65 protein-coding genes (1 of these 65 only partly in view) are annotated in these 57,671 nt (G+C 34.9%); 8 read left to right on the top strand and 57 right to left on the bottom strand.

Annotated features, from left to right (window positions below; translation table 11 throughout):
- Window positions 1-707 precede the first annotated feature (707 nt).
- The 3 genes from xerS to Q4550_RS16640 all read right to left on the bottom strand — a co-directional run bounded on the left by xerS (window position 708) and on the right by Q4550_RS16640 (window position 3,238).
- Window positions 708-1,802, bottom strand: a complete 1,095-nt coding sequence (gene xerS / locus Q4550_RS16650; protein WP_303534689.1) for a tyrosine recombinase XerS — start codon at window positions 1,800-1,802, stop codon at window positions 708-710.
- Window positions 1,803-1,882: 80 nt separating this feature from the next.
- A complete protein-coding gene (locus Q4550_RS16645; RefSeq protein ID WP_303534687.1) occupies window positions 1,883-2,461 on the bottom strand; it encodes a hypothetical protein in 579 nt (192 codons plus the stop codon).
- A 525-nt stretch (window positions 2,462-2,986) separates the two neighbouring features.
- On the bottom strand, window positions 2,987-3,238 hold the full coding sequence (locus Q4550_RS16640; protein WP_303534685.1) for a YolD-like family protein: 252 nt from the start codon (window positions 3,236-3,238) through the stop codon (window positions 2,987-2,989).
- Between the two features lie 145 nt (window positions 3,239-3,383).
- Between Q4550_RS16640 and Q4550_RS16635 the strand changes: the two genes are divergently transcribed.
- Window positions 3,384-3,509 (top strand): hypothetical protein, encoded by a 126-nt coding sequence (locus Q4550_RS16635; RefSeq protein ID WP_303534683.1) that lies wholly within the window; start codon window positions 3,384-3,386, stop codon window positions 3,507-3,509.
- A 56-nt stretch (window positions 3,510-3,565) separates the two neighbouring features.
- On the opposite strand, the gene Q4550_RS16630 is transcribed toward Q4550_RS16635, so the two are convergent.
- From Q4550_RS16630 to Q4550_RS16545, 18 genes are all read right to left on the bottom strand, one after another.
- Window positions 3,566-3,946, bottom strand: coding sequence for a hypothetical protein (locus Q4550_RS16630; RefSeq protein WP_303534681.1), 381 nt, complete (start codon window positions 3,944-3,946; stop codon window positions 3,566-3,568).
- 19 nt (window positions 3,947-3,965) lie between these two features.
- Window positions 3,966-4,271 (bottom strand): hypothetical protein, encoded by a 306-nt coding sequence (locus Q4550_RS16625; RefSeq protein ID WP_303534679.1) that lies wholly within the window; start codon window positions 4,269-4,271, stop codon window positions 3,966-3,968.
- Window positions 4,272-4,416: 145 nt separating this feature from the next.
- Window positions 4,417-5,481, bottom strand: coding sequence for a DUF2325 domain-containing protein (locus Q4550_RS16620; protein ID WP_303534677.1), 1,065 nt, complete (start codon window positions 5,479-5,481; stop codon window positions 4,417-4,419).
- A 95-nt stretch (window positions 5,482-5,576) separates the two neighbouring features.
- On the bottom strand, window positions 5,577-5,906 hold the full coding sequence (locus tag Q4550_RS16615) for a hypothetical protein (RefSeq protein WP_303534675.1): 330 nt from the start codon (window positions 5,904-5,906) through the stop codon (window positions 5,577-5,579).
- A gap of 62 nt (window positions 5,907-5,968) precedes the next feature.
- Window positions 5,969-11,638, bottom strand: a complete 5,670-nt coding sequence (locus tag Q4550_RS16610; RefSeq protein ID WP_303534673.1) for a PQQ-binding-like beta-propeller repeat protein — start codon at window positions 11,636-11,638, stop codon at window positions 5,969-5,971.
- Window positions 11,639-11,865: 227 nt separating this feature from the next.
- A complete protein-coding gene (locus Q4550_RS16605) occupies window positions 11,866-14,331 on the bottom strand; it encodes a cell wall-binding repeat-containing protein (RefSeq protein ID WP_303534671.1) in 2,466 nt (821 codons plus the stop codon).
- 306 nt (window positions 14,332-14,637) lie between these two features.
- The gene (locus Q4550_RS16600; protein ID WP_303534670.1) at window positions 14,638-15,111 is read right to left on the bottom strand and encodes a hypothetical protein; all 474 of its coding nucleotides are present in this window, start codon (window positions 15,109-15,111) and stop codon (window positions 14,638-14,640) included.
- Window positions 15,112-15,127: 16 nt separating this feature from the next.
- The gene (locus Q4550_RS16595) at window positions 15,128-15,415 is read right to left on the bottom strand and encodes a hypothetical protein (RefSeq protein WP_303534669.1); all 288 of its coding nucleotides are present in this window, start codon (window positions 15,413-15,415) and stop codon (window positions 15,128-15,130) included.
- 208 nt (window positions 15,416-15,623) lie between these two features.
- Window positions 15,624-16,331, bottom strand: a complete 708-nt coding sequence (locus tag Q4550_RS16590) for an AbiU2 domain-containing protein (protein ID WP_303534667.1) — start codon at window positions 16,329-16,331, stop codon at window positions 15,624-15,626.
- A gap of 239 nt (window positions 16,332-16,570) precedes the next feature.
- Complete coding sequence (locus Q4550_RS16585; RefSeq protein ID WP_303534665.1) at window positions 16,571-17,077, bottom strand: hypothetical protein; 507 nt, start codon at window positions 17,075-17,077, stop codon at window positions 16,571-16,573.
- A gap of 12 nt (window positions 17,078-17,089) precedes the next feature.
- A complete protein-coding gene (locus Q4550_RS16580) occupies window positions 17,090-17,950 on the bottom strand; it encodes a phosphoadenosine phosphosulfate reductase domain-containing protein (protein WP_303534664.1) in 861 nt (286 codons plus the stop codon).
- A 69-nt stretch (window positions 17,951-18,019) separates the two neighbouring features.
- Complete coding sequence (locus Q4550_RS16575) at window positions 18,020-18,811, bottom strand: hypothetical protein (protein WP_303534663.1); 792 nt, start codon at window positions 18,809-18,811, stop codon at window positions 18,020-18,022.
- A gap of 74 nt (window positions 18,812-18,885) precedes the next feature.
- On the bottom strand, window positions 18,886-19,275 hold the full coding sequence (locus tag Q4550_RS16570) for a hypothetical protein (protein WP_303534662.1): 390 nt from the start codon (window positions 19,273-19,275) through the stop codon (window positions 18,886-18,888).
- Window positions 19,262-19,531, bottom strand: a complete 270-nt coding sequence (locus Q4550_RS16565) for a hypothetical protein (RefSeq protein ID WP_303534661.1) — start codon at window positions 19,529-19,531, stop codon at window positions 19,262-19,264. The genes Q4550_RS16570 and Q4550_RS16565 overlap by 14 nt, the downstream gene beginning before the upstream one ends.
- 285 nt (window positions 19,532-19,816) lie before the next feature.
- Window positions 19,817-20,536, bottom strand: a complete 720-nt coding sequence (locus tag Q4550_RS16560) for a hypothetical protein (RefSeq protein ID WP_303534660.1) — start codon at window positions 20,534-20,536, stop codon at window positions 19,817-19,819.
- Window positions 20,537-20,782: 246 nt separating this feature from the next.
- Entirely contained in the window at window positions 20,783-21,355 is a 573-nt protein-coding gene (locus Q4550_RS16555; RefSeq protein ID WP_303534658.1) for a hypothetical protein, read from the bottom strand.
- Window positions 21,355-21,756 carry a hypothetical protein gene (locus Q4550_RS16550; RefSeq protein WP_303534657.1) on the bottom strand — a complete coding sequence of 134 codons (402 nt, stop codon included), beginning with the start codon at window positions 21,754-21,756 and terminating at the stop codon, window positions 21,355-21,357. Before Q4550_RS16550 ends, Q4550_RS16555 begins: the two co-directional genes overlap by 1 nt.
- A complete protein-coding gene (locus tag Q4550_RS16545) occupies window positions 21,749-21,955 on the bottom strand; it encodes a hypothetical protein (RefSeq protein WP_303534655.1) in 207 nt (68 codons plus the stop codon). Before Q4550_RS16545 ends, Q4550_RS16550 begins: the two co-directional genes overlap by 8 nt.
- A 330-nt stretch (window positions 21,956-22,285) precedes the next feature.
- Between Q4550_RS16545 and Q4550_RS16540 the strand changes: the two genes are divergently transcribed.
- Window positions 22,286-22,717 (top strand): helix-turn-helix domain-containing protein, encoded by a 432-nt coding sequence (locus Q4550_RS16540; RefSeq protein WP_303534653.1) that lies wholly within the window; start codon window positions 22,286-22,288, stop codon window positions 22,715-22,717.
- On the opposite strand, the gene Q4550_RS16535 is transcribed toward Q4550_RS16540, so the two are convergent.
- The 4 genes from Q4550_RS16535 to Q4550_RS16520 form a co-directional block, all read right to left on the bottom strand.
- Window positions 22,696-22,896, bottom strand: coding sequence for an aspartyl-phosphate phosphatase Spo0E family protein (locus Q4550_RS16535; protein WP_303534652.1), 201 nt, complete (start codon window positions 22,894-22,896; stop codon window positions 22,696-22,698). The genes Q4550_RS16540 and Q4550_RS16535 overlap by 22 nt on opposite strands.
- Before the next feature lie 298 nt (window positions 22,897-23,194).
- Window positions 23,195-23,959, bottom strand: a complete 765-nt coding sequence (locus tag Q4550_RS24585) for a thermonuclease family protein (protein ID WP_303534651.1) — start codon at window positions 23,957-23,959, stop codon at window positions 23,195-23,197.
- Window positions 23,959-24,264 carry a hypothetical protein gene (locus tag Q4550_RS16525; RefSeq protein ID WP_303534650.1) on the bottom strand — a complete coding sequence of 102 codons (306 nt, stop codon included), beginning with the start codon at window positions 24,262-24,264 and terminating at the stop codon, window positions 23,959-23,961. The genes Q4550_RS24585 and Q4550_RS16525 overlap by 1 nt, the downstream gene beginning before the upstream one ends.
- Window positions 24,265-24,488: 224 nt before the next feature.
- Window positions 24,489-24,767, bottom strand: coding sequence for a DUF1433 domain-containing protein (locus tag Q4550_RS16520; RefSeq protein WP_303534649.1), 279 nt, complete (start codon window positions 24,765-24,767; stop codon window positions 24,489-24,491).
- A 107-nt stretch (window positions 24,768-24,874) separates the two neighbouring features.
- On the opposite strand from Q4550_RS16520, the gene Q4550_RS16515 reads away from it, so the two are divergent.
- Complete coding sequence (locus Q4550_RS16515) at window positions 24,875-26,278, top strand: Tle-like phospholipase domain-containing protein (protein WP_303534648.1); 1,404 nt, start codon at window positions 24,875-24,877, stop codon at window positions 26,276-26,278.
- Between the two features lie 16 nt (window positions 26,279-26,294).
- Window positions 26,295-26,597 carry a hypothetical protein gene (locus Q4550_RS16510; protein WP_303534647.1) on the top strand — a complete coding sequence of 101 codons (303 nt, stop codon included), beginning with the start codon at window positions 26,295-26,297 and terminating at the stop codon, window positions 26,595-26,597.
- Window positions 26,598-26,694: 97 nt separating this feature from the next.
- On the opposite strand, the gene Q4550_RS16505 is transcribed toward Q4550_RS16510, so the two are convergent.
- The 5 genes from Q4550_RS16505 to Q4550_RS16485 all read right to left on the bottom strand — a co-directional run bounded on the left by Q4550_RS16505 (window position 26,695) and on the right by Q4550_RS16485 (window position 30,662).
- Complete coding sequence (locus tag Q4550_RS16505; RefSeq protein WP_303534645.1) at window positions 26,695-28,035, bottom strand: hypothetical protein; 1,341 nt, start codon at window positions 28,033-28,035, stop codon at window positions 26,695-26,697.
- Window positions 28,036-28,209: 174 nt separating this feature from the next.
- Window positions 28,210-28,503 carry a hypothetical protein gene (locus Q4550_RS16500; RefSeq protein WP_303534643.1) on the bottom strand — a complete coding sequence of 98 codons (294 nt, stop codon included), beginning with the start codon at window positions 28,501-28,503 and terminating at the stop codon, window positions 28,210-28,212.
- An 18-nt stretch (window positions 28,504-28,521) separates the two neighbouring features.
- Window positions 28,522-29,499 (bottom strand): helix-turn-helix domain-containing protein, encoded by a 978-nt coding sequence (locus Q4550_RS16495; RefSeq protein ID WP_303534641.1) that lies wholly within the window; start codon window positions 29,497-29,499, stop codon window positions 28,522-28,524.
- A 150-nt stretch (window positions 29,500-29,649) separates the two neighbouring features.
- On the bottom strand, window positions 29,650-29,958 hold the full coding sequence (locus tag Q4550_RS16490) for a hypothetical protein (protein ID WP_303534639.1): 309 nt from the start codon (window positions 29,956-29,958) through the stop codon (window positions 29,650-29,652).
- Window positions 29,959-30,065: 107 nt separating this feature from the next.
- Window positions 30,066-30,662, bottom strand: coding sequence for a hypothetical protein (locus Q4550_RS16485; RefSeq protein ID WP_303534637.1), 597 nt, complete (start codon window positions 30,660-30,662; stop codon window positions 30,066-30,068).
- A 516-nt stretch (window positions 30,663-31,178) separates the two neighbouring features.
- Here Q4550_RS16485 and Q4550_RS16480 point away from each other — a divergent pair.
- The gene (locus Q4550_RS16480; protein ID WP_303534635.1) at window positions 31,179-32,393 is read left to right on the top strand and encodes a tyrosine-type recombinase/integrase; all 1,215 of its coding nucleotides are present in this window, start codon (window positions 31,179-31,181) and stop codon (window positions 32,391-32,393) included.
- Between the two features lie 110 nt (window positions 32,394-32,503).
- Window positions 32,504-33,103, top strand: coding sequence for a response regulator transcription factor (locus tag Q4550_RS16475; protein ID WP_303534633.1), 600 nt, complete (start codon window positions 32,504-32,506; stop codon window positions 33,101-33,103).
- A 57-nt stretch (window positions 33,104-33,160) separates the two neighbouring features.
- On the opposite strand, the gene Q4550_RS16470 is transcribed toward Q4550_RS16475, so the two are convergent.
- The 18 genes from Q4550_RS16470 to Q4550_RS16385 all read right to left on the bottom strand — a co-directional run bounded on the left by Q4550_RS16470 (window position 33,161) and on the right by Q4550_RS16385 (window position 50,895).
- A complete protein-coding gene (locus Q4550_RS16470; RefSeq protein ID WP_303534631.1) occupies window positions 33,161-33,424 on the bottom strand; it encodes an AbrB/MazE/SpoVT family DNA-binding domain-containing protein in 264 nt (87 codons plus the stop codon).
- A gap of 41 nt (window positions 33,425-33,465) precedes the next feature.
- Complete coding sequence (locus Q4550_RS16465) at window positions 33,466-34,167, bottom strand: hypothetical protein (RefSeq protein WP_303534629.1); 702 nt, start codon at window positions 34,165-34,167, stop codon at window positions 33,466-33,468.
- 284 nt (window positions 34,168-34,451) lie between these two features.
- The gene (locus tag Q4550_RS16460) at window positions 34,452-34,592 is read right to left on the bottom strand and encodes a hypothetical protein (protein WP_303534627.1); all 141 of its coding nucleotides are present in this window, start codon (window positions 34,590-34,592) and stop codon (window positions 34,452-34,454) included.
- Between the two features lie 504 nt (window positions 34,593-35,096).
- A complete protein-coding gene (locus Q4550_RS16455; protein ID WP_303534625.1) occupies window positions 35,097-35,381 on the bottom strand; it encodes a hypothetical protein in 285 nt (94 codons plus the stop codon).
- Window positions 35,382-35,415: 34 nt separating this feature from the next.
- Complete coding sequence (locus tag Q4550_RS16450; protein WP_303534623.1) at window positions 35,416-36,252, bottom strand: hypothetical protein; 837 nt, start codon at window positions 36,250-36,252, stop codon at window positions 35,416-35,418.
- 31 nt (window positions 36,253-36,283) lie between these two features.
- Window positions 36,284-38,458 carry a type IA DNA topoisomerase gene (locus Q4550_RS16445; RefSeq protein ID WP_303534622.1) on the bottom strand — a complete coding sequence of 725 codons (2,175 nt, stop codon included), beginning with the start codon at window positions 38,456-38,458 and terminating at the stop codon, window positions 36,284-36,286.
- 41 nt (window positions 38,459-38,499) lie between these two features.
- A complete protein-coding gene (locus Q4550_RS16440; RefSeq protein WP_303534621.1) occupies window positions 38,500-38,817 on the bottom strand; it encodes a DUF2325 domain-containing protein in 318 nt (105 codons plus the stop codon).
- A gap of 83 nt (window positions 38,818-38,900) precedes the next feature.
- Window positions 38,901-39,365 carry a transcriptional regulator gene (locus Q4550_RS16435; protein ID WP_303534620.1) on the bottom strand — a complete coding sequence of 155 codons (465 nt, stop codon included), beginning with the start codon at window positions 39,363-39,365 and terminating at the stop codon, window positions 38,901-38,903.
- A gap of 400 nt (window positions 39,366-39,765) precedes the next feature.
- Complete coding sequence (locus tag Q4550_RS16430) at window positions 39,766-40,404, bottom strand: hypothetical protein (RefSeq protein WP_303534619.1); 639 nt, start codon at window positions 40,402-40,404, stop codon at window positions 39,766-39,768.
- A gap of 26 nt (window positions 40,405-40,430) precedes the next feature.
- Complete coding sequence (locus Q4550_RS16425) at window positions 40,431-40,961, bottom strand: hypothetical protein (protein WP_303534618.1); 531 nt, start codon at window positions 40,959-40,961, stop codon at window positions 40,431-40,433.
- 67 nt (window positions 40,962-41,028) lie between these two features.
- Complete coding sequence (locus Q4550_RS16420; RefSeq protein ID WP_303534617.1) at window positions 41,029-41,694, bottom strand: hypothetical protein; 666 nt, start codon at window positions 41,692-41,694, stop codon at window positions 41,029-41,031.
- Window positions 41,695-41,890: 196 nt separating this feature from the next.
- Entirely contained in the window at window positions 41,891-42,040 is a 150-nt protein-coding gene (locus tag Q4550_RS16415; protein ID WP_303534616.1) for a hypothetical protein, read from the bottom strand.
- A 76-nt stretch (window positions 42,041-42,116) separates the two neighbouring features.
- On the bottom strand, window positions 42,117-43,298 hold the full coding sequence (locus Q4550_RS16410; protein ID WP_303534615.1) for an AimR family lysis-lysogeny pheromone receptor: 1,182 nt from the start codon (window positions 43,296-43,298) through the stop codon (window positions 42,117-42,119).
- Window positions 43,299-43,588: 290 nt separating this feature from the next.
- Complete coding sequence (locus Q4550_RS16405; protein WP_303534614.1) at window positions 43,589-44,371, bottom strand: hypothetical protein; 783 nt, start codon at window positions 44,369-44,371, stop codon at window positions 43,589-43,591.
- 19 nt (window positions 44,372-44,390) lie between these two features.
- Window positions 44,391-47,708, bottom strand: a complete 3,318-nt coding sequence (locus Q4550_RS16400) for a DEAD/DEAH box helicase (RefSeq protein WP_303534613.1) — start codon at window positions 47,706-47,708, stop codon at window positions 44,391-44,393.
- Window positions 47,709-47,824: 116 nt separating this feature from the next.
- Entirely contained in the window at window positions 47,825-48,694 is an 870-nt protein-coding gene (locus Q4550_RS16395; protein ID WP_303534612.1) for an ArdC-like ssDNA-binding domain-containing protein, read from the bottom strand.
- Between the two features lie 741 nt (window positions 48,695-49,435).
- Entirely contained in the window at window positions 49,436-50,461 is a 1,026-nt protein-coding gene (locus Q4550_RS16390; protein WP_303534611.1) for a DnaA N-terminal domain-containing protein, read from the bottom strand.
- A gap of 299 nt (window positions 50,462-50,760) precedes the next feature.
- Window positions 50,761-50,895 (bottom strand): hypothetical protein, encoded by a 135-nt coding sequence (locus tag Q4550_RS16385; protein WP_303534610.1) that lies wholly within the window; start codon window positions 50,893-50,895, stop codon window positions 50,761-50,763.
- A gap of 493 nt (window positions 50,896-51,388) precedes the next feature.
- Between Q4550_RS16385 and Q4550_RS16380 the strand changes: the two genes are divergently transcribed.
- Window positions 51,389-52,027 carry an HNH endonuclease gene (locus tag Q4550_RS16380; RefSeq protein WP_303534608.1) on the top strand — a complete coding sequence of 213 codons (639 nt, stop codon included), beginning with the start codon at window positions 51,389-51,391 and terminating at the stop codon, window positions 52,025-52,027.
- 8 nt (window positions 52,028-52,035) lie between these two features.
- On the opposite strand, the gene Q4550_RS16375 is transcribed toward Q4550_RS16380, so the two are convergent.
- The 4 genes from Q4550_RS16375 to Q4550_RS16360 all read right to left on the bottom strand — a co-directional run bounded on the left by Q4550_RS16375 (window position 52,036) and on the right by Q4550_RS16360 (window position 53,870).
- Entirely contained in the window at window positions 52,036-52,224 is a 189-nt protein-coding gene (locus tag Q4550_RS16375) for a hypothetical protein (RefSeq protein ID WP_303534606.1), read from the bottom strand.
- 159 nt (window positions 52,225-52,383) lie between these two features.
- A complete protein-coding gene (locus Q4550_RS16370) occupies window positions 52,384-52,917 on the bottom strand; it encodes a hypothetical protein (RefSeq protein ID WP_303534605.1) in 534 nt (177 codons plus the stop codon).
- A 136-nt stretch (window positions 52,918-53,053) separates the two neighbouring features.
- The gene (locus Q4550_RS16365) at window positions 53,054-53,329 is read right to left on the bottom strand and encodes a hypothetical protein (protein ID WP_303534603.1); all 276 of its coding nucleotides are present in this window, start codon (window positions 53,327-53,329) and stop codon (window positions 53,054-53,056) included.
- Window positions 53,330-53,393: 64 nt separating this feature from the next.
- The gene (locus tag Q4550_RS16360) at window positions 53,394-53,870 is read right to left on the bottom strand and encodes a hypothetical protein (protein WP_303534601.1); all 477 of its coding nucleotides are present in this window, start codon (window positions 53,868-53,870) and stop codon (window positions 53,394-53,396) included.
- A gap of 57 nt (window positions 53,871-53,927) precedes the next feature.
- Here Q4550_RS16360 and Q4550_RS16355 point away from each other — a divergent pair, with 57 nt between their 5' ends.
- Entirely contained in the window at window positions 53,928-54,674 is a 747-nt protein-coding gene (locus Q4550_RS16355) for an abortive infection family protein (protein WP_303534599.1), read from the top strand.
- A 102-nt stretch (window positions 54,675-54,776) separates the two neighbouring features.
- Here Q4550_RS16355 and Q4550_RS16350 read toward each other — a convergent pair whose 3' ends face one another.
- The 5 genes from Q4550_RS16350 to Q4550_RS16330 all read right to left on the bottom strand — a co-directional run.
- On the bottom strand, window positions 54,777-54,953 hold the full coding sequence (locus Q4550_RS16350; protein WP_303534598.1) for a hypothetical protein: 177 nt from the start codon (window positions 54,951-54,953) through the stop codon (window positions 54,777-54,779).
- Window positions 54,954-54,990: 37 nt separating this feature from the next.
- A complete protein-coding gene (locus tag Q4550_RS16345; RefSeq protein ID WP_303534597.1) occupies window positions 54,991-55,257 on the bottom strand; it encodes a hypothetical protein in 267 nt (88 codons plus the stop codon).
- Window positions 55,258-55,301: 44 nt separating this feature from the next.
- Window positions 55,302-57,149 (bottom strand): LPD1 domain-containing protein, encoded by a 1,848-nt coding sequence (locus Q4550_RS16340; protein WP_303534596.1) that lies wholly within the window; start codon window positions 57,147-57,149, stop codon window positions 55,302-55,304.
- Between the two features lie 69 nt (window positions 57,150-57,218).
- Window positions 57,219-57,533, bottom strand: a complete 315-nt coding sequence (locus Q4550_RS16335; RefSeq protein ID WP_303534595.1) for a hypothetical protein — start codon at window positions 57,531-57,533, stop codon at window positions 57,219-57,221.
- An 84-nt stretch (window positions 57,534-57,617) separates the two neighbouring features.
- Window positions 57,618-57,671, bottom strand: the final stretch of a protein-coding gene (locus tag Q4550_RS16330; RefSeq protein ID WP_303534593.1) for a DUF6094 domain-containing protein. Its footprint extends 1,020 nt past the window's final position; only the last 54 of its 1,074 coding nucleotides appear in the window; its start codon lies off the right edge, out of view — the gene reads right to left on this strand; its stop codon occupies window positions 57,618-57,620.

Below are 57,671 nucleotides of genomic sequence, written 5' to 3'. Positions count from 1 at the left end.
TGTTTATTCCCCCAGGAAAAGCTAATGGAACGACTATCTATTAAATGATTTAATAGATTTATCGTTTGTATAACTTGGTACGGCTAATTCGTAAGTAGCAGGTCCAGAATTCCAATGGAATGAGAATAAAGATGTGGCAACATAAACTTTTAAAGAGAAATATGATTACTCATTTTCAAGAGTAATAATAATTAATTAGAAATCAGCGCCTTATTCCAGAATCTCGGAGCGATTGTTGAATAGCTTAGTGGAAACTCAAATGAGGTTCCACTATTTTAGTTCCATTATCAACAATAGCTTTAAAATTAATAGAATAAATGCTACTTATTATCTTTTTTCCATATATTTAACTTTTCCAGTAATATTCGCGCATCCATTAATTCCTTGCTCTTGTATCCTGGTACTCTTTCCTCTACCTGGTTTATTAGGTCATTTATTTGGTTAATATCCTGATAAATTTCAGATTATGAATTTCTCTTAAGTAAATCAACCAGTTTAATGTATAGCTTCTTTGAAGTTTTAAAGGCGCTTATTTCCTGTATTGAAAGAATAGTCATTGGTAGCGAAACACTTATTATTACACCTGCTACGTTAAATAAACCGGTAGCTACTAAATAACATGCTATTAAGTAACAAGCTAAACAAAACTTAATAAAAAATAGGGGTGTTGAACTCGGTTTGTCCTACCATTTATATTCCTCCTATCACTAATTTTCTTGTCGATCCACCATTTCAATCGCATCTTTAATCTCGGTGTTAAACACATGAGTATAAATCATAGTAGTCTCGATTGATTCATGCCCCAGAATCTTTTTGAGTTGAGCGATGTTATTAGTTTCTTGGTAAAATCGCGTTGCAAATGAATGTCTTAGGCCGTGCGCTTTAAGTTTTGGCTTTCCAAAAGCTTTAGAATATTTTTCTATCATTAACTGCATAGCCCGTTTGGTCATTGGTGATCCTTCTTTAGTTTGTTGGAGAGTTAGAAACAAATAATTCTGCTTCTTAGATGCCTTATATCTTGAATTTCTAACTTTTAAATATTCCCGTAGGTCATTCGATGCAATGCTTGAGAAGCTAACGATACGCTCTTTTTCACCTTTTCTTATTACTTCTACATTTCCGTCCACCATATTTAGATTTGAAAGAGTAATATTTGCAACCTCATTAATTCTTAAACCAGAACTAAGTATAAGGGATATGATCGCGGTGTCCCGCTCTTTGTTTTGCTTATATCTTCTTAATGCAAGCTTATTAGTAATATTATTCTCATATCCCCCAGCGACATAAGCTCTAAAATCGTCTATTTCATCACGGAGTAAAATCTTGCTGCTAATTTGTTGGGCTAGAGTTTCTTTATCAAGCTTCAGATCCTCCAGCTCAATTTTAGCCATGACATTACGGTAGAGGAGGGGGTGAAGGTTTTCATCTTCAGCGATATTTCCTAAGTAGTAGAAGAGTGACTTTAGAGCTGAGATCTTTCTATTTATTGTAGCTTTCTTATTTACTTTCTTATTTACTTCTTCATTCTTTATCGAAAGAAAGTATAAGAAATCTTCTTCAATATCATCTACCCTAAGTTTCTCTAGAGCGGAGAGAGGGATCTTATCTATAGAATTCCATTTATTATCATTAAATGCTAATAACCATCTGAAAAAGATTTCAAAGTCAAGTGAGTAACCACGAAGAGTGGAGGGAGAAAGCTTTCGTTCTTTATACCTTATAAACTTTTGAACATAGTAAGGTAATGTTTTCATATGCCTATGTAAATATTCTCGATCGCGTTCTGAAGTTGTTTTGTGCATTGAAGACCCTCCATAAAAGTTACTGTCGATTTATGTCGAAATAACTTCATAAAAATCATTCTATATGAAGTATTATTTTGTTATTTAGTACCATTAGAGTAAAATGTTTCATAGAAATTATTACTTAGTATTGGTACTGCCAGTATTAGAACCATAAAACCAATTATATCTTGAAACTCTGGTGCTACAAATGCGATAGTAACAAGCACAGTTGAGCTATAAAATAATAAAAAATTTATTATCTTATGATATTTTTGACTTCCTATATTTTTTTGACGTAGATATATATTTATAGGAAACACGATTAAAGTACTTAACAATAAAAAGATCAAAATAGTATAAAATGACTCGGGAATAATTTCAGTAGATATTTTAATAAGTAAGTAAGAGAGTGTTAAATAACCTATACTCACCATAATAGTTAACAATATAGCAATGTAAATGTTTACAATCGAAGCAATAATTTTTTCTCTAAAAAGAATAGAACCTGTAAAAAAAGCGATTAAAATGATTGCTCCAATCCCTATGTTAAACTGAACAATGGTTTTATCCTCGTTATTTAAAATGTTCAAGAGATATATCACAGATAGAGAAAGTATCATTGTAGCACCTGAATAGATTGCTACAATTCCAAATGTTAATTTATTTTTAGTAGCCAATATATCATCTCCTTATAAAATTATATCAAATTTAAATTAAAAACTACACCAAATTCATATTTTATGAAGTTGTTTTGCGGAGAGGGAAATCGCCTTGTATCAACATTGATGACGTGACGAATTTCATAAAAGTATAAACTTCAATTTCATTAAAGTATATACTTTCTTACTCTTCTCTTCTTTGCATCAAGATTATAAACTATATCCATATCTTGATTTAGATAGCCTGTTGTACAATTCAATAGACTTCTGTGGTAGTTGCGCACGACTCTCGGGAGATTGATAACATTCTAAAAAACGCGTCTTTGATTCTTCTTGAAACTTCCGCACCATAACAAAATGTTCTCTGCAATACAGATTTGAATGCCTCAAGTGGTCTGGATCTATCCAGTCATATAATCTTCCAACAGCATCGATATGCTTCCCCACAACCTTTCCGCAATAGTGACATGACTCTCCAGGCTCTCTAATCGCTTCAATATCCTGCATATAACGATTCACCTCACCGGATTATTTTAGTCAATACTATGGTTGGGGAGAGAAGACAGTTTTATTAATAATCTCCACAATACTTAACCAACCTATATATTGTGAATTATCATCTAAATCTACTAATCGAAGTTCTTTGCGGCTAAAATCAACATAGTGTACAAATCCTTCGATGAAGCATAAATGACCTTTAGAATTCTTGTAAGTTATTTCCAACTTTTCTGCAGTTTCCATTGCAGAATATACTTGTGAAAGTATATTGTATTCAGGATTTACCTTCTGTATCATACAGTTAACCGTCCTTCATATTAGCTCTTTTAATCAAATGATAACGAACTGGTGTTCTTATTTCAAGTAATAATTTATTTAATGATAATAAAAAGGTATTATTGTTAGAAATCAAGAGCATTTTTTAAATAACGAGGTGAACAATTTGGGAAGAGAACTTAGGTTTGGAGACCGAAAAAAGCGACAGGAGCAAAGAACTAAAGATTTAAAAACTAGGATTGAAGAACTAAGAAAAAAAAGAAATGAGTTATTAAAAGAAATGAAAAAATAAAGCACTTACACTTAACTCAGTGTGTGCTTTATTGTGTGTTTCATTTTTTATACATGTTATTTCTTGAGGCTTTGTTTTTCTTCTATTTGATAAATAATATCTTTTAATACTTTTAATTTCGAAGCCACTGTAAATTCATCGAGGTCTTCTTCTTGGTAATAAGTACTATCTAAATCTCCATATACATCGTACCACCCTGCAGCTCCATAATTATCTGTGAGAGCTAGTAGGATTCTTTCCATATAACCTTCATACAAACCATCGTCTTCATTACAGGCGTGTTTTACGTCTATCGTGGAAATAAGTTTTTCAATAGCATTTACGATTAACTCAGTATCGTTATCTGCCTTCCCTTTCACTTGAATATCTAGTTCTACATTATCCTCGGATGTAAAACCATTTGTAATTCTAGTATTGAGAACCTGTTTATTAGTCATCAAAATTCATCTCCTAATATTAAAATTTGTATTTGTTGCCCCTCTGTTCAATTAGAGGAGTCTTTGAGCGTGTGGTGTTATGTATGATAGATCTTGGATTAAATGATGAACCAGTGCTCTTTGAGGGATATTTACGCACAGCTCTTATCGAATCACCTTCGTACCTGGGTATATCATTCATTAGCTTCAGTATTTCACTTTTTAATCTTCGAATTTCTCTTAATGCTTCCGGACTATTGAGTGATTCTTCCGCTGATGATAGATGCATAAATACACCTTCAAGTTCTAGGATGGCATTTTCTCCTGTTTCATAATAATGACTCATCAATTCTCTCCTTTCCTACAAACAACGTTTATTTGTATATCTATTGTAAAACAATGGATTAGAAAATGGAGACATAATCGGTAATTTTATCACTTTTTACAATGAAAAAACTGAGAGCTCACCCATATCGCTCTCAGCATAGTCATTATTTAGTATTATTATAGTTTATGAGCTCTTCAGCTTGTCGAAGAAGGCTAGATGCTCCTTTACTTTCCATCGCTTTAAATTGCACACCATAATCTTTACAGTACTCTTTAGTTGGATACATTCCCTGATGGCTCATTTCTTCACTAATCCAGAGCACGATATCCGCTTTCTTTACTCTGCTTCGTATTCTGGTTTTCTTTTCTTTACCATCAAGCCACATAAAAACACCACCATTGTTCTCAATGACTTTTTTATAATTGTCTTTCTGAGACAAGCCACCTACAACAAAAATCGTAAGGCCCATTAAACTGTTATTTGTATCTTTTGATACGGACTCTTGAGGATTTTTAATTTTATAGGAATGAGATTTTCTGCGTTCGATGGTCTGAGGCAGCGGTGTGTGTATATGATGTTTATACGTCACGCGATTATAGGAAGGATCAGTTTTCTTGCAAGCTATATCTACTACATCTCCCCCCTTCAATCCAAATTCTTCGATATCCGTATCTCGAATGACAATCGAGTAAGGAGCTTCGTTAAATCGAATCGTGCTGTTCCCTGTTTTCTCGGCCAACAACATCCCGTCTCTATTTTTTAAAATACAGCACTTATATTCTTGTCGATCGATTTCGACTATTTCATTACGTTTCTCTATAATCTTAAATTCAATTTTGGGTTTTCCGTTATTAACATGCTTGCCTTTAAAATTTACGCTAATATAATCTCCATGTTCAATACCTAATTGTCTTACGATACCTTCAGGAACAACAGTTGCTATTTCTTCTAAAAATCCTCCCCGGAGTTTACGGTGAAAAAAATATGAGGGAGAAAGTTCGGGTTGTTTCTCAGTTAATTGTTTGAAGGTTTCTGAAACAGGATCCTCCAGCTGTGATTCTTCTTTATTATTCAACTTTTGGTCATCATTTAGATAGGAAAGATGCTCAATGAATGATAAATAATGTTCTAGTTTTGACTTGCTTTCCGAGATGTTTTCTAAGTTCATACCTTCTACTACCATCTGCATCTCGCTCTTGGCTGTTTTTAAGATTGATTGTTTATCCAAGCATATGGCCTCCTTTAAATAGTGAAAATAATAGAACGCCCCCACTCTTTCCATTATCGGGAGATAGAGTGAGGGCTATACAAAGTACGGAGAAGTTATGATATTTTGTTCCAAATGTATCTCTCCATGAAAGCAGTATTGCTATCATTTAAATTTCTTGTTTTTCTTTTTTTAGCCTTCATCATTTTCTTTTCATTTTCTTCAGTACACTTTAGACATTGTCGAGCGATGGCACCATTGTGGAGATTGTTGGGGTTTAAAGTAGCAAAAAAGGAACCCTTTTCTTTCATTGGTTTTCTACAAGTAGGACAAGTATGATTATGATTCTCTAAATATTCGTAAGAAACTTCTTTCCCGGCTACTTTTAAAAAAAATGTCCAATAAGCTATCTCACTTTTTTCATCAACATCTTTTTCTGTTATCACGTTAATATCCTCCTAATATACAGGAGCCAGCTATTAATAATCTGGCTCCTCATTAATAAATTCTAGTGGCTTTGATGCAATTGTAGGGCATCAAATGCCGAACCTATTACAATTATTGGAACAGTAGTTGTTCTCACCGTTCCGTTAATATACTCTACTTCAAAATCAAAATTCACTACACCACCTGCAAGCATTGTATCTGGTTCTGACATTTCAGGATCGTATATATCTCCTGTATATAATTCTCCAGACTGCTTAGCAAGAGTGGCGAATAGAAGCATATTATTGCCACTCACTTGCTTACCTTCAAATTTCACTCTCACATAATTAGCGGGATAGTTAGTTATCTCAGCGTCTAACATAAATGTCTCGCCTGAGTAAAATTCATTTGGCGCGTTTCCAAGTACAGCATGTTTTTCATTCCACTTGTCAGTATGCTTTACTGTACCTGTGATTACGAGGTCCTTTACCAATACTTTTTTCGTTTCGGTATCGGTGGCATCAAATGAGTCTGTGACAGTTTGTTTAATCGTATAATCACCAAGTTGATCAGTTTTAAAGATGAAATCTTTTGTTGTTTTAGTGAATGTGCTGCCATTCGGCTTAGTGACCACATATTTAAACGTTAACGGGTCTTTATCCGGGTCGGTAGCAGTACTTGTCACCTTCACTGTATCACCAATGAAATACTCTGTAGCGTCTGTCTCAAACCCTGCCTCTGGTAGTTGGTTAACCACGTTGATTTTTTTAGTAACAGTTGCTTGATCTCCTTCATCATCGGTCACGGTTTGTTTAATGATATAATCACCATTTTGCTCGACCTCAAAGTCTGGATTTGGTTCATTATAAGTCTTCTTCGTCTTGTCAGGAGCAGTTATTTCATAAGAAACGATAACTGTACCGCCATCTTCATCAAACGCTTTATTGGTCACTTCAACCGTTTCTCCGCGTACATAAATCCCTTTGTCTGTTAGGAATCCAGGTGTAGGGAGAGTTTGAACCCATTGTGAGTCCGCAAATGAATCAGAAGCCCCCTGCGGGTCTTTAACGGTTTGCTTAATGGTATAAGTTCCCGTTTCCGTTGCTTTAAAGCTCGGGTTAACAGCGGTTGAGTTTAACTTAGTTCCGTTTGGAAGAGTTATTTCGTAGTTATAAGTTAATGCATCTCCATCCGGGTCGGTTGCTGTAGAACTAATGTTGATCGTTTCATTTTTATAGTACTTAACCTTATCAAGCTTAAATCCTGCTTTTGGTGGTTGATTAAGTACATTTACCTTTTTAGAAATAAAAGCTTGATCTCCTTCATCATCTGTTACGGTCTGCTTGATTATATACTCACCAAGCTGAGCTACTGTGAAGGAAGGATTTTCAGCTCTGGAAGTTTGTTTTGAACCATTTGGAGCAACAACTTCATAACGATAAGTTAAATTCCCTCCATCTTCATCAAATGCACTCGAGGTTATTTTTAATGTGTCTCCTCTAACATAAGAAGTTTTGTCCGTATCAAATCCGGGAGTAGGAAGCGTCTGCACCCATTGTGTATGAGTTACAGAATCTTTTAACCCATAGGGATCCGATACAGTTTGTTTAATGGTATATGTGCCAGATACATCAGCGATGAAAGATGGATTTCTAAGACTTGATGTGATGGTTTGTCCATTTGGTTTCGTAATTTCATAGGAATAGCTCAATGGGTCTCCATCTGCATCAAAAGCAGAAGATGTTACCGCTATGGTTTCACCCTTATAATATTTTGATTTATTAAGGCTAAAACCTGCAGCTGGTCCTCGATTCAATACCGTTACTTCTTTTGATGTGTTCGCCTTATCTCCTTCGTCATCCGTTACAGTCTGCTTAATTGTATACTTGCCAAGTTGATTTACAGAGAATGTAGGATTAGCAGAAGTATAAGTGGACTTTTGCCCATTTGGCGCAGTTACCTCGTAAACATGATTAACTGTACCGCCATCTTCATCAAAAGCGCTAGTTGTTACTCGTACTGTTTCCCCTCTATAAAAAGAAGTTTTATTAGTAGAAAACCCTGGAGTAGGAAGCGTTTGAACCCATTGCGATTTTGTCATTGAATCTGATAAACCTGCTGGGTCTGTAACTGTTTGCCTCACAACATAAGTACCAGTTTGTGTTGCAGTAAAAGATGGATTTATTTGATTACTAGTAAACTTGCTGCCATCCGGTCGCGTAATTTGATAAACGTGATTTAGAGAATCGCCATCTGGATCAGTTGCAGTTGAAGTAATCCGTATCGATTCGCCTTTATAATACTTTGATTTATCAAAGTTAAAACCTGCGCTTGGAGGTCTATTAGCTGGTGTAACAGAAACAGTTCGAGCAAAGTAATCCGTGGCACCCGAAGTATCTTTTACGGTTTGCTCAATCTTGTAAGTACCTGGTACAAGAGAGCCGAAATTAGGATTTTCATTAGTTAACGTAAAATTTGTTCCATTCGGTCTAGTAATTTTGTAAAGATACGTAAGAGGGTCACCATCCGGATCAGTTGCTGTACTTGTCACGTAAACTTTCTCATTATCTAGGTAATCTGTTTTATTGGTTGTAAAGCCCGCTTTTGGACCTCTATTACCTACATCCACTGATTTAGTGACCGAATCACTTCCACCATTACCATCAGTTACAACTTGATGAATGGTATACTTTCCTTTTTGAAGTGGATTTGAAATAGTAGGATTAACTGTGTTAGTTGAATACTTACTACCATCTGGGCGAGTAATCGTATACGTATGTGTTAGCGCATCTCCATCTGGATCAGTAGCAGTGCTAGTAATTTTGATCGATTGCTCATTATAATACGATGGTTTGTCCGTATTAAAACCTGCTTTTGGACCTCTGTTTACAACTTTAACCGTCTTCGTAACAGTATCACTACCACCGTTCCCATCGTTAACTACTTGTTTGATCGTGTAAGTCCCTTTTTGTAAAGAAGTAATAGACGGATTCGTAGTATTGGTAGTATATTTCGTTCCGTCAGGACGAGTAACTGTATACGTATGTGTTAATGAATCACCATCTGGATCAGTCGCAGTACTAGTTACTTTGATAGTTTCATCATCAAAAAAAGAGGGTTTATTTGTATCAAAACCTGCCTGTGGTCCTCTGTTAAGAACTGTTACTGATTTTGAATATGAGTCACTCCCACCATTACCGTCATTTACAACTTGTCTAATGGTGTAAGTCCCTTTTTGTAGAGAGGAAATGGTTGGATTTGTTTGAGTCGTATTATATTTACTCCCATCTGGACGAGTTACTGTGTACGTATGAGCTAAAGAATCACCATCGGGATCTGAAGCGGTACTAGTAACTCTGATTGATTGGTCATCATAATACGTTGACTTGTCAGTGTTAAATCCAGCATTAGGTGCTCTATTTAATACGTTAATGCTGCTTGAGTAGGAATCAGTTCCACCAGCTCCATCATTCACCGTTTGAGAAATTGAATATCTACCCAATTCTGTAACTTTGAAAGAAGGGTTGATACTGCTTGAATAACTCTTTAGACCGCTAGGTGAAGTAATGACATACGAATGAGTAAGTGTATCACCATCCGGATCTGAAGCGGTACTTGTGATTTGAACATTCTCCCCACGAACAAAAGACATTTTATTAGTAGTAAAACCCGCATTTGGTGGAATATTGACAACATCAAAACTCTTCCACGGACTATACAACCATTCATTGAACTTATTCATTATTCTTAATCTATATTCGTAGTTTCCCCTTGGCGCGTTATCAGAAATCACCATAGCAAGGGTACTCGGAGGTGTACCATTACCGCTCTTATACATTGCATCTGAACCATTTGGGTATCTTACTTCGAAAACATAAGAACGCTGGCTGTACTTTTGAGTGATAGAAAGGTTAAATTCATTAGTATCGCCTCGGTTTATCACAGAGTATTTTGCAAGAGCGGTAGGATGACGCATGTCAACAACGTCGAAATTAGAAATTTTTTCATTTGCCCCGAAGTTATCAAACTCTTTTTGAATATCCCCCACATCAGCGGTTGTTTTAAAGCTAAACTGACCTTCTGAATTAGGAATAAAAGAATTAGATATATTAAAAGATCGATTAACTGGAACTTGGAACTTTGTTTTGTCTTGAGGCATAAGTTCATCCCAATAATCTGAACCTGCATTATTTGAATATGTTTCGTTAAATAAAGGTATTGATGTATTAGAATCCTTATTAGTTATTTCAAATTTCGATTGCTGTGAGTTTGTACCGTTGAAATCAGTGTAAATGTCATAATCGAATGTTCCAGCGTTACCAATTTCACTACGTAGTGAAATGCTAGGCATTGTATCTGAGTAAAAGTTGACACGTGCTCCTTGAGCGGCACCATTATTGATACTTTGATCAGCAACGTAAAAATCAGGTCGTCCCTTAAATCCAGCTATTTTATCATTATTCGCAGCAATTAAGTGATTATCTGCGCCAATTAAAGTTTCTACACGCGCACCAATATCAAAGTAATCTCTCGGTGTCATCATGGTTTCATCAAGGTACCATTCAACTTTTTCCATCGTGCTAGGATCCAAAGCATAAACACGCCCATTAGCATCCCCGAAATAGAGTAAACCACTTAGTAATATTGGAGTAGTTGTAACTGGAGCGTTATGGACATATGTTTTCTTTGAACCGATATCGCTTTTACTATGCCTACTAATCGTTCCATAAGAACTTGAAACAGAGGACTTAAACGTACTGGCATAGACGTAATTTTTATCGGTTGCAGATCCGCCAATAGATTCATATCCTCTAGTAGGAGCATCACCCACGTAGGCTATGTTAACTAACTCACCAGCTGTATCATGTTGATAAATTCTACCTTCTTTATCGACTGAGTATATTAAATTACTCTCTCGATCGAATGTAGGAGCTCTTGGTATACCTGCAAAGTAGTTGATAGTTTTGGTTGGCTTAATACCATACCCGCTATTACGAATTGCATGATCGTATATATATCCATAACCTTTATTTAAACCATGATCAGTTGTAACTAAAAGGTCGCTACTTGACAACGCAGTCATTCCAGAAATAGTTCCTCCGCCATCAATACCTCCGGTCCATTTGAGAGACATACTATTTGTATCAATCATTCGAATCAGAGTTTCTGATGCAGCTGCTAAATAATCACCACTACTAACATAACCAAAATGATTTATTGGCTCACTGTTCATAGTCCCGCTGAATTGTATCTCTTGATCATCTTGGGCATCATCTAATCCATAACCCGTCAATTTACCTATTTTTCCGTTTGAGGTACCAAAGAACAAAGAATTTCCTACACTTGAAGAATTTTCTCTATATCCCTCTACAGCACTTGTTACGTCTCCATAAGAACTTGGAAAACTTTTAATAAAAGGGTTTCCAACTTTATAAGATGAAGTGACAAGATCTGTTCCGGTTTGGTTATTTATTGCTACTATGTCTCGACCGTCTCCAAAGTAAAGTCTGTAATTCGTTAGTACCATACCTTTTTCAATTGGAGCGTCATATACCCGATCATAGATCCAGGAGTTACCCAAAGGGACTTTTACAGTCGAATCAGGATAATTGTAAGTGCGATAATAATCTGCACCAACGTTGATAGCCCCTTTTCCATGAACCCTTTCCGCATATGCATTCTCAATAAATTGAATGCTAATTAAATTTATAAGAAGAAATACTAGACAGTAGATTGCTATTTTTCTAACCATCCCTTGCACCTACTTGTCTATATATCCATATCAAAGAAGTCACCTCCTGAACACAAAAAGCCCCCTAAACAGAGCCATCCTTACTAAATCAGTAAGAATGAATCGTTTAGGGGGCATCCCTGTCTATTAAACTTTTACACTAGTATTATATCACAGCAAGAAAATTGTGGAAACATTTCACCAAAATAAAAAGCAACTCCTATCTAAAAATAGAAGTTGCTTTTTGCTTATTTTTTTAACTGTTTTTTAATTGATTCAGAAACCACACTATTACCGCCATAAAGATACACTGATTCTACATTTCCTTTAAGGTGAGTAACCACTTCATCTTCTATCGAATCCTCAGCAGTAAGTAGAACTGGAAGATCATGATCGAAAGCAAAGCGGGAGCCACTTAATGCATCAGCAAAACTAAAAGCGTTTGTTAAAGCAATAGATTTTGTTTCGGGGTATAGCTTCTTAGCAATTTCAAGAGATGTAATGTATCGGTCTTCACCAGAAATTCGATCAATCGTCTTAATACCTAGCTTATTAAGTTCCTTTTCAACAGAAGTTGGAACTACTCCGGTACCACCGATGATCGTTACTTTTTTCAAAGTGTTTTTCTTTGAAGAGATATAGCTTGCTACATCTTCTTGGAGCTTATCACCTTTGGTATTGAGCATGATAGGAATTTCCTTCTTAGTAGCATAAGGAACGACGCTAAGTGCGTCTGCAAAATCCATACCATACGTTAAGACTATTTCCTCAGGGTTATCATTGACTTTATCAGCAATTTTCAAAGCTGTTTGGAATCGAGTTTTTCCGCCAAGACGCTCGGTTTCAAACTCTTTTGCGAAGGCCTTTTCAATCTTTGGAGAAACTGCTGCATCTCCTCCCAACAGGACCACCTTTCCATTATCTTTTAAGACACGCTTTGCCTCTTTTAGTTGTTCATTAATTACAGCCTGGTTATCACGAACGAGTAAGACAATACCATTCATTTTATTATTTAGAACTCCACCTGTAAGTGCATCCGGAAAGTCAGATCCAGAGGCCAAAAGAACAGTATCAAGAGAATGAGCAGGAATTTCTTGTGAGAAAGCTTTAGAAGTTTCATATCGATCATCACCGGAAATCCGCTTATATTCAAGTTCAGTTGGTTCAGGTTGAGGAATGGATGGTTTTTCTTTAGTTGTTATTGATTTAATACTACCCTTACTGCTGTTTCCAGTTTCATCTACTGTAATAAATTTATAAGTATAAGATGTATTCTCATTAAGTTCTATATCAGTAAATGAATTGGTTTGAGTTTCAGCAATTTGCTTTCCGTCTCGATAAATAACCACCTTATCAAAGTCCTTATCAGTTGGAAGAGTATAGTTAAAGGTTACTCTCTCATGGGATAATTCATTTACAAGGATATCCGAGATCTCACTAGGAGCTGTTGTATCTACTTCTACTGGTTCAGGTAACGTTGTAATGTTTTTAGAAACTCCAACGCTCGTATTACCAGTGGTATCCACTGTCACGAACTTATAAGAATAATCTTTATCTGCTGTTAGAGCAGTATCTTCAAACGTTCCAGTGTTACTTTCAGAAATCTTACTTCCATCCCGATAAATAAGGACCTTATCAAAATCAGTATCTGAAGGTAAAGCAAAATTGAATTTGACACTATTTTTAGTTAAAGAACTAACTTCCAGACCACTGACTTCTTTAGGAGGAGTGGTATCTTTTTCTGGTTCTTGTACGTCACCTTCAAAATCCATTTTTACTTGGTAATTTGGGTTTTTAAGAAAACCATTTTTAAGCGAGAGTACAAACTTACCAGTGTAATTCGAATTTTCTATTTCAAGAGATTTTGAATAAGTTTGGTTTGGAATGCCTATTACAGCCTCACCATCAATCTTATCGTAACTTCCATCTTTTAATTCTGCATAAACTCCATAAGTATTATAATAATCTTTATTTGCTTCATTCCAGTAGTTATATTCCTCTTGATCATACTTAACAGAGTAAGTTAACTTTCCTTTTGAGCTAGCTTCAATGGAGAAGTTGTCCATTTCGTCATAATGGTTATTCCACTTTGTATTAATCCAAGTGTTTTTCTCAATTAATGCACTTTCATAGAGATCCCAAGTCTTATTAAAAACTGTATTGGGTTCAAGTGTGTCGCCTGAAGGACTATTCACGCCATATACAATCCCCATATTGTAAGTAGAATTTGACTCTTCATTCTTTTTAACTCTAATAAAAACGTCATTATCATTGATATGAGAATACCAAGAATAAACATTTCCATCAGCAGAATCTTTGATTCTTTGCGAAGCATCGTCAGGATATGCTACCGTTCCAAAAGATCCATCATAACGTGTAGAAAAAATATCAACATCTGGATAGTTATCTTTTGGAATTGTTCCTGTTTTGTCTTCAGGGTGGAAAGAAACGTTTACTTTACCAGGCTCTGCTAAAGTTACCTTATACCAATCCACATCACCTACACTAGAAAAACTTCCTTCTACAAAATTAGTTACCTCTTTGGCAACACTATTTGACCCTACAAGTGATAACACCTGTGCAGAGTCTTTCTCATTGTTTGCTTCCTTCTCTTGAACAATTGTGTCGTTTAAAGACATTGCTTGTACGCCGGATACAGGAATACTTGAAAGGACCATCCCAGCTGCTAGTACACTACTCATCATTTTCTTCATCTTAAATCCCCCTAATAGTTTTAGATCATGATCTCATTTCTGGGAAATCCATCCTCTTCATACATTATCGGATAGTTTCATAAAAGGTTTAATAGAACACAAAAAACGGCCTTTGAACCGACTCATAAATACTTGAATTGAAATTTTCAATTCAAGTAAAAGAATCAGTCCAAAGACCGTAAGTTATGTAGTATATGTAAACCCGCTAACCTTTAATAGGTTGCAAAAGAAATAAGAAATGGGAATCATGTCCCTTTTATTATATCGAAGCGGGAATAGATTAGCTACACTAATTTCGAGATTTTATTAAAGTGTTCTAAGGCCGTTTATGATTTTCTGTTGCTCGGTCTTAATGCTTAGGTATTCTTTTCTTAAATCATTCTTTTTAATTTTATCTTCATTTGCCGCCTCTACTGCATCTAAGAACATCTGGTGCTGATTATTCATTAAAGATATAACAGCTTGATGTATTTCAAAGAATGCAGGATCGGGTGTCATTTCATCTATACTTCTAACCATCTCGTTGGACTTCTCAATATTATTTCGCATCATGTTTCCAAACTCTTCATTGGATAACTCTTCAGTATATAATTGATCAACTGATTTGTTGTAAACAGCTAAAAGTTTATTAGAATTGTCTATTGCTCCCTTAATTTTATTTTGATATTCGGTTTTTGCTTTAGGTGCAGCGCCTCCTTCTTCTTCCTTTGGCGCTCCACCACACGCGGAAAGTAAAAACATTATTAGGACTAAAAACCCTATAAATAACGGCTTTTTCATGTATCTATTCATCTCCTCAAGAAGTCTTCTTTTTCCAACTATAATTCCAGGTGCGATTTAGGTATAGGGATTGTTCTGGATTGCTTTCATGGTGGAAAATAGTGTATTCATCATGTCGAAGTACCACTCGATTTGTTTCAATTTCTAAATCTTCTCGAACGCTTTTCTCAAAAATTTCTGCTGTTACCGTATTGGTATATACATTTACAACAACGCCTTCATACGATTTACCTTTTATAACTGATTTAATCCCATCTCCTATGTTTGCTGAATTGGTCTTTGTAGATTGAATCGTTTTACTCATTTCGTTCAGCTCCTTTATTAAATAAAAAACGCCCCAAAACAAAGAATAGACAAGGTAGTCTAAACTTAGTTTTGGGGCATTCCCAATCTAGTATTCTATAACACATGTGCAAGGGACTTACTTAATTTAGTATTATACAAGTATCTGTCTTTAAGATCAACACTACATGAATGAGTAAACCACGAGTTGAGTATCAACGTTATGATAATTATGTATCATTATTTTGTTTGGATTTCCATTCATCTATTTTTTTAAAATCCCATTCAAATTTTTTGGGGTTCTCTATTTGTGTATTATTAGATAATAACTTCATATCTGTTTTGGTTATTGCAGATAATATCCATTCTAATTCTTCTTTATATCCCTTGTGGATTGGAACGGATATTAATCCACCAGGTGATCTTTTTAAAATCTTATCCCCTAATTCTATTAACTTAGTAACTTGTCGATTTATTAGACGACCTTCCTCGCTCTTAAACAGTTCTTCCGGCTCAAAAAAATATGTTTTATCAAAGTGAGAATAGTATTTATCTCTTCTAGTCTTTAAAATGGTAATAATATTTTGATGCTGATCTAACAATTCATTCATTTCTCCAATATATTTATTTATCACCGGCAATTCATCATCTTTAAAAAAATCGCCTTTATGATGACTAATAATACTCAGGAATTTCTTAAAAGAATAAGGTTGTTGTTTACTACTGCGAACTTCAAATAGATTTGATATAATTCCCAAAGACATTCTCGCTAATGATTCCATTGTTAATCTAAAGTATGTAGGAGCTTTTATAAACACTTCTTTATCTTGCTGATTTTCGTATAACCGTAAATAAAGGTCAAAACAAGACTTAGCAGTATCTAATTCTTGATATAAAGCGTTTCTAAATTTCCTATATTCAAGAATTGTCCATTCCATTAATAGTCACCCTCCATACGACCTGTAGTCATTTAAGCATGTATAATCTTCTCATATCTTTCATGGTAAATTTTTAAATTCATAATAATATCCCCTGATATTTCAAGGTTAACTCTTCAATAATAAATCTGTTTAAGTTATATTATATCTTGTTCTGTACATATATCCTATTACATTTCTAGATTGTGGAAAAAATAAAAACGACGCAAGCTGATACAGCTACGTCGTTTTTTATGTTCTTAAAATAAACTTAATTGCTCTCCACCAGTGAAATAATCATCATTCACCTCTTTTTTCTTACTATCTTCAATTATTTCCACAAATTTTTCTTCAGTTAATGATTCTATTACCGAAAAATCATTAATCGATTGTACCCCTATAAATTCATTACTAGTGGTGTAAACATTCGCTTGAGTAAAACTCTTATAGAAGTTTTTTTCTTTTAAAAGATACCGATCCCCCATTTGAATGCAGTTAGAATTAAAGCAACCCATAACCAATAATACTTCACTATCATTAAACTCATAAAAGCTTTTTCTACTATCCTCTTGGTTATCATAATAATTAGTGCTCACTGTCTTTTTTACATGGTTTCTTTTATAGCAATTACAATGATTTTTCACTTCATTATCAATGCCATCATAATAGCAATCATCTACTCCCATATTGCAAAAACTAAATCGACTACAACAACTAAATCCCTGTTTTGAAAACCCCGTTTTGGTATACAAAGATGTAGCCTTCATTCTAAATCCCCCTTAATCAAGCAAAGAGCACGGTCTGAAAAGATCCAGTTTCATTTGCTCATTACTTTTATTTGCTTTCTCAATAAAATCTATTAGTGAAATGGGAGCATTCTTTTCATACTTCATAGTGTGATTAAGTCTCTCTTCCATTTTCACCAGTTCTTCAAATTGTTCCGGAAATGCTTCTGCCACAGTTTTCATTTCTTTAGGAGAAAGAAAAATGCAAAATTTACAAGAGCAGCGGGAAACTTTGTAGTTCGTATAACAAGGATGTGGCTCTATTCCGGCTAACTCCATTAACTGCCATACTTCTGTTTCTGATAGATGGATAACTGGGCGTAACCAATGAACAAACCGATGTTTGGTAGGAGCATTTGCCGGTTTATAAACTTGGTATATTTCTTTTTTTGATCTTCTAGAGCTTTCTAAGCGTCTTTCTCCACTCGCACAAATAAATGTACCAGGACCTAAACTACGAACCCACTTGCTGTACAAATCGCGTTTTTGATAGGATGTACAATATTGTGTAGCAGCACCCGGAAACTTTCCACGATCTTCTATTCGTTGTCTTAAACTCTTATCTCCACGAAGGACAATAAGTGGAATGTCGAGTGTTTTAGACGCATACTTCAGATACTCATCCGTCTCTGGCCAGTCAAAAAATGCTTCTTCCTGTGCATCGACTCTAAAATGGACAAGTCTTAACTTGGAAGATGGAATTTTATATCCATACTTTAATATAAGGGCAGTCGCTATACTGTCTGCCCCACCGCTAAAATTCGCATGATACATATCGATCTCTTCAATCGGGGGCATTTCGTTTGGCATTTTAGCCGTTAGTTTTTCTATAAGTTGAATGAGTTTTTTCTTCATTACGTCAAACATCCTCTCAAATATAATAAAAAGGCTTCTTATAGTATTTTGATAAGAAGTCATCTCTACTCAAGCGTTTAAGACCAATCCTTTACGCTCGAAATATTTGGTATCCAACATCCAATGATTATAGGGGTCTGTAACAAGATCCAAATCAAGTTTAGTAAATGGTTTTTCATATGAACTCCATGCTTTTAGTTTCATTTCCTTCATTGATTGCTTAAGACCATTTAATTTAAACATCTGCTGTTCTGCCAGTGATTGAAATTCATATGCTTCCATGTACTCACCAGATTCCAGAGCCGCTACAATGTTCCTTTGACAAGCATTTAGTATATGCACAGCACCCATCTCTTCTAGAACTAAATCCATGGCTTTCTCACTTGTTAAGAATGGAATTAATCCTCTAGTACTTCTCTTCTTCTGACGAATAAAACCAGCTTTCTCATAGCAATAGCCAGGATTTTCAGATTTGACAGCATTGGGAGAAACATATGTTAATAGTCCATCAGTCGGTAACTTCCCCCAAATATCCACTATGGCATAAACCGCCATCTTTATTAGATCACTACTTTGGTAAGTTGACTCGTTACGGAATGCTGTGTTTTCAATACAATCATAACCGTCTTTCCTTTTATACTTCGTTCTCCATGCTATAAAAACCGCTGAACAATCTGCTGTTCGTAGGACGATGTTCTCTCCTGGTCTAGTAAATTGTGTAGCTCCAATCGTAACGCGACTATAATGACGGTCCATTAGATGACGAACAGCTTGATCAGACCGTGTAGTGACTATCCAATCTCCATAAGTCCTTACTTCGTCTACTTCAGACCAATTCAACATCATTTGTGCTTCTGCCACTCATACCACTCCTCAAAAGAAAATGCAGCGTCCATTTCGGTACGCTACATTTACTCTTGTGTTTAGTTTGATTTTCATAATATGTTTTTTGCGTAAGCAAATTTCCCACTACAATGTACTTCTTCTGCGAAATCAACATAAGTGCCGCTCTTTTGATGAAAGAAACGAATTGTTTCATATGGGTTATAGTATATAACATCCATTCCATGAGGGACTTCCTTGTCTACATCATGCAAAACACCTCTAATATAGGCGTGGACTCGCTTTCTCCTCATTTCCAACGTTTTATTTCTGCCTGCTTGAGAAACTTTGAAAACAGCTTGTCTAAGACAAACTGATTCACAATGAGCGAGTACTAATCCACTTCTCGAATCCCTTATACTATAAGCGCCACCCTGGTTAAGATTTCTATAAACATCAACAACACTACCTAATGACACAGATCGCCCTTTATAGGTCTTCATAGTTATCACAGCATTCCTGTTCTGCTAACCAAAAAAAGTTTACCGTTGTAGTGCCAGGTTCATAATAGAAATCATGACCATCTTCAGTAACACGCGGAACTACATGATGAGAGTCTGACTTCCGCTCGATCAATCCGCATTCAAGAAGACAATCGTCTTCATCTTTATCATAGGAAAGCATTTTATTAGCTATGATTTTTCTAATTCTTAAATGCTCTCTTTCTGATAATACCTTCGGAAAAAATAACTTAGTCACTCGAATTCCACCCATTTAGAACACCCTCTCAAAATTTTTACATTCTTCCCTTCTGCAGTAGACAAGCAAAAAAAGCAGCCTTCTGAGCATGATAAAAGACATAAAGATGTCCTTAATCAACCCAAAGGCTGCTTTGTATAATTTGTCACCGCTAACCACAGAGTGTGGTTGCTAAAAGAAATAAATGTAAGTACTACATTTTCATTATATCTTATTTATTTCCTAATAAAAAGAAGAATAATACTAAACATCCAGTCAATGATATAAGATTTTTCAAGTTTTATTCTAGTCACTTACTTTTTTTGCATCATATAAAAATTGAGAGTATATTACACTATCAGCCGCTTTTCTCAATCGTATTGATCTATTAAAGAGAGTTAAAGAGGGTATTAATATGAAAATAATAAGGGCAATACATTTAAATAAATCCAATATATCATTTTTAAAAACGAGATCCCAAATCGTTATAAATTCTAGATAAACAAATCCTAAAATCATTAGAAAGGAAGTACTTCTTAGAAAATCAGCTATTGCTATAAACATGTCATGTTTCGCTTCTTTTCTTTCTACTAAAGCATAACAATAATTCTTCAAACCAAAAGTAGCGCCAGATATTTCACCGTTTTTGTATTCAATTAGCTTAGAATGTAAATAATCACCGGTACTAATTCCGTAAATATTGGAAACTTCCTCTATTATTTCAGTTTGTTTATGTGGCGAGTAATCAAGAAACTTATCAACCGGTTTTGAAGATGAAATGATTGGTTTTAATTCAAAACTCCATTTTGAAACACTATACGCTATATGACCACAAGTAAAGGAAGCAATAACTAATATCAAGATAAATAATAGACTGGAAAAAGCATTTAATTCTATTAAATAGTTACTGATATTAGGATAGAAAAATCGATCCATAATATACAAAATATATGATAGAAAAATCGACCCTGGAAAAATACATGCCACGTGATCATAAAAATTAAACGGAATATTGTTAGTTTGCATGGTGCCCTCCTATAATTAATTTCTAAGTAAGTATATTTCCAATAACAAAAAAAACAAATACCTTTTCAAAGAAATTCGAAATAATTGTTTGAAAATGTTAAAACAGAAAAAAGTATCGTTCTAGAAAAGCATTGAACGATACTTTTTGTATTAATCTCCCGCATGAAAGATTGAAGCACTAATTATGTTGCTTAAGACATCATTGCAAGACTGATTAGTGCTTTTTCAATAGAAAACTCTTAGTTTTTAAATGAATTCAATTTTTTGTAAAATATGTTTTACAATTAAACGATTCGTTTTCTTTGGTATTTCATTAAGAAAGTCATAAGTAATTAACTCAAGCAATTGCTCTAACCTAAGTCCATGATCTGGATAAAGCCCAGTCATATCATCCAATAGGACTTCACCCCGAAGCGCCTCATTTCGATCTAATTTAATTGGTACAAAACCTATCCGCCTTTTATCTACTTCTTGATAGATGCCTGTGGCAGTTCTTACAATTGGTAAAGAAGTGGTGCGGACCATCACTCTATTGTATAGTTGATCGAGTCCCTCTCCATTTCGAACTTCCAAAAGGAATTGGTCGTACAACAAACTGATTAAGTCAGAAATGGTAAATGCCTTTTCTAAATTCCCAATTATACTAACGTCCTCGCAAAGTACTTTTGCTCTAATAATGGATGGCGATGGCAAGCTAAGTGTAAGACTTACCTTTCTACTCTTTAATAACGCAGAGAGAAAACGATCTACAAATCCATTATCTTCGAATGCACTCATTTCTTCTTCCAATAAATCCAATCTGCTATAAACCCTTTCCATTAAGCAACACTCCCACGTTTTTCAGTAAGAAGACTTATTAAGATACGGTGAGCGGCACGCCGAATACTACAATCCCATTCTGCAGCTAGAACAACCAATTTATCGTAATGTTCTTTTGATAACTTCACATGGACATATAATCTTTCATTAGGATAATCAAGCTCAGGTAAAAAGTTTATATACCCCCTTGATAAACCTTTTTCTACTAATGTAGAAGTATAGCTAGTAATACTCGGCGAGATTGATAGTGCTCTTATCTTTAGTTCGGATTTTTCTATTGAAGAAACACGTACTTTTATATCGCGCTTTGAGTCATTCCTCTTCTTTCTTGACCCCTTCTCATATGATGATGTTCTTTTAATAACAGGCTTAGAAAACATAGGATTTAAGTTTTTACTCATATGTGTTTTCCTCGCTGATGCTAATACGAATTATTCCGTCATAACTGGACGTATAAACTGATTTTACAGGCTTTTTCATATCATCATAAACCAGGGATTTTATGTAAGCCTGGAAGTTTCCTTTTGCATTCACAAACTTTAAGATCTTTTCATCTTCCACCTTATCCAAATTAAATTTAATGGTTTTCACCTTTTCCATAATCTTATATCCTCCTGTCCTATTGTTCTTTGTTCTAAGCTATGAGAACAGGAAAAAGATAATTCACTTCATACTCATTTATTTGTTTGCATATACTGAACAACAAAAAGGCCCCTACAAAGTAGGAGCAATGTGTGGGAGCTGTGAAGCATTTAAAGTATCACAGCTTTCGATATAGAAGTTGCAATTGTTCTAATTTATAATTTACGTCCATTTTCTACTGCTTTTTTTAATTTCTGGGTTTTAGATTGTTTATAACGAATCATTGGTAACACCTCATTTACTAATAGTAATTACGATTAGTATCACCAATAAAAAGGAGGACTATACATGGATAAAGTTGTTTATCACATTGAAGTAAGTAAAGCTACTGATTCAAAACTTAGAGATTGTGTTATTAACCTTCAATGGGGACAATCCAATACTAATGAACCACCAATTACGGTCGAGGATATTATTAAAGGAGCAATTTGGGAGTTTTTATCGCAATTTGAAGAGCCTAAACAATCTAATTCTATAATGGCCATCTTACTTGATGCTAAGAATACTAATTATCTAATACGGAACAATTTTAAAAGTATTATGCGAGAAAAAAAGATGAGACAAGTGGATCTTGTTGCTGAAACAGATATCAACAAGACCAACCTCTCACAAATTTTAAATAATAAGTACGCTCCTGGCCTCGACTCTTTCCTCCGAATATGGGCAGCTTTAGATTTCCCTAAGATTACTGATTGCATTTATATAGAATATCTAGATTGATCATGACTATAGTTTCTAATTTGATACCGATAAATAAGTTGATCTAGCTCATGACTGGCAGCTAATGTTGATTGATGTGTAAACCCATATTCATTCACTTGATTACTTAATATCGTTTTCTTCTCTTCAATAAGAGTGAGAAGGTCTGGTTTTTCAAAACATCTAATTGGCGATTTCATCGCTTCCCTTCCTTAATTTAGTGTTAGATGCTGAAGAATGTTTAAATAGGGTATTATATAGCAATTTTAAAGTGAAGGCCAATAAAACCGCACAGAGAAGTAAGACAACATAAATTATCATTAATACCAGAAATTCGCTAAGCAACATCGATAAGATATTATCAAAGTATTTCAAGTAATAGTAATTCATGTAAGAGTCTACTATATTCTGTAAGTAAAAAACATAGAAAAAGAAGTAAAGCGGGAAAAGAAATTTGTGTGGCAGGTCTAATAGCTTATTTAACATTGTTTTTTCTCCTTATTCCATCAATCCTTCGATTAACTCAAAGGCTTGAAATAGATCATTATAATTTGGTTCCTCTATACGTTCTAAATCTAGTTGTGTATCCGCTGCGGTTACATTAAAACCTTGATTAGTAACATATCCAGGTATTGAGTGAATCTTTATTTTATTGCGTTTGGCTACCTTTTCAGCCTGCTTATAATCATCTACATATTTGTACTCATCATATAAATAAGCAACCCTTGCATAACCTTGTTCAAGTAATATCTTTTGTACGCTTTCCCCTTCTAATGTGAAAAAGTGAGCAAGGAGACGGCCATATTTATCATACGTCACCTTCGTATCGATTTGTATGAAAATATATTTGTCTTCAATGAGATTTTTAGTGAAAGCCAAAGCTTCTTTTCCGTATGGTTGGATAACGGTGGTGCTTTCCGGAGTGTCTATTGCGATCAACCGCGTTGGTATACGCCCAATTAAATTCAAATCTGATATGAGGGCTTTAGTTTCTATAGATGGGTCCACTCCTCTAAAGTCAAATAATTCAACGCTATTACCACCTGTGACCTTAGCGATCTTTGCTCTAATCCATTCATTATTAGAAGCACGCTCTAATAAAAGCTTTTTCTTTTGTGAATCCAAATCAATATCTGTTTTTGCAATAACTTCGTTTCCATTTGGTTTAGGTAAGCCTTCTGGTGAACTGAGAGCTTGGTAAAGCAAAAACAGTAAACTGCTAACTAAAATGGATGATATAAAAATTTTACGTCCATTGCTCACTATACTAGTTCCTTCATTTCTAACGTGGAGTCAGTTATTTTGGCTATATATTCTAAGCATTCTTTCACTGGATATTTAACCAAACTATCATGCTGAGAAAAAACAACTCCTTTATGCTTCATGATACTTAGTAGTTGATTTAGAGTGATATCGCCCCTTTGAACACGATTAAAATGATTTAATACAATGTGCTTCCATTCGCTTGAACCAGTTGCAATGTACGCTTCTCCCGTCACTTGATAACTTAGAATTAACTCTGTTTTCTTAGTACGTTCTTTCATTTTTTTATCATCCTGTTGGTTCACTTTCTTTTCCCCTCCCAACAAAAATAGACCCCTTTAATGAAAGCAGCAGAAATTATCCGCTGATTTATTAAAGGGGTCTTCCCTAATTATTAATTTAGTTAATAATACCATATTTTTGCAACTTAAACTACAGAGGTTTAAGTAATTATTAGGTATCTTAGTTCACCAATAGCTTTACTAATTTATGATTAAAGGTAGTTAAATGACGAATTCATTAATACGAATTAATCTTCACAAGCGACCTCTTTACATTCTTCTTTGATTTCTGGAAATCCTTCTCCTTCACTAATTCCACCAATAAATAAACTATCGTCAACATCCAGTTCGAACTTAGCATTACCATTAACCGTCCCTCTTAGTGCAAAATTTCCCATAGGACTAGTGTGATCATCACTAAACTCCACTGTCTCTACACCATTATAGTTATTTCTTATATACTTTTCTGCCTTTTCTTCAGCTTTCGCGACAAATTCTTCATCATGAGTTTGATCGTTTGAGTTCACACTGCATCCTCCTAAAAGTATAATGAATACAATAGCAAATAAATGGATTTTTTTCATAATATCACCTCTTTTTCGAGAAATAGCATGTTAAATTTGAGGAGGAAAAAATGACAAAATTAAGAGATTATGAAGCTGCTTATATATCATTTACCACATATTCGCCTTTTGAAAAGATCATTAGAATAAAAAATGTGAACGGAAAAATTTCTACTTGGGAAACAATTGATAAGATTACGGACGCGGATACTGGGCTTCAGGGCTTTGTTATACAAAATGTCGATACTGATGAAGTCGTTATTAGTTTTCGGGGTACAGAAATGCCCGAATCAGAAAAGAATGAGATGAAGACTAAATATGTTGGTACACCGTACCAGGATGCCATGTTAGCGTCTGGAGATGCACAAATTAAAAACGGCAATATCATTTATGAAAAAGAATCTGTGAATCCGGCTAGTATAAATGAAGCCGATAAAGACGTCACCGAAGACGTTGAAGGAATCATCCTTGGAGATTCCAATTATACCAAAAAGAGGTATGGAACAACACCTTATTTGGGTACACCTTCGCAAGACGCTAGCTTAGCAAGTGGTAAAGCTGAATTGGATCGGAAAGCAAGTACAATAACTTACATCCATACAAATCAATTTACGGAAGCAAAGGGTAAAGTAGATCATTATGTAGAAAAATTTGGTCCAAAAAACATTACTTTTGTAGGTCATTCATTAGGAGGAGGTTTAGCACAGTATTTTGCCATTACTAACGACTCTAACTCCGTAACATTTGCAGCCGCTGACATCTATTCCTTGCTAACTCCAGAACTACAAAAGAAGGTGGATAACGGAGAGTTTAAAGACAATTCAATAAGTTACACGTTTCCTGACGATGTAGTAGGAACACATTATAAAAAATCAACAGGTTCCGTTTACTACATGAGTGATCCTAGTAAATCAGGTATGCCCTGGATTGATAGCCACGGAATCACAAACTACTTATCAAAGAAACTATATGATGAAGATGGATATTTTGTACCTGAAGTACTTTTCGATGAAAATATTCAAGCACAACTTACCACCTCTCCCCTTGCACTTAAAAATAATGGAGTTTCTGATTTTCACATAAAGATTCAGGAAAGTTTAATGAAGGTTTATGTCCAAGAGATGAAACAAAGCGAAGAACAATTAGAAGCAACTAAACAGGCTCTAATAGAATTCTTAGATACTTACATGAACAAAATGAGAGATATTAAAAGCAAATACCTTAATGCAGTCGGTAGTGGTCAATTTGATAAATTAAATGCATCAGATGTGGAAGGGAACTTTCAAGAGTTCACTAGACCTCCAGAAGAAGGAGTACCTATGCTTTTTGATATCCAAACTTTTGATAGCTTGATGACAGCTTTGGGTGAGACGCATCAGGATACTACAGACATTGCATATAACATGGAGAGAATGAGCGATGACTTGGAGCGAGCAGACCAATTACTTGCCCAATGGCTACGATACGAATCTTAATAAGGATGGTGATACAATGGATTTTGATCTTGATTGGTGGGATAATTTCTGGGAGAAACAAAGGCAAAAAGAAGTACTGAGAAAACAGATTAAAAACGAACTAGTTTCTGAAGCAGAATTATTAACTTTACATCTTGAGCATTGTTATGCGGTTGGAAATCTGAGCGAACGCCATAGAACAATAGTAGATCAGTTAGAACATAATTTTGATGGTCAAGCAAACAAAGCTATCATACAGCGTTTTGAAGAAAATCAAACGAAGTTACTTCAACTAAAAATGATCTATGAAATGCTCCATGATAGCTTAAAAGTTCGATAGAAAACAAGAAGCCTCTCTTATTAATTTAAATTACTTAGCCAGGAAGAAACATACTTAATCATCCTGGCCTTGATGTACTTATACCATTATTCACTAGTTATTGAACAGAAGTACCATCTAATATTTCAGTGATTAAAGATTCCCACAGAGTCAATACATGTGTGATTTCAATATGTTCATCTTCATTGTCGTTGTGTGGGTTAGGATGAGATCTTTCAGCATAAAAAATATAATCCTGATTAAAAGCTTTTTCATAAAAGTCTTTGGAAAGTCCTATTGTATTAAAATTGAATATTATTTCCTTTAGAGACATAATATCCTTTTCTTTCAGAACATCTATTTCTATAGAATTATTAATGCTTTTTTCATATAAAGCAGCGTCCAATTTTTCCGAATCGTAATCGTAAACAATCTCTTCATTATAGTTACTAAGTATGAAATCAATTCTTCCAATTAACATTTCGGTAGTAGCATTTACTAGAATGTCACGGTTTTCAGGATTTGTACATATCTTTTTAATCTCAACTAACTCTTCACTTGTTATGTTTTCTATTATATTGTTCTCGACTAATAAATCTCTGATTATAAAGTCTCCTCTATATCCAAAAGTGTTATAATCTTCCGATAAAAGATACAGAAAATAAGAATCATTTTTATCAAAAGTTATTCCACACATAAGGCAGCGGCCTTCATAACTTTTTTCCTCTGTACCATAAAGAATCAAATTATCCTTTACGAAAAATTCTTTTTCGCAACATGGACACTTGTGATAAGTTATATATTTTTCTTTTGAAATTTCATTTTGTTTTCTTTCAAACTTTCCATCTTGTTTTATTCCATTGAAGGTTGTTTCAGCATCTTTAAACTTATGAATAAGATTGAAATATCTAATAAACTTCCAAATATTAAATTCCTTGTACTGAATACTTCCAACTATGTTTAAATCATTTTCTATTACATATTTTTCGAAATCTGGTATGAACTCTTTGTATATAGGAAATACAGCAGATATTACCTGTATAATCAAGTGATTTATCAGATCATTTTCTAAATTATATTCAAAGTGAGTTATTGCATTTCTGACACCATTTAAGTGCTCAAAACTCCCATAATCAATTGCACTAATTTCTAGCTTGTTTAATACTACCACTCTATCTACAGCATTCATGAACGTAATAGTCTTTGGTGTAAAATTCGTTTTTCCTTTTTTCCTAATAACATTAATATTAGCCCCGAAGAAATCATCTAAATTATCATATATAAGCAATTCATTTTTTTCGCGAATTATATATTTAAATAGTGTTTCGATCGAATGGTGTAAATTCACAATTGTTTCTTTTGCGGCAAGTTCTCTATTGATCCCTTCTAATCCATCTAAAGTCTTAGTATTATCGATTGCTTTTTTTAACGAGTGTAGTCCGTTCTCAACTAGTTTCAAAATGCTAACCCCCTACGTATTAAATTACATTATATTGATATACTCCGTTGTAATGCTTCTTCACAAATACTATCGTTATTTTAATAAACTAACTCAATTACACAAAAAATAACGCAAAGAAAGTATTGGTCTCCTTAGTTCGCAGATTTCCAAAAATTTTTATTTCCTCTACTGCTAACTATTATTCTTTTTAATATCATCTTCATAGAAAATTCCAGACGTTCGATTTGAAAATTCTACCTCATAACAAACTTTTCCGTTAGCTAGCTTTTTGATACTCAATATAATACCTTTCTTCCCTGCAAATGAGGAAATATAATGAAAGTCTTCTGGATCGAGGGAAGGCTCCGGCTGTCGTACTTCAATCATCTCTTGCAACTTATAAAGTGGTGAATCATCCGGTATGGGTACAACTTCAACTGTCTTTTCATTTACTTCTTCAAATAGATTTAATTGATCAATGCCCATGCCTTGCCGCCTTTCATTTCATTTGTATTCTTCACCTATTTCAATCAATTCCCTTAAGTATGCTTCTAATGAAGTGTTATGTTCTTTAGCCTGATTCATTAATTCTTGTTTCTTATTAGAAGTCAAATAGATAGGAACAGGTTTTAAATCACTGTCTATATAGACATCTTCATTTCGATTAATGATCTTTCCCTCAACTAAATTACTCTCTAATAATGATACTTCTTTCGAATGCTCTACTTCATTTAATGGAAGCAAGATAGGTTTAACTTTCACTACGATATCTGATTCAGTATGACTTACTTTAATGTTTCTAGGTCCCAGATACTGATAAAGAAGCTCAATTAATGCGTAAATTGGAGAAGAGATGTGTCTTGGTTTAGTGAAGGAAAATGTAGCATAACCTTTCTTACCACCGATGTATTTCTTAAGTTCAATTGGATGTTCAATTACATAACCAGATTTTTCTGCTTCAGATATTGGCAAAACTTCTCCATCTTCAGTAGTTATTAAAACCTGACTTCCGTCAATTTTGGTAATTCGCGCAGCTCCATTGCTAGGATGAACTAATCGTTGATAAAGAAAGTATTTATACTCTTTGTCCTCTACCAAATAAAACTGCTTAGCATCTTTGTATTCGATATATAATTCACTTTTAATAAAATTTTCTAGTTCTTCCTCCGTTACAAAATATCGTTCTAGCCCTCTGTAGACTTGTTTGAAAGACTTTATAATCCCCTTGTTTAGATAAGATTTGACTGTAGGCAAAGGCATGTCTAACTTATTTGCTATATCACCTGATGTATAACCTGGCTTCTTTCGGCTATCTTTAAGAGTTTGAACATCTTCTTTTCTGAAGAGCTTAGTATTATCGATCCGCCAATCTTCATGAACAGGTACAAGCTCCTTTTTCTTAATCCAGCTGTACACCGTTTCAACTGCTACATCTAATTCTTCAGCTACTTGAATTGTTGTAAGATAATTATCATTATTCATGTGGGACAAACTCCTTATTTGTTCTGATATTACCGTTTTATCTATCTGATAACATACATTATATCGTAAATTGGTATGTTCCTTTAGGCATAAAAAAATTAAGCTTTCCAAGAATTGTTTAAGCATAAAAATGTCGTTTTAAAAATACTTTTACCAATAGCGACTTAAATTTTTATAGTAATAATATTTCCCTGCTTGTTTTATCCTGGTAAGTTTAGCCGCAAGCGCTTTAGGTGGCCTTGCTAATGCCATGCCCATCGAGTTCATACCATCTGCCGCATATTTGCATAAGTACTCTTTTTCCTCTTCCGAAAACCACTTCCCTATATTTTGGTGGTAACAGGGGTGATACTTCATATATCCCTGATCATCGTATTCCACTCCAGGACAGAAGATCCCCTTTTCACAATGACAAGGTTGGAAAAAGGTTAATTGTTCCTGCAATTGTCTTTCACCCATAATCATAACCTCCTAATACCCTTTTTAACTAGACAAGTTCACTCAACCCTTTATTCCATTAAGAAAGTAAGAAAGCCACTACTTTTTTCGTGACTTCCCCACTAGAACTACCTGTTTTGGAATGCTTCTGCTTCTTTTCTTGTAGGGAATACCATTGCGAGCTGGTCGTTTGTCAGTTTGAAATAGGTACCAGTTGGTTCGTGAGTAATAGGAAATACGTGATAAGAGGATTTGGTTACTTTATTAAAGACGATCGGAGTTACTCCCTCTTTTGTTGGTATAAATGCCGTGTCACCTTTTGTATACCCTACGTCTTTTCGCCATGCTTCTCTCTCTGCCACAAACTTATCAAGCTTATGTCTTTTGTGGATCTTCTCAAGTGATGCCGGTAACCCCACCATACTCTGTCCATTATTTAAAATATAATCAATCGGAAGTTTTTTCTTAGGGTTGATGCTGATAATAATGCCTAGTTCACCAGATTGTTTATCTTTTATTGGCAAACCTGGTATCGCTTCTTCTAAGGTAAGTGAACCTCCACTTGTGATCATGTAAGTAATAGGAGGAAATTTCTTCTGAAGTATTTTTATTACTTCTTCTTTTGCACTCGATAGTATCTGACTTTCCGTTAACGTCTCTTCTCCATTTACAGTTACAGTAAATGGTTGTTCAAATCGAATCGTTACAGTTCTTACTTCGTTCATTTGGAACACCCTCTCTTAAAGTTTGTTATGAAGGTCTCAAAATCTTTCCACCCATTAGACCTCGGCTATCCTATATCAATGTGTACTAGATTACTAGCGACACATTAAAAAGGACGAGCGCATTGTAGAGATACTCATTTCTGCGAATCTGATTATCCAATATATATTGATAATTCCAATTAACTATTTAAATAGTTATATTTATCTGAATTACCAACTTAATGAAATTGTATCATATACTTTAAATATTAAAAAGTATTATATTGATAAATGGACATATTAATATTATTTTAAATGTCTATTAATATTAAAGGGAAGGACAAATTATGTATTATTGTGACCTATATGTCGTTTTTAGATATATCTACATGATAAAATAGATTAATAACATAAGTTCATTGTTTAATATGTTAAAAATTATTTGCATTTTCACCATGAAATAGAAACTACTTATATTATCATTTAATATATGTATATAAAGGTAAACTACTAGATAAACGGACAGGAGGTAATATCATGCATAAAGAGGACGAGCACGATATTGTTTTGAACCACTCGAATGTTCCTGAACAGAAAAAAGCCATCCTTTCAAACCAAATGCTAACTCTCCAAAAGCAAATGCAAGATAGTAGTCGGTATACCAATATGATGGACCAAACTGAGTATGATCCTGACTTTGACTATTCAGGAACATTTAATGATTTAGAAATGATTTATTTGTTTGTTCATCATGAGCGGGATTTAGATCAGAAGAAAAACAGAACTGTGGGCACTAAAAAGGAGTATTTGAGAGAACTATTATTCTTTTATAACCAGCTGTCTTCATTAGGAGATCTTTATGGTTTTGATTCTACAAAAGCAGACATCCAGTCATTACTTAACCAATTAGAACCTAAGCACATAAGGAAGTACCAGGCTTGGTTAAAGGAAGTAAAGTTAGGGAGAGCTAAGAAGAACAATGATTCGGAAGAAAAAGACGAAGAGGACAATAAGGGAAAATATTCTGTGGCCACCCTATCGAGGAAAACAGTCATTCTGAAAGCATTTTTGGATTTTATATATAAACGAGGCTACATCACCAAACAGCTTCAAAATGCACTTCAAAGTAGCAATGTGAATATCAATGATCGCCCAAACCGTGATTTATATGAAAGCGAAGTACTGCAGCTAATAAAGTATTTTGAGGACCACGTGATCATTCACGGTATCATCAGTACACTTGCAAGCACTGGAATGCGTTTAAAAGAACTCTGTCACAGTAGAATGTGTGATTTGACATATTATGAAGGAAAGCTTTTCCTTGAGGTTGTTGGGAAAGGTAATGTAAAGCGTGAGGTACTGATTCACCAGAAAATTTGGGATAAAATCGTGGCATATAGAACGCGGCGTAGGTTTCCAAGCGAGATTGATGCGATGGATCAATCCCCTGTCTTTCCAAATGCAAAAGGTGTAGCCTATGATGAAAAGTATTTATCCAATTACTTATCAAAAGTGATTAACCAGGCTGAGATACCGTTTATTAAAGCACGTAAAGACCGCATCGGAGCTCACCATTTTAGGCATTTTTTTGCAACATACAGCTCTCAGTACGGCGCAAGCATTGATAGTATCTCTAAAACTTTAGGACATAAAAACCTTTCTACAACACAAATTTATTTAGAAAGACGGATATCCAGAGAGAATAATGCAGCTCATAATATCACTGAAACACCTTTTATGAATGATATGTGATGATTTATGAACACATATCATAACACAAATGATTTAGGGAATTCCTTCCTTATAACGCTACAGATATTAAAGAATTAATGCTAACTTCATAAATTAAAGGAGAACTACAATTGAATACATCAGAGATTAATGTAGGTGTTCCTAAAACTTATCAAAAAGACACCTTCTTCCAGGATCTTGCTAAGTGTCACGGAATTAACCTCACCGCTATTAAATTAGATACGATAGATTTTTTTCTTATAGAATTAAGTGATTTTGTTCAATTATTACCGGTAAAAAAATCTTGTAACTGCAAAATTATCGTTATATTTAATAAAGGTGAAGAAAAATGTGTAACGCATGTGATTAATAGCGGTGCAGCCGCATATGTGAAAAAGAACTCTTTTCAAATCTATAAAGCTTTAAAGATGTTATCAAAATACAAAATATACATAGATGAAGTTGCTATGAACTATTTTATAAATGACTATCGTTTTATGAAAGATAGAGAATTTTTAGAACCGAAGAATATTACCATAAAAGAAAAAGAGGTCTTGCAAGGCTTAGTTGATGGGTATAGCACCTACTTAGCATTATCAAAAAAACTTGGAATTAGTGAGAAGACTGTAAGCAATCACATCCATAACATTCTTCAGAAGTTGAATGTGGAGAGCCGTACTGAAGCTATTGTGAGTGCAATAAAAAGAGGTTGGATAAACATAACCAGGTAGAAATACAGCACACAAGGATACTAAACCTTATGTGCTGATTATTTATCTCTTAATTTTCTAAAGTAGTTCTCTTTTTAAAATATTAATCCCTTCCTTGCTTAATACAAGCTTTCCATTACCAAAGAGTTTATTTTCTTCACTGACTTCACCAGTGATTGCACATGCTAGGTTTGACTTATACTTCTCAAGAATAATCTTGTCATCATCTACAAAAATCGCTATTGGATCTTTTTCCTCTATCCCTAATGCTTTTCTTAACTCTATGGGAATAACGACTCTACCTAAACCATCAGTTTTTCGAACAATTCCTGTGCTTTTCACATAGCTTCCCCCGATATCTCCCTAGTTATAAAATGCTTCAATTAACGAAATTTATATTCACTGATTTTATCTATAGTTTTTGTTTCTCCATTTTGTTTTTCTTCCACTGCATCCTCTTCTTCATTTTCCAGATTCATTACTCGTAATCCTAATCCTCTTAATAATTGAACTTCTCCATCTATCGTTTTAGCAAATACAAATTCAGTATCGATCGTGTCTTTTCCTTCATACTTAAACGGGATAATTAATGCTGTAACATTGATAGTTGGATAGTTAACTTCTTTCCATTCATCCAGAAGTACCTTGGATTTATCAAATACTAAATTCAGCTTGCATCCTCTTTCATAGACTTCACTTATCATGCCATCAGTTTCTTCTCGACAATCATTAGGATCTTCCACAAAATCATCTTTTCCAGATGTATTGTCATGATCATCAGCAATGCCAACACTTACATCTCGATCAGGAATTGATTCGCCAATTCTTTCAATAATCATATTTTCTACTTTATCATTGACCTCATCATCTTCAGAGGAAGTGAAATTTTGTTGTTCTTCCTCATACACGGTAAGTACTTCATCAATCAAATGACGAGCTGCATTCATATCATCACTACTAAACACTTTTTCATTAGAATTTGAATTTGTTTCTTTGCTTAGTATTGACGTATTAGAATCGTTACTACAAGCTCCTAAAACCAATAGAAGAACGAATACTAAAGCCATTAAAGACATGTTTTTCATTACATTTCCTCCATTATATAGAAAAAATTTACTGTAAGTCTATAAAAAAAAGACTTAAAATCGAATTATAGTAAAGTTACTAATAAAAAGGGGTAGACTATGATTTGGGAAAAATTGTTTTCATCTTTATAGCCGGCGTGGTTTCATATAATGCATTATTAGGAATTAAACTGTTCTTAAAAGGACGCTATACAACCTGCATTTTTCCTCTATTCGGTGTAACAATTGGAATGATTATGCTCTTAAATATGTGAATAAAAAAAGGGCGCTTTGCCCTTTTTGTTTTAATAAGTCGCTTGACTCATGAATGCTATTATTGCGCCAATTAAAATAGCTGCAACAGGAAGAGATAAGTAAAAATAAGTCCTCTGTCTCTCTTTCCTGTATCGTATTTCCTCTGGAGTATCCCACATGCTGCTTTTCATTAAAAATCCCCCTGTATCTGTATTACCCATCAGTTTATGGCCATCTCTATCAATAATCGGCGCGAAAACCGAAAAAGTTTAGTGATATTGAATAATCGGTATGATAATCCTATATTCATTTATTTGGCTAATTAATATAAAGTACGGTATATGAAATTTTATGATGCTTATAATCTTGAACTGAAAAAACCGGTTATTGTAATAAGTAAACTATTTACCCTAGCAATAGTCATAAAGGAAGATATTAAAGAAACTATCGGGACAATAACAAGAGCAAAGATACCAAAGGCAATCCTCGCAGAATAAATGAGTTCTCTGGAAGGATTAGATACTACTCCTGAATTGTAAGGTGCAAATAGGAATTTATAAGGAGAAATATTATATTGAATGTATATATAAGAGCTCGCTAACACGGCCACCACAAAGATTGGTGAAATAAACAAAACGTAAAACTTTAAAAACTTCTCTACTCTACTTCTCAATAATGATTTCACCTCTTTAACTTTATTTCTCCACAATACGCTTTATTGCAGTATAATCTTCGTTAAATTTTACTTTATATTCTTTCTTGTCAGGGAGGCTAGCAATATAATAGTGATTGCTGGAAGATTCGCTCCCCACTTCAGTTAACCAAATATTTTTTTCATTTATACTAAAATGTTCTCCTACTATTTTATACATCTTCTCCTCAGCGGACTTAGAGTCATTTACTTCATTAATTGAAGGAATGATTATGAATGCCACAATTCCACCTATACATACCAATACTAAAGCTAGTGTTTTCCACATTTTCAAATCCATCCTTATTATTAACTGATTTATTTTATAGAAATTCTATAAATTTGTCTGACTTTATTATCATCTCAGTAGTGTTTTTTTCGTGATATGTGTTTTTTCTTAGAAACCCATATGCCAGGATGTCTTTTCCTATCAATTGTGCATCTGAATAGGTAAAATGCTTGAAATACTTATCAAATATAACCAGTGAAAACTCAATGCCGTTAATAGCTGCCATACTTATGAAATAGACTTTTTCTCGACGAAGTATTCTTTCTACTTTTCCATAGACAAAGTAACCGGTTTTTTCTATAAGTGAATCCTTCCATACCAATTTATGAGCCTTACCTTGATCGACGACTATTGAAGAAATAGGAATTTTATTTCCTCTCACAGAAACCATAATCGTGCTTAAGATATCTGCTTCGTAAGAAGTTAAAAGTTTAACGATTGATTTTAGTGACCCTATACTAGACGGAGGGTTACTTTCTTGCTTTACCTTTACTTCGTTTGGATCCTTTTTCTTCTGGTCCGTTTCTTCTCTTTCAATAACCCTACTTTCATAATCTGGATCTAATTTGTTCAAGTTAATACGGATGATTGTTTCATTCATTACCTGTTCTTCATATTCAGTTTGAAATTGTCCCACCTTCTTAACGGTTTCAAAGAAATTCAGAGGCTTGTAAAAGGCACAGTGTTCGTTATGACGAGAATCACTTTTTCCAGTCGTTTTGTAATGAACAGCAACATTATCACTACCTGGGACATAAATAACGGGGGCATTACAACTCCTATCCATGCAATAAAGACGAGTGCCATGAACACTTGAGATATATTCCTTAGCAGAAACTACCTTGCCATCCTGTAAAATAGCTGAATTCATTATTTACCTCCCTATATATGCGATTGGTTTACTACTTCTTTCTTTCTGGGAATTGAAAAATCATCCTTTTTTGTTCTGCGCTCCATGCTAGGAAGGCATCAAAAGTTCCTTCCTTATTTCTTTTTTTAAACCCTTTTATCAAAGGAGTTACCCCTTTTTGTAGCAGAACTTTAACCTGATGATTGGTCAATTCCTTATTGTTAACCATCTTGTTAACCTTAAATCTACAGTTTGTATCTTTGAAACTACTACAACCATAAAACTTCCCTGCATCTATCACAGCTGATCCACATTCCAAACAAGTTCCTACTTCAACACTCTCTTTACTTGCCTCTATGTGGTTATCTAATTCCCAATTATCTGCGCTCTCTTTTGCTTTCTTGACTTCTTCTAGGGTAATCTGCTTCATTCGATTCATAAAAATGGAGAAATCACTCTTACCTGCTCCAATCCCAGACAAATATTGTTCCATGTTTCCGGTTGTTAATACCGAAGTTAAATAACTATCTACTCCTAAAGATTCTATTAACATGCGACCTTTTGGCTCTATATAAACTTTGTTTTTCTCGATTCGAATATATTTACGCTCAATAATTTTAGTAATAATAGATGCTCGAGTAGCTACGGTACCTAGTGATAATTCGTCACTCTTAAACCCTTTTCTCTCTTCCTTGGTAAGGGAATTAGCAGCATTAGCCATTAAAGTCACTAAACTACCAAGAGTGTAACGAGCGGGAGGGCTTGTTTTACCTTCTTTTAATTGAATCTCTATAACGGTACCTACCGCTCCTTCTTCTATTGTTGGTAGTACAACAGTGCTATCTTCATCTAACTTATCGATCTCATACACCTCTCGCCATCCACGATCTTCAACCCGTTTACCCTTTGTCATAAAAGAAAATTTCTCATCAACTACACTGATGATTTCTGAGTGTGTCTCTATTGCATCAGGATAATGAGCAGCTATTAATGATTTTGCAATCATATCGTAGACAATGACTTCATTTTTAGATAAGCGGGTGAAATCCACTATCTTTTCAGTAGGAATTATCGCGTAGTGGTCATCAGTTTTGGATTCATCAATAAATCGCTTATCTTCCGAAATATCTTTATAAGGTAATTTCAAAAAGCTCTTGTATTCTGGTAATGTAGATAAGTTATTAAGTATCTCGGGGAAAAGAACAGCTTCGGATGGATTTACATGAACGGGTGAACTCCTGGGATAACTCACTAGAGATTTATCATATAAACCTTGCAAAATTTTCAATGCGCCATCTGGTGAAAGACCTAACTTCTTATTTATTTCAACTTGTATAGTCGTGAGGTTATACAATTGAGGTGGACGAATTCTTTTGACTTCACTTTTAACAGAATGAACTTTTGCTTCTTTCCCTTCACAATATTCTTTCAAGTCCTCAGCTAGATTTTTTTTAAACAAATGATCACGTTCTAAGGTATACCATTTACTTCTAATTTCATTTTGATGGTATGTTATATTGGCTTCTAAATCCCAATAGGGTTTGCTTTTATGGTCTTCTATAGCCTGTTCCCTTGTGAAAATCAGCCCTAACAATGGAGACTGGACACGTCCACAACTAAAACTTGTATCTTTAAGGGACTCTTTCACTCCCTTTTTATTAGATAAAAGCAGGGTCATACACCTACTCATATTCATGCCAATCAAAAAATCGGCTCTCTGCCTGGCAAGTGCTTCATAATATAAGGGCATATCTTGCTCAATACTTCTAAGGTTTTTGAAAGCTTTTTGAAGGGATTCTTTTGTTAAACTGGAGGTCCATAGACGTTTAACTGGTTTTTTATTGTTCAAATATAGTAAAACTTCAGTCACCAGCAGACTACCTTCTCTCCCGGCATCGCCAGCATGAATGATGTCACTGACTTGAGGATCGTTAAGATACTTTTTTATGTTATTAAACGCTTTCCTTTTGGATGGTGTAACTTTTAATTTGAATTGGTCAGGGATGATAGGCAGCCTATGAAGATCCCATTCCTTGTCTTCTGCATTATAATCCTCAAATGAATAAAGCTCCATAATATGTCCTATCGCATGAACAACAATAGCTCCACTTGGAAAAGTTGAGCATTTAGGGATTTCTAGGTGAGTACCTCGGTCTACTCCGTTAAATGCTTCAGAATATTTTTTTGCTTGCGAATTTTTTTCAGCAATGATTAGCGACTTCCCCATGCCCAGCTCCTTTCGTCCCCTACTATTTCCAAACCTATTTACTATGCTGCAGATTGCATCTCAGACATCATAGTTACACAACTTTGAATAGCTCCAGAAGCTCCAAAACCATTATGGTAGACGACTGTTTTATTATTTTTCTTACTTATTTCTTTAACCACATCCATCGACACGTGACCGAGTGCACCAACTAAGCAAACCACTATATCCGCTTTTTTAATAATGTTCCTGAACTCTTTTTTATTTCCACCATTCCTTGTTTTTCCTTGATGAAAAAGAACTTTACAACCATGTTTTGCACCGATCTTTTGATACGTTTTCTCTTGGCTTCCTCCGAAAATAGCAATTGTTTTATTCATAGCAAACACTCCTTGTGGTATTAATTTATAACAAATATACCACAAATAAAACAGTTTGCAAGTATCATTGTTTTAATATCCTACTAAGGAGTTGTTATCTTATATGATTGTTCTTCCGTAATTCTAACTTTTCCAAAGTGTTCCTGGTAGTCATCTAATAGAATATTGGCGACTGATGGATGAATAAATCGGTCTCCCCCAAGAATAATTCTTATACATTCTAATAATTGCTCTGTTTTCATGTTTTTCAATAAAAAGCCCTGAATATTTCTTTTAAGCAGATTAAGAATTGAATTATGATTGCTACTCTCTACAGTCGAAAGGACAACCACCTTGGCATTCTTATGAATCAGCGAATCTATCCAAGAGAGATTTTTCTGCAAGTTCAAGCCTGGTTCAAAAATCACTAAATCGGGATGAAACTCTTTTTCCATCGGAAGCGATACGCTGGCGGTTTCAATTATAAAACTTGGAAATGTGAGCTCCAGAAGCTGTTTCACTCCTCTTCGATAAATAATTTGCTCATCAATAATTAATACTCTCGTCATAATGTCCTCGCTTTCAGAATTTTTATTAATAGCGCTCTTGTTCTTGAATCATATAAAACGCTACAAATGAAAAAGGGATTGAAATAAATAGCAAAAAGTTTATCGTTTTTTCCATCTTTCCTGGGATAAAGTAAAAATCGAAATCGATAATGGCCATTAATAAAAAAGCTAAGATTAATGAAAGGGCAAAAGTTAGGACATAAGCCAAGGAATATCGCCCAACTGTTCTAATGCACCTATTGATTATTCTTCCTAATTTGGACATTAAATCCATCACTCCTCAAAAAAAGCACCCACAATATAATAGGCAGTAAATCTACCTAAGTATTGTGGGTGCGTCCCAATCTATTAGTCTATAACTCAATTATAATGTACTTCGACTTAACAAATCAACATATCTTTATTCCATCCAATTTGATGGTCTAGGGTGAGAAATCATAGATATTTTACCAGCACACAATAGGGCATATTGTCCATATCCTTCACTATCCACATACCAAACCATTCGTGATGAGAGCGGTAAAGAGGAATTATGGTCGTGTAATGGATATGGAGACTTATATACTTTTTCATTCCAGCCCTGTTTAGCTTTGGAGATGTCCGAAACAGATAAGAACTTTTGTGGTGACTTATTTACAATCCAACAACCAAATTCTTCGTTTGGGGCTACATACCATAGAGCGTCATCTCGCTTTGCCGGAACATCTGGTTGCAAAGGATAAGTTGAATCCTCAGAAGAAATTGGCTCACCTTTAAATTCGTTAAATACCTCATCCATTTCATCTTCATTTTCGAATTCCTCGTTATAAAACTCATATTCCAGAGGTCTCTCCCAAGGTGTAATATCCTGGTCTTCGTTCTCTTCTTTGAAAATTATATCTCCACATCGAGAAGCAATTTTAGGATTGTCAGGATCATGAATATCATGCACTCCGCACTCATTTGTTATTGAATCAAATAATTCGCAATTGGCGCGACATGTTATTGGATTTTTCCTCTTATTTATCTTGGAATTATTAATAATTAGCTGAAGTGTCATTATCCTGACCTCCTATAGTTGAATTTTTAAATGGATCTCAAAACGATTGGCATGATGGCTGTTAGCGCAATTAAACTAGATGAACCTATAAACAATCGCTTGCTCCATCTTCCGTATTCAGGATGATTGAGAAATTTATGAAAGAGTTTCATGAGCAGCCCTATAAACAACATTCCAATAGCTGCATAAAATCCTGATTTGATCAGAAGGTTCATTACATCGGTCACTAACTGCGGGATTTCAGATTCAGTGGTTGTAAATGATATGATGAAAAATAATCTTATGGTTAAAACAAAAATCGGAACGCCTATCAATATCCCAGTTGAACCTTTTAGCACCATTCCGGTTTTAGTAACGAGAGCATATGCCATTCTTATTACGCCAATTAAGAACATGATACTAAATAATGTAGATATGGTGAGAGATATCATAGGCGCTTTACTATTTAAATCATCTGTTAAGTTTGCTACAGTCTGATTCATCGTAGTTCCTTCTTTTTTCTCCCCACTTTCATTTTGAAATATCGGGAGATTATCTGATGCAGCTAGTACATTCATGGGTAAAGACCCCATGGACAGTAATAAAGTCAAGGCTAAGAAGAATGACTTAGCCTTTGAACCTATTTTAAACATTTGTTGGATCCTCAAAATTTAATGGGATGTACTCTGATACCAATTCTCTAGTTACTTCGTAATGAATCTTCCCACTTACCACTGGATACACCACTTCCATTACTTCTAAAGAGCGGTTATCTTCTCCACATTTCGCAATCATGTACATCCACTGCTCCACCAATTTTTTATTTCCTGGAGACTTCTCCCGAATGGCCTTCGTGATTTTTTTGACTTCGAAAATAAAATCAAATTGCAGGGTGTGTATTTTCCCGCTCTTCCCTTTTACCTTTACACTATGTAGAAATTGGTTGAATTTCGACAGATCATTAAATCTACGATATAGAAAAGATGACCTCGATGATTGCTCATTAGGAAGAATAACATTTACAGATAGATTTACTTTATCATGATCAAAAGTTCCATCGGGCAATACATCAATTGTAATGTCCATGCGCTTAAACATTTTTGCAAATTGATCAATCCAACTAAACCCAGAAAATGTGATGTGGTCACGAATATTTTCATAGTACTCTTCATCTTGCATTACGTTTGGTATAGCGTGTCCTTGCAACAGTACATATTGATGTGAATAGCGGATCATAATTTCTTCAAGATTACTACTGGTCTTTTTAATTTCTTCTACAAAATTATCTATTTTTTCGTCCTTTAAAATCATTAAGGCCACCTCTTTTTATTAGTAGTAGAATTGTAGCATTGAAAAAGCAATAAGTACGACAATTTATATAAAAATTTAATATTCTGACAATTTTAGTGTATTACTCATTTGATTTTCACTAAAAAGTCCTGAAAACTAACGATGACATCACCCATATTGAGTGATGTCATCTTTTTTATTATCTTATGTTAGTTTTCTAGCCCATTCCCCCACCTGGATCTCTAACCATTTTAGTGGTTATACCAGAGTCAGTAGGATCTCCTTTAACAAAATCATAATGAGCAAAAGGTGAGAACATGAATGCTACAATAGTTAAGCTAGCAATGAAACGTGTTGTTTTGGACAACGTAATCCCCCTTGCATGAAATTATTCAACTATATTATACCACAGTAAACTTTAAAATTTTTCCTTAAATTCCAATTCACCAAATTAATTCTAACTTTTCATCTTTATCTTTACTAAGCTTCTGCAGTTGAATAAGAGGCAACTTAAGATAGAATTTATTCCCTTGTTTTCTGAAGAGCTCCAGGGATTTTCTGTATAGTAAAGCATCATTTTCTAGCAATCCTTTGTAATAAATCTGAAAAGCAGATAGTCGACCATTTTTCTTTTCTAAGTACTCAAGTAAATTATGCGCTTCTTCTTTCTTTCCTTCTTTAACCATCAAATGAAGCTGTTCTCCATCATTTAGCTCCCTCTCTTCTTCCACATTCTTCGACCAATACACCTGCGCAAAATCGTATGTTTTGTTAATTTCCTTTTTGCGTGCAATCATCGTTGGGGAAGAATATTTTTCTAAAATGCTCAGCCCAGCTTTAATGTTGTTTTCAATTTCATCGTAGTTTTCAAACAAATAGGATTGTCCTAAAACATGATAACCTGTCGATACAAACAAAGGAAATTTTGTTGAATATGCGCCGCTTGTAAGCTCAAGCGCTGTCTTTCTTGCATTCTCAAGATCATTATCTCTTAAGTAACCATGAGCGTAACCTTCAATCATCCTAACGTAATAGGCTTCTTTTATGTAAGGATTTGAAATTGTACTAATGACTTCAGGGAGTTCCTTTGTTAATTTCAACATGCTACCATGTTCATCCATATCAAAATAGGCGTACATTTTAATGATATGGACCAAGATGCGCATTTCATTCTGTTTTAATTTACGTTGAGTCATCAAATCTTCTGTTGCTTTGAGAAGTTCGGCTCCTCGTAATTTTCCTTTGATTCTCATCAGTAGTAAGTAATAAACTGCCGCCCATTCATCATTTGGACGTTTTCCATTAAGTTCTTTTTCAATAATATATTGAAGGATCTCAGTTTCTCCATTCATATACGCATATTCCAAACCTAATCGTAAATTAATTGGGCGATCTGTAGATTTAATAAAACCAAACAACAATTCCCTTTGAGTTTCTACATCATTCTCGTAAACCAACTCAATTAATTTTGTGAAATGGAATAAGCCTATTCTTATTTGTTCACCTTCAGAGAAATATTGAGTAACTGCCCCTCCTGATACTTTAAGAGCTTTGGCAATATCATTATTCTTAATTCTCATCCTTTTCTTATCCTGGCATATTTTCTTCATAAGGTCGTTACTCATACTAGTTCCCACCACCATCATTAAATTTTAGTAGCAGTTTCTGCTACAGGAAAATCATGTGAGAGCTATAAATATAGCTTAGCAAAAAGTAGTTACTTTAAGTATTGGGAAATGTATAGTAAAAATTGCTCATAAACTGGCACTTTCGACACTAGGTTTCCCAACATGGTTAAAAATAGAGGTTTCAATAGCTATCTACTAGGTATATTGGGAAACCCCTACGCTAGAAGCACAAAATTATACTTCTAGCGTAGGGGGCGACAAACCTTCGTCGCTTCCCTCCTATTGTCCTAGATTACTTCTTGTAAATTACTATACTCATATCTCATTTCATCTGGAATCGAGTATTCTTCAGAGACCCCAGTTTCCAAACTCATTATATGTTTTACATCGACCTTTTTACCTACTTTATTAATATCAATTGCTAGAACATTTCCTTTATTTATTCTTGAAGCATTACGTTCACCTACATTCAACCACATGCGACTACCGTCAGTAACATGAATGAAGTTCCCTTCGATTCCGACTACATTCACTACCCATTGTTGCTCTCCATCTAAATCATCACTTATTTTTGCTGTTGCGATTGTTGGATAAGTCTCAGGAATAGATGCTACTGTTTCTTCATGAATGTCATCAATACTTAGTAGATCTTCCTCCGCATAATACTGTTCCATAGCATAATTATTATGGTCAGTTGGAGGTACGTCTTCATCTGTATAGGCAAACATGTCATTTGTTGCCTGTTCACTCGTTGTGATTTCGTTTTCAGGTGTAACCGTTCCTAATTCCTTTTGAAGGTCATCCAAGAAAGAAATGGATTCTTCATCAAGCTCTGACACTTCAGGCTTATACTCCAAATGCTCATTTTCTACGGATGCATAACTTTCTTCATTAGGAGCGAGATTTGAAACAAGGTCCCGCTCCATTGTACAATCAGAAACTTTTAGTTCTTCTACCATTAAAAAGAACTCAACCTGCTCTTTCATACGCATTTCTATTACTCTTTCAAATACGTATTGCTCTATGAGCAAATAAATAATAATGTATATATCCTGAAGAGCTATAAACATTTATATTCCTCCCAAAAGTTTAATCAAATAAACTGAACCCAAGCTGTCCATCAACTGGTGCGCTCCGCTTCTTACGTTTCGAAATGGATTCCTCTTCCTGAACTTCAAAAATGTTGGCATTGTAAGAAGTCCTTTTAGCAGCACGTCTTTCAACACTAACCAGATGAGAGAGTATGGCACCATCTGCAACCAGTTCAATTCCAAACGCTGCAACCAGATCTACTTCAAGCACTCCGTTGTGAAATTCAAAACCTGCAACTTCACTTTTTTGGATATTGGCTGATATAGTATCTGCCTTCTTCACCAACACATTACGAGTTGCTTCAGTAGAGATTTGCTGTCGTACCCAATTAATGAACTGGGTTTGAAGAGTAGGTTGTTTCTTCTTACCGATACCAGCTAAAATAGCTCTCGCTCGATCGGATGTTTCTGCAACCCATTCCTCTGTAGAACCTTTCAGCTTTTTGCCTTTTTTAATGGATTTGATTAACATGCTCTGCAGGTCACCTTCATCTCCTAACATTGCGGAAAGGCCGTCTGTAGATACATCACCATTAATTGCGCTAGCTGCCTTATTTTTCATCGCGATCAATTCAGCCATTTGCTCTTGATAGGAATCTTTATAAGCCAAGTAATACAGCCGGCATTCTTGATCCTGTCCAATACGCCATGCCCTTCTTGAAGCTTGATTGATTGTAAAGAGTGACCAGGAGAACTGGTAAAAAATAAGCGTCGGGGTCACTAGTAAATCTAGCCCCACTTTTACAAGTTCCTGAGATACGATAATGACATCGTTGCCCTCTTTCTCAATCTTTTTCTTTAACCATTCACTCCGCTTATTGGTTTGAGTAGAAGACGTATCTAGAATATCTACCTTAGCTCCGACTTCTTCCAATACTCTCTTAATACGTGGTCTAACGTCTCTTCCAGCTACTGAAGAGCCCGTATCTCTCACATAAATGATACTTTTCCGACCTTCATTCATTTCTCCCTTGATAATTTCCTGGAGCTTTTTTTCTTTGTTCAATAACCGGTCCTGAGATAAGTGATCAGGAGTCCATATGACCTCTCTATCGCCTTCCTCATTCTTAAATAACACTGAAGGATAAGTGAATGGATTATCAGGATAAGCTATACCTGTAGAAGTAAGCGGTAGATACAGCTTATGACCGTCATTTCTACTATCTATTTCATTTTCAAATGTAGAAATCATTTTCTGATATTCTGTTCTTAACTCACTATCCATATCTACTAGAATCGTAGGTACATTGACCAACTCAACTGGATCTGGCCATACATCTACTAAACGAACTAATAACGTATTTTGAACAAGAAATTTACCAAAGACAAATGGAGATATGCCAGGTAGAACTTTCTCCGTTCGTTTGGTCCCGCCTCTACTTTGTTTATTCGAATACTCACCACGATCATCAAAGTCCACCGTAGTTGTTTCAATATTCCCGAATTCTTCATTCCATTTGCGGACCTCAGAATACTTATAACCATTCTTCACCATTTCATTTGGGAAGAGGCGCCAGAGTAAGTAATAAACATCCTCTGCTTTTCCTCCAAAAAGAGTACCAGTTCCTCCAACTACTTTCTTAGAGGCTGCTACTAAACTCCCTAATGAATTTCCTTGAGCACTCATACCGGACTTTAATTCATGTATCTCATCGACTAATGAAATATCGAAGAAGTTATTCATCTTTCTGCGGATATACTCAATTGTAGCGATTCTTCTTGGCTTACCAGTTGCTTTAGGAATCTCTTGCTGAGTGGATTGTATTTGTTTAACTAAGCGTTCATTACCATCCTTTGCAGCATGAATGACTTTCTTTTCGTGCTTGCTCCACTCTTTAAAAGAAGAGTAGCGACTGATAACCTTCTTAGTCCAAAAACTACTACCACACTCACCACAAAAGGCATTTGCTGGTTGCTTTGAATTATGAATCCTTCTAGAGTTACCAAATTCACCGTGTTTCATAGGACGCTTAATTGTCTCGGTTACTTCTTCTCCATTTTCTTGCACATTAACGCTGGAAGATTCCTTAACCTGGACCAACCCTCCGCAATCTTGACAATAGTATCCATCGCGGTAAGCCTGAGTTCCTGAACGGATTTGCAACTCTGTTTTAACCCGTTTATACTCCGGAACTGCCTCTAAAGCACAATCCCCACGCATAGTAGTAAACGAAATAACAAAGAAAGTTGGACGCTTGGGTTTCGGACGTCCAGCATTAGTCCATTTCACATGAAAATCAACCAATTGTTTTGTTTGGCTAATGACATGTACCTCAGCATTCGGAATGATCTCTTTGATTTCCTCTGGCCATTTCTTTGTAAGGGATGGTGGAACCATCACACAAGAAAAGAAACCGCTTTTTTGTTTTCTTTGGTAAAACCCATCAGCTAAAGCTACAAGCATACTTGTTTTGCCTGTACTCATCTCCCCTTGTATGATTAAGCTTTTTTGCGTCTCCAACCGTTTTGCAACAGCTGTAGCCACATGTCCTTGAACTGGAAAAAGCGGCCTCTTATAAGAATCGAACTGTTCAAGCACCTCATCTTCCATCGGATTATGGGTTGGTTGAACTTGTTCTGACACTTTATCAACCATTTGGTCTACAAAGTCCCCCATATAGCCAGTAAGATCCTTAGTTTCTTCTAATGCCTGTCCGGTGCCGCTCTGAGGAAACGTTAGAGTTCCTTCAGAAATCAATTCCGATACCAGAGTATCTGCCTGCTCTTCTTCTAACATCAGCTTATGAAGCGCGAATCCTTCATTGAATAAAGCGGGATCGCGATAAAAATCTATCTCTTCAAGAAAGCCGCGCACTTTTAATTCTTCATAGATGCGATTCTTCCACTCGGGAAGGATATGAAGACCATACTTTCCTCCGCCAAATATTTGACGAATATCTTCTGCCGGATCTCCTTCAAAGGAAAGAACATAATCATTATTTCCTAAAAGGCTATCATGAACCATGGCAAGGGCTTTTCGATTTTGGTTGATTGTAATAGGGAACTTTTCATATGCTCCTTTTTCTGCAATCATCTGAAATTCTCTGTTAAATTCATAATCAGTAAGTCCCTTAACTCCATGACCGAAAGATAAACCACTACTACCAATATCAAATGCTGCTTTAATCGATTGTAGTGTAGAATCATTTCCTGAAATGATGGCCATTAGAACCTTTGGAAACTGTCCATCACGTTTCGGTTCTTCCAATGCTAATGCATAGCAAAAGGCATTCTGCCAGCTCTGATCCAGGTATACTTCCACCATCTTCGGTTGTTCATGTGTTTCTTCAATAGCATTCCATTCAATCGCGCTCATATAACTCCCTTATCAAAAGGAAGGTGAATGAGCATCACCTATCCTTAAGATAGGGAACACCTCCCTTTAAAAGATTATTATTGTAATCACGTTGTTACCTTGTAGTATCTTTCCATCTAAGCAGTAACTGATTCTATCTTCTCTGCTTTTTCTTTTTCCTCGAGCTCCTCAAATTCTTCAATAATCTTCTTTGCCGTATCACAAATCTGAGAGCCGTACTTTAGTAAGGTTTCTTGCTCACCATTTGCCCAGCCTTTTACATAGCGAAACGAATAATCAGACGTGTCAAGATTGAAATAGGAACAAACGACAAATGCTGTTCCTTCAGCAACAACCTCTTTTTCCGTTCTTGATGAATTTCGATCATAGCGATGTACTTTTGAATGAACTAACTCATGTACCAATGTTTTGCATCGATGATTCATTGGAACCTTATCCGACACCACAATGCGGTGTTCAGAAGGTACATAGTAGCCATAAGCATCATCTGAATTGCCATACTTAATTGGACAATTATCTTTTTCAGCAATCGCCTCAGCCCAGCCAATGATTTGGCGGGCTTCCATACAATCACCATCTACCTCAATTTTGATACGCTCGATAGGTAATGGTTCACCTTCGGTCTGCGAAACGTCAAATACAGGTACAGGGATAAATCCAGTAAGCCTATTTTCGTCCTCCTCATCCTTCTTAAATCGAGGTGCTAAAATCCTTAAACTCTTTGATCCTTTCTTTACTTTCCTACCAAGCGTATTCCAATGCTTGAATGAAGCTAAAAAACGTGCTTCAGGTAGTTGGGCTTTAGCAAGAATCAAATTTCTAAACGAATAGGAAGGCATAATTGCTTTCATTTCCAAATAGGCTTTGAATTCGTCAGGCGTATATGAAAACTCTGCAACACCAATCTCCAACTTTTCGTTCAGCTCTTTAATCCTCTCTTCTCTAGTTTGTTCACCCATTTTTGTCTTCCAACGTTTTGTTGTCAAAAGAAACACCCTCTCTTAAAGTTTTATCTATATAAAAAACGAGAACGATAGACTCCTGGCAGGAATCTTTCATTCTCGTTTGGACACGCACAAAGATTTATATGAACACAAAAAACCTTTGAGTTTAATAGATAAATAAGCACAAATAGAGCGCTTATTTCTATAACCCAAAGGTTAGTGTCTTTTTTATAGTTACCGCTAATCCTCAAATGGATCGCACAAAATTTAAAATAAAATCAATATATGGGTATTATACCTTTGATATTGGAAATCTACAAGTCAAATAAATATCCCTAATAGATTAATTCTATAGTTATCATTAAATTCACTTCGTAATAAATATATTTCGTATTCCATACCTTGTAATACATAAAGATAGTAATACATTGGGTCCAATCATTGGAGTAGGGGTAGTCCAATAAATAGAGTAGGGGTAGTCCAATGATTGGAGTACCCCTACTCTAATCATTGGACCAGGGTACATTCGTTTGGGTAGTCCATTTAATTGACCACCCCCCTCAAATAAATGGACTACCTTTTTACCAATATTTAGGATTAATACCTAGTCCAATAAATGGACTACCCCCTAGTCCATTTATTGGACCACCCCTCCATTCATTGGACTAGGTTAAATGTGAGTAAATTGTGGATAAATTCAAGTAAAGTATGAACCTGTGTTTGAAATTCTAAAAACGAAAAAGCACCCTCTAAAAGGATGCTTCTTGAACAGTTTTAATTCAGTTAATCACCATATACATCGAACGATATGTTTTCACATTTAATTTCGTACTCTTTCATTATTGCTAGAATCAAGTCACTATATTTTCGTTCAACCCAATCGCAAGAGAATTGATTAGGGAGATAAACGACCCACCTATGATTTTCGTCACGATAACCTAAACTCTTACTGAACCAAGTATCATATGAAGGTTTACTCATGTGTTCTGATAAAGCAGTTAAAACAGTAACCCACAATCTCTCTTCAGTAGTAGACATTTTATTTTTCGCTACATCGTACTCTTCTTGGTATTCATCTAAACGTTGTATTTCTTCTTTTAATATGCCAGTAGGATTTTTAACACTAATCACTTCTGATCGAAGCTGCTCATATACTTCATGATAGTTATGGCTCAAATCATACTCAACTTGACTCTCTCGTTTAATTTTACGAAGGAAACGGTCATGTTCTTTTCTAAGAGATTTAGGTAGAGCATTATATTGTTCTCTAGAAAGTAGCGGTAGTGATCGTCTCACTTTAATCAATATGGTTCCATTCATTCTTGTATCATCATCTTGCTCTCTCCAGAATCTAATTATGAATCCCGCTTTTTCTAATATATCTAAATATTTTCTCGCAGAGGTTTTACTACATGTTAATTGTTTAGTAATTGTATCTAGCCCTATCCACGTATAATCCTTATCCCAACAGTAACTAGAAAGAATGATGTATGTATATGCTACTATTCCGCCTATTCTAGAATCAAAACTTGGTCCCCAAAACCGCAAAAGATAATTATTAACAATCGTTTTATTTCCGTTCAAATCAGGAAGCAATTTAGAGTGGCTTTCTAATTCAAATCTCATAATTGACTCTTCACTATAATATTCTTTTTTTGGTTGTCTCACTGAAACATTTTGTTTCTTTGTTCCGTGTTTTCTTTGAATCGTTCTTGGGACTTCCGTTACTACATCTGATGGCGCTAATCTATAGTAACGATATTTTGTTGCTTCCCCAGTTTCTAGTCTTTTTTCATCTTGATAATCCATGTTCATTCCCCTTTTTTCCACCTTTAAGGGTTGCAAAAAAGAGGGACTTCACTTGTAAAAATTTATTGGTTTGTGATAGAATCATCCTATAAACAAATACTTGTGAAAATCCCCGCCTCTTCATTTCATTTAATCTTTCAGCGGCCAAACTGTCGAGATTAAATGAAAACCTGGTGGGTTTTTTTTTGTGCAATTTTTGTCTCAAATAGAATAATAGAAAGTTCTTCCTTCTCTTCTATACTTATGGTAGCAGATTGCAGAATAAAATTCTATCATTCACTGGCCTGGAGACAATCTTTTTAAGCTAATTGCGAAGCAAATGCAATAACAGCCCCTATAAAAATTGCCCCGACTGGAATAAGCGCATAACCTACTCGCTTGTTTCGGTCTTTTTTTGCTTTGATTTCTTCTGGTGTAATCCATTCAAGATTCATAATTTTCCTCCTTAACGCAAAAATCCCCACAACAAAATTGACCGTCTATGCGGCATTTTTTGTTGTGGGGATTTCCCAGCTACTTAATTTTATTTGTCTATCATTATACCATGTGAATGATAAAATTCAATATTAGTCAAAGCTACCCTTGGCAGTATTAAACCACCTTAATCCACTATACTCGCATGCACAAACGGCTCTACAGCATTCATTTGTACAGATTAATAGAGTTGGGTTTTGTTTTTCACAATCTCCTATCAAGCACATCTTATAGTGGCAGTACTTACACTGCAAATCGGCTCCTCCTTATGAATAGTTCAGGAACGAAGATGAATATACCATAATATAGATTTATTTCCAATTGAAAAGCCAATCGAAATATTATGAATTCCTTATGCAGATATGTTCAGTATTTGTATAGATGAAAATGAAAGGGTAAAAGTGGATGTAATTCACATTTAAATTAACCCTTCGTATAAAAGGAGGAAATATAATGAATGATTTCGAAATGATTCCGTATGACTACTTAGCCATCCAACATTGGATTGAGTTAGAAGATGAAAAAGAACAAATGGACATTTATGATCTAAGCCATTATGAAAGTCGCGATGAGCTTTTTGAGGAATCAACTAGATATCTAGATAAGTTATGGATGGGGGAACCAATAAGTAAACCTAAACCAAGACGGAGTTCTTATATGGAAGTCTTTCCCGGTTTAAATAAGAAATCTAAGTTAAAAGAAGAGTACTCAGTGAATAAAATGGAAAAGTCTAGGGATAGGGCACTTAGCGAGGACTTGAAAATACGTTATAATTACACCTGTCAAATTTGCGCTACACGTGTAGAAACCGGGGTTAATACATATTATTGCGAAACTCATCATATCCATCCAAGGGGTAAAATCGGACCGAGCGGTAATTTCGGACCTGATATTCAAGAGAATATGATTTGTTTGTGTTCTAATTGTCATGATCAATTTGATGCTGGTGCTATCACTATTAATTTGAAAACTAATAGGGTGATCCATAAAAATAAGTTTAATAAGATGAACAATCACGTGGTAAACGTGAAGCATGATATTTCAGAGGAATATATCAATTATCATAACAGGTGCTTTGGTTTCGATAGCTAAAGGAAATCCTAACCTATTAGCCCGTTTAATTTCAAGGCCATAAATAATCCTACTAATATAATAGCTAAACCACCATTAATCAACATGACTAAAGTTACTACCTTGTCTGAATTTTTGATTTTTTTCTGTAGTTTTAATGTAAGAAAAGCACTTAATAATCCAAATAGGATGATCACTAGCCAATACAAAAATCCCATGAATAACCTCCAAATTGGATGTAACATTAGTTTCTATCCATTTATTACAAAGCATTATATATTATTACATTTAACCAAAGAAATTTCTAAATTGATAGTATTAGAATTTAAAAAATAAAAAAAGAGCAAAACTCTTGCTCTTCATCTTACGGTAATACTTTAGAAAGAGAGCTCTTTTTCTATTTTCAATGACACTGTATCTTTAGATTGTTCTAAATTAATGATTGTAATTTCACCTTCATAACCTGGAAGTACAATTTTTTTGTTTTTTTCAATACGATAAATTAAACTTCTATAGTCGCTTTCTGATGAAGATACACTTTCTTCAGAATATGAAATTGATATTCTTTCTTCATCTATAAAGCCATCAAATACAAAACTATTATCTATTTTCTCACCAGGTGTTAAAATTTTTGTCTCTTCAGCTCGTTCAGTGATCGATATGTCACGTACACCGCCATTATAGTCTGTAGTAACATAATATTTTATACGATTAGTTGGATCCTTTACGATTAAATTTCCCGCTACGGATTTTTCTATCTTTAATTCTTCAATATCTTTACCTAATTCATTTTCTATTTCTTCATAAGTATCGTGTTCTGTAGAAAAGGCATCATCATATAAGTTAAGCCATGCAGGTACAATTACTCCAAATATAAACACCAATCCTAAAATGATTCCTATATTTTTCATTATGTATTACCTCCCTTCGCCATTAATAATAGCAGAGGTTTTCCAATACTTTTACAAATGAACAAAAGGTATGCTAAATAGCATACCTTTTAGTTATGGCTAAGAATTGTCGATTTGTGACCTAGCCTTCTAATGATTACTTCATATTATCAAAGTACCTAATTACCGGTTTTTCATTTAAGTATATTATGTTTCTAACCTTCACATTATAAAATGTATTGTTTTTACTTGAACAGCTTACAAAGTAATAAAGATCTCTACCATGTCTGAATAAAGTTTTTTCTTGTGAAGCTTTACCCACATTTTTGATAAATACCTTTCCGACAGCAATAAATCCTTGGTCCTCGATTGCAGCTATAGCACTAAAGTATTCTTTCGTTTCATCTGTTTTAATTGTTTTGTATTCTGGCATATGAGCACTCCTTTAATAACTACTAATATTCAACAATATTGTCCCTTTTTAATTTAAGAGAATATTAGTCATGGATTTTGACCCTATATTTTTCAATGTGTTGATGGATACTATCAATTAATTTGTTATATTTATGTGCTAAATCATCTTTTTCTTCATTTGTAATTTCTTCCCTAAAATTACATTCGGCGATTTTATGATCAATTTCCCTTATGCAAGTAGCAATATCTTTATCTATTAAATGATACTTTAGATAAAGAACCGGTCTAACTTTATCTTTATATATATCGATATCAAATTCTATGTAATGGCCACCAAGGTGAGTAACTAATAATTGTTCACCATCAATTTTCAACACTTCATTGTATAATTCAAGAGTTTCTCTTCTTTCCTTTCTACGTTCATTTTCTCTATCTTTATTTAATTCTTTCTTGAAAAGATCATGTTGCGATTTTTTAGAGATAAATCCCCCAATAAAAGCTCCACCAAGAGCTCCTATCATAGGTAATGTATCTGTTATAATTTTTAATAGAGTTTCCATTTTCTACATCCTCCAATGCCTATGAATTTTATTTACATTAAAAACAAGAGGTGAATTATGAATAACGAGCCAAAGATAATTGAAATAGAAACACTTAAAAATTTATTAGTGTCTCATTCTACCGGTGGAAGTGCTGATAACAATGAATACATTGTCCTTAGACAAAAATTAACACAAGATTCAGAAGTGAAAACACTTTTACCACGATTTGTCTTTACCTGTAGATCGCTTAGTGAATTTTGGGGGTATATAAAAGAAGTATCTTCAAACTATCAAGGAAGAAGAAACCACTTAAGGGAAGAGTTTAATAATGTTTTAGAATATCTTGAAGAACAAAAATTAAATAACTCGCCGATAGATGATATTTTTAACACTACTTTAAATGAGCATAATGTACACCAAATTATTAGAGATCAATGGGAAAAAGGGCTTGAACGAAGAAAGAACGATCCAGAGGGTGCTATTACTATTGCACGTTCTATGATTGAGTCCACTTGTAAATTTATTTTAGATAGTGAAGGTGAACTGTATGATGATAGCAGTGATTTACCTAAACTCTATAAGCTAGTACAGAAAAAACTAAACTTAGCACCGGATCAACATACAGAACCATTATTTAAACAAATCTTAGGAGGAACCGCTTCAATAGTTCAAGGACTAGGCGCCATAAGAAATAAAATTAGCGATGCACATGGTCCAGGAATAATTTCATATAAACCTTCGCAGCGTCATGCACAACTTGCAGTAAATCTTGCGGGTTCTATGAGTGATTTTTTAATTTATACTTGGAAAGAAAAAAAGTAAACGTTGCTCGGCCAGAAAGATGAGATACTATAAATACTATCATAAACATCCTTCAAAAATAAAAAGGTGTGCTGGAGAGCACACCTTTTTAGCTATAAAATTCTACAATGATAAGTAAATCCTCTCCAATAAAGAATCGCCTACCACTTCACTGTTAAATACCACTTTAAAAGCTCTTTCATCATTTCCAAGATCCTCTGCCATCCTCTTAATTAATAGGTCCCGCTCAGCAAACCGCTGCATTTTTACTAAGTCAAATTCAATTTTTTCTGTAGTCATTTATTATCACTCCATCCGGTTATCATAATATACTCACCTAGTACTGTCGCACTTGAGATTGAGGTATTCTCCCTAGAACTTTCTTATCCGCAAGACAACGAGGCATATTGGCTTTATATCCAACAACGTAGTCTGTATCTGATATATTACTTCTTACTAAGAAGCGATACGTAGAAAAAGTTGCATTAGGCTCTTTCTCAATTGAAACTAGCTTAATGATCGTCTGCGTATAACCTACTAGTGTATCGATTACGTCCCCCTCTTTGAACTCAGAGGGATATTTCATATCTTCGTAATAAGCCATCTTATGACTCCCTTTCCTCTGTTTGTTTAATGTACTTTCTATTTTTAAAGCAACTCTATTTTCTTTAAAGCTTGAAAGAAAGCTTTAAAAGCAGTGTTGATCTTTTTGCGTTGTTCACCATTAGGATAAGCAAGACTATGAGAAGTATGGTACACAAGGTAATCATTCTTTCTGTTCATACTTTTCAGAGTATCCTCAATAAAAGCTTCAAACGCACGAGCTGCTAGTTCAACATCAGTAGCATAATATTTGATTTTCCCTCGATCTAACGTTACTGCGTTCGTAAAGAACTCACTTTTATCGGAAGGGCAAGGAATGGAATCGACCCGCTCCCCTGTTTGTTTTTGGTGTAACCAGGCAACTGCTTGAGCATACTTATTTAACTCTCTTTTGTTTCTCTTTAGTATCTTTTCTTTATCTTTCTCACTGTTTGAATTTAAGTAGTGGACCATACTTAAACGACGTTCCAATGACTTATCAAATTGTTTCTTGAAGTGGTCCATCACAAGAAACAGATCCCCATTTAAACGTTCGTAGACACTAGTTAAGCCAGTAGAAATACGCCACGAGTCTCCCTCTTTGTTCTTATTAGGAATGTACTCTTTGCTGTGTCCTGATTTAATAGCATCCATTAGATTTTGAATACAATCTCTTATAGTAGGGTTCAGTATTCCTAACCCGGATAATTCAGTTGCAAACCCAATCTTCCCGTTCTTGTGAGAATGAGAATAGTCAAAAAGATAGTTGTCTAACGCATGAAAAAACTCATGAGCGAGGACACCATTGCAACCTTTATCTCGAGTTAAATTGATCACCTTAGCATTTGCATCAAAATGTCCAAGTGCTTGACCGCGACCCCTCGATCCGAAAGAAACGCTTAAATTCGCATTCAATGAAACTGCGTAGTAATGGTCTAAGTCAAGCGCATCACAAAGGTCATAAAAGCCTTCAGAGCTTCTTAAAATATGTTCTTCTGCTTTTGCATCGTCTACATAATGTCCAAATTCGATTGAACGAAACCCATGTTTCCTTTGCAAGTCTTCTGGCTTTCGAACACTCGATTCAATTCCACCTGCTCGGTCCGGCCGTTCTGCAAAAGTTCGTTCCCATAGCTTCGTCGATTTTTTACTGGTATTCTTATTGCTTTTTTTCTTAAGCAGGTCTTCCCAACTAGTCACACTTTTCTTTACAGTGTTAATCGTGTTATTTCCGCTCTTTGCATTCAAAAAGAAATTTACAAATTTCTTACCAAGACATCTAAGCGGGAGGTTTTTAGCTTCCGTAATTTTTGCTAAAAGGTTGGAATAATGATCAAATGTGTCTTTAGCTTCCATCCACTCAGCAAAGCCTTCATTTACACGGTTAATGACTCTCTCAGATACTTTTATTTTATTTAAAGTGTAAGTACAATCCGTATTTTCATAATGAATTCGCTTGCGAATTTCATAATAAGTTGATAGAAACTCATCAAGTGTAGTAATGGTTTTCAGAATAGATTGAATGTTTTCGCAAGCTAACATGTATGACTTTCTTTCTTCAGGTGAATCAATAGCTGGTTCTTTATCGATCCGTTGAATGACTAATTGCTTTACCCTGGCCACGACTGGTTCAGTGCCCAACTCTTTTTCAGCTTCTAAGGAAAAGCCACTAAAGAGTTCTTCCTTCTTTACTAGAGATGACGCGAGTAAAGGACTAAGACCTTCAAGCTCCTCTAGAGAAGTTACTGTGTGATTTTCAAGAAAAGCTTTTCTAAGAGCAGCCTCATCCTTTCGAGACCCGCCAATCTTGACTCCTACATCGTAAGCGACTTTTCTGTTTTGTTGCTTCTCAGACCTGATATCCTCTTTACTCGTTTGTACTGCTTCTGCAAATAGATTGATTTGTTGATTCATTATTCTCTCATCCTCTCAAATTTGTATAAAAAAAGAGAAAGCCAGTATTTGCTTCCTCTTCAGACCTCTCTATAGCGTGTTTACTGTTTGGACGGCATCTTCTACTTCTTTACGAATCAAAGCCGTAAGACGCTTTGATGGATTACCTGTTATAAGAAGGTTTACACCGATAACGTTCGGACTTCTAAGGAAACTAACACGAATGAAACGCTCATCCTCGGTTTCCATGGTAAAGAACGTCCAACCATTTCCTGACTCGATATACTCACCTATACACTTGTAATCGCAATTTTCAAGTAAAGCAGCAAGGATGTGAAATCGTCGGTCAGCTGAATACAGGATTCTTTCCTTTTTTACACTCAAATTTTCTTGAATTACCGCCATTATTAATCCCTCCAGGAGTGGTTTGCTAGATTGGGTCTATCTCTGTTTCATTGAGTTTAGTTACATATCGTTTCTCTTTACGCCTTAGACCAGCTTACGAACTAAACCGTTAGGCGTAATTACTTTGACACTTACACT

The organism is Anaerobacillus sp. 1_MG-2023, assembly GCF_030547345.1.
GTDB lineage: Bacteria > Bacillota > Bacilli > Bacillales > Guptibacillaceae > Guptibacillus > Guptibacillus hwajinpoensis_B.
This window is presented reverse-complemented; position numbering and strand designations above follow the sequence as displayed.

Excerpts from the sequence above, each read along its gene's own strand:
- Q4550_RS16605 (WP_303534671.1), bottom strand. The coding sequence starts at position 14,331 with ATGAAGAAAATGATGAGTAGTGTACTAGCAGCTGGGATGGTCCTTTCA.
- Q4550_RS16440 (WP_303534621.1), bottom strand. The coding sequence starts at position 38,817 with ATGAATAAAACAATTGCTATTTTCGGAGGAAGCCAAGAGAAAACGTAT.
- Q4550_RS16600 (WP_303534670.1), bottom strand. The coding sequence starts at position 15,111 with ATGAAAAAGCCGTTATTTATAGGGTTTTTAGTCCTAATAATGTTTTTA.
- Q4550_RS16370 (WP_303534605.1), bottom strand. The coding sequence starts at position 52,917 with ATGAAAAATATAGGAATCATTTTAGGATTGGTGTTTATATTTGGAGTA.
- Q4550_RS16410 (WP_303534615.1), bottom strand. The coding sequence starts at position 43,298 with ATGAGTAACGACCTTATGAAGAAAATATGCCAGGATAAGAAAAGGATG.
- Q4550_RS16390 (WP_303534611.1), bottom strand. The coding sequence starts at position 50,461 with ATGGATTATCAAGATGAAAAAAGACTAGAAACTGGGGAAGCAACAAAA.
- Q4550_RS16640 (WP_303534685.1), bottom strand. The coding sequence starts at position 3,238 with ATGATACAGAAGGTAAATCCTGAATACAATATACTTTCACAAGTATAT.
- Q4550_RS16360 (WP_303534601.1), bottom strand. The coding sequence starts at position 53,870 with ATGGAAACTCTATTAAAAATTATAACAGATACATTACCTATGATAGGA.
- Q4550_RS16435 (WP_303534620.1), bottom strand. The coding sequence starts at position 39,365 with ATGACGAGAGTATTAATTATTGATGAGCAAATTATTTATCGAAGAGGA.
- Q4550_RS16500 (WP_303534643.1), bottom strand. The coding sequence starts at position 28,503 with ATGGGCATTGATCAATTAAATCTATTTGAAGAAGTAAATGAAAAGACA.
- Q4550_RS16485 (WP_303534637.1), bottom strand. The coding sequence starts at position 30,662 with ATGAACGAAGTAAGAACTGTAACGATTCGATTTGAACAACCATTTACT.
- Q4550_RS16405 (WP_303534614.1), bottom strand. The coding sequence starts at position 44,371 with ATGTTTATAGCTCTTCAGGATATATACATTATTATTTATTTGCTCATA.
- Q4550_RS16580 (WP_303534664.1), bottom strand. The coding sequence starts at position 17,950 with ATGAAGAAAAAACTCATTCAACTTATAGAAAAACTAACGGCTAAAATG.
- Q4550_RS16455 (WP_303534625.1), bottom strand. The coding sequence starts at position 35,381 with ATGTGGAAAACACTAGCTTTAGTATTGGTATGTATAGGTGGAATTGTG.
- Q4550_RS16355 (WP_303534599.1), top strand. The coding sequence starts at position 53,928 with ATGAATAACGAGCCAAAGATAATTGAAATAGAAACACTTAAAAATTTA.
- Q4550_RS16535 (WP_303534652.1), bottom strand. The coding sequence starts at position 22,896 with ATGAAATCGCCAATTAGATGTTTTGAAAAACCAGACCTTCTCACTCTT.
- Q4550_RS16630 (WP_303534681.1), bottom strand. The coding sequence starts at position 3,946 with ATGACTAATAAACAGGTTCTCAATACTAGAATTACAAATGGTTTTACA.
- Q4550_RS16585 (WP_303534665.1), bottom strand. The coding sequence starts at position 17,077 with ATGAAGGCTACATCTTTGTATACCAAAACGGGGTTTTCAAAACAGGGA.
- Q4550_RS16510 (WP_303534647.1), top strand. The coding sequence starts at position 26,295 with ATGGATTTTGATCTTGATTGGTGGGATAATTTCTGGGAGAAACAAAGG.
- Q4550_RS16550 (WP_303534657.1), bottom strand. The coding sequence starts at position 21,756 with ATGAGTAAAAACTTAAATCCTATGTTTTCTAAGCCTGTTATTAAAAGA.
- Q4550_RS16460 (WP_303534627.1), bottom strand. The coding sequence starts at position 34,592 with ATGAAAAGCAGCATGTGGGATACTCCAGAGGAAATACGATACAGGAAA.
- Q4550_RS16445 (WP_303534622.1), bottom strand. The coding sequence starts at position 38,458 with ATGGGGAAGTCGCTAATCATTGCTGAAAAAAATTCGCAAGCAAAAAAA.
- Q4550_RS16335 (WP_303534595.1), bottom strand. The coding sequence starts at position 57,533 with ATGGCGGTAATTCAAGAAAATTTGAGTGTAAAAAAGGAAAGAATCCTG.
- Q4550_RS16340 (WP_303534596.1), bottom strand. The coding sequence starts at position 57,149 with ATGAATCAACAAATCAATCTATTTGCAGAAGCAGTACAAACGAGTAAA.
- Q4550_RS16490 (WP_303534639.1), bottom strand. The coding sequence starts at position 29,958 with ATGGGTGAAAGACAATTGCAGGAACAATTAACCTTTTTCCAACCTTGT.
- Q4550_RS16480 (WP_303534635.1), top strand. The coding sequence starts at position 31,179 with ATGCATAAAGAGGACGAGCACGATATTGTTTTGAACCACTCGAATGTT.
- Q4550_RS16590 (WP_303534667.1), bottom strand. The coding sequence starts at position 16,331 with ATGGAATGGACAATTCTTGAATATAGGAAATTTAGAAACGCTTTATAT.
- Q4550_RS16380 (WP_303534608.1), top strand. The coding sequence starts at position 51,389 with ATGAATGATTTCGAAATGATTCCGTATGACTACTTAGCCATCCAACAT.
- xerS (WP_303534689.1), bottom strand. The coding sequence starts at position 1,802 with ATGCACAAAACAACTTCAGAACGCGATCGAGAATATTTACATAGGCAT.
- Q4550_RS16425 (WP_303534618.1), bottom strand. The coding sequence starts at position 40,961 with ATGAATGTACTAGCTGCATCAGATAATCTCCCGATATTTCAAAATGAA.
- Q4550_RS16545 (WP_303534655.1), bottom strand. The coding sequence starts at position 21,955 with ATGGAAAAGGTGAAAACCATTAAATTTAATTTGGATAAGGTGGAAGAT.
- Q4550_RS16560 (WP_303534660.1), bottom strand. The coding sequence starts at position 20,536 with ATGCAAACTAACAATATTCCGTTTAATTTTTATGATCACGTGGCATGT.
- Q4550_RS16515 (WP_303534648.1), top strand. The coding sequence starts at position 24,875 with ATGACAAAATTAAGAGATTATGAAGCTGCTTATATATCATTTACCACA.
- Q4550_RS16430 (WP_303534619.1), bottom strand. The coding sequence starts at position 40,404 with ATGACACTTCAGCTAATTATTAATAATTCCAAGATAAATAAGAGGAAA.
- Q4550_RS16400 (WP_303534613.1), bottom strand. The coding sequence starts at position 47,708 with ATGAGCGCGATTGAATGGAATGCTATTGAAGAAACACATGAACAACCG.
- Q4550_RS16345 (WP_303534597.1), bottom strand. The coding sequence starts at position 55,257 with ATGGCTTATTACGAAGATATGAAATATCCCTCTGAGTTCAAAGAGGGG.
- Q4550_RS16385 (WP_303534610.1), bottom strand. The coding sequence starts at position 50,895 with ATGAATCTTGAATGGATTACACCAGAAGAAATCAAAGCAAAAAAAGAC.
- Q4550_RS16420 (WP_303534617.1), bottom strand. The coding sequence starts at position 41,694 with ATGATTTTAAAGGACGAAAAAATAGATAATTTTGTAGAAGAAATTAAA.
- Q4550_RS16610 (WP_303534673.1), bottom strand. The coding sequence starts at position 11,638 with ATGGTTAGAAAAATAGCAATCTACTGTCTAGTATTTCTTCTTATAAAT.
- Q4550_RS16375 (WP_303534606.1), bottom strand. The coding sequence starts at position 52,224 with ATGGGATTTTTGTATTGGCTAGTGATCATCCTATTTGGATTATTAAGT.
- Q4550_RS16350 (WP_303534598.1), bottom strand. The coding sequence starts at position 54,953 with ATGACTACAGAAAAAATTGAATTTGACTTAGTAAAAATGCAGCGGTTT.
- Q4550_RS16540 (WP_303534653.1), top strand. The coding sequence starts at position 22,286 with ATGGATAAAGTTGTTTATCACATTGAAGTAAGTAAAGCTACTGATTCA.
- Q4550_RS16450 (WP_303534623.1), bottom strand. The coding sequence starts at position 36,252 with ATGAATTCAGCTATTTTACAGGATGGCAAGGTAGTTTCTGCTAAGGAA.
- Q4550_RS16555 (WP_303534658.1), bottom strand. The coding sequence starts at position 21,355 with ATGGAAAGGGTTTATAGCAGATTGGATTTATTGGAAGAAGAAATGAGT.
- Q4550_RS16365 (WP_303534603.1), bottom strand. The coding sequence starts at position 53,329 with ATGCCAGAATACAAAACAATTAAAACAGATGAAACGAAAGAATACTTT.
- Q4550_RS16465 (WP_303534629.1), bottom strand. The coding sequence starts at position 34,167 with ATGAAAAACATGTCTTTAATGGCTTTAGTATTCGTTCTTCTATTGGTT.
- Q4550_RS16625 (WP_303534679.1), bottom strand. The coding sequence starts at position 4,271 with ATGAGTCATTATTATGAAACAGGAGAAAATGCCATCCTAGAACTTGAA.
- Q4550_RS16495 (WP_303534641.1), bottom strand. The coding sequence starts at position 29,499 with ATGAATAATGATAATTATCTTACAACAATTCAAGTAGCTGAAGAATTA.
- Q4550_RS16570 (WP_303534662.1), bottom strand. The coding sequence starts at position 19,275 with ATGAAGACCTATAAAGGGCGATCTGTGTCATTAGGTAGTGTTGTTGAT.
- Q4550_RS16595 (WP_303534669.1), bottom strand. The coding sequence starts at position 15,415 with ATGAGTAAAACGATTCAATCTACAAAGACCAATTCAGCAAACATAGGA.